We start from the raw sequence: 48,144 nt of genomic DNA, 5'->3' as shown, positions 1-48,144 counted from the left end.
TGTGCCAGTATTCCTGTGAGGCAGCGGACGGCCTCGCGACCGAGTGGCACCGCGTCCACCTCGGCAGTCGCGCCACCGGCGGCGCCGGCATCGTCATGACGGAGGCGACAGCCGTCACGCCACGGGGGCGCATCTCGCCGGAAGACCTCGGCATCTGGAGCGACGACCACGCCGAGGCGCTGGCCCCCATCGCCGAGTTCATGAAATCGCAGGGCGCGACGCCCGCCATCCAGCTGGCCCACGCCGGCCGGAAAGCCTCGACGCGGCGACCGGCCGACGGCTACGGCCCGATTCACGGCGACCGCGGATGGACGCCTGTCGGCCCGACGGAGACGCCGTGGCCCTACAACGACGAGGAGCCGCTTGAGACCCAGCGGCTCGAAACGGACGACATCGCCGAACTCATCGACGCGTGGACGGCGGCCGCCGAACGCGCCGTCGCCGCCGGCTTCGAGATCGTCGAGATTCACGCCGCCCACGGCTATCTGCTCCATGAGTTCCTCTCGCCGGTGACGAACACCCGCGAGGACGCCTACGGCGGCGACTTCGAGAGCCGGACGCGCCTGCTCCGGGAGGTCGTCACCGCCGTCCGCGAGACGATCCCGGACGGCACGCCGCTTTTCGTCCGCATCTCCGCGACCGACTGGCTCCCCGACCGCGAATCATGGACGGTATCCGACTCGGCACGGCTGGCAAGCGACCTCGAGCCGCTCGGCGTCGATCTCATCGACGTGAGCGCGGGCGCGATTCACCCCGACCAGCAGGTGCCCGACACTGGGCCGCATTACCAGGTGCCCTATGCAGAACAGGTCGCCGAAGGCGGCGTCCCCGTCGGCACGGTCGGCGGCATCACGACGCCGGAGGGTGCCGACGCCATCATCAGCAACGGTCGCGCAGACCTCGCTATCGTCGGCCGCGAACATCTCCGTGACCCCTACTTCGCAATCCGGGCCGCCCAGGAGCTGGGCCAGGAAGCGCCTGTTCCGCGGCAGTACACCAGAGGGTTCTAGAACTCCCACTTTTTGCACGAGAACGCGGGTCGAGCGCGGAGCGCTCGACACCGGTTCTCGGCAAAAACTTGGGGAAAATATGCGCGAGAGCCTCCCTCAGGAAGACTCGCTTCGCTCGTCTTCCACGGATCTCGCTCGCTCCGCTCGCGAGATTGCCGCGGGCGCCTTCGGCGCCGCGTTAGTCGGCTCTCGCTACGGCGACTCACTTGTCTCACGGCTCGCTCCGCTCGCCGTTCGACTTTTCGAGGCGTTCGCTTCGCTCACGCCTCGCTACCGTTCGTCACCGGGAACCGCGCTCGCTACGCTCGCGCGGACACTACATTTTACTCAGATGGTTGATTTAGCAACAGGTGTAGCATCCGCGAGCGAACGCAGTGAGCGAGCGGTTCCCCGGACGCGACCGGAGGGAGCGTCCGGTAGCGCGCACGGACTGACGCGCGGCGAAGCCGCGCGGAAGGAGTACGCGCGCATATTTTCCCCAAGTTTTTGCCGCGAGACCGTGGTCGCCCGTGGCGACCCGGTCTCGCGTGCAAAAAGTGGGTTTAGTAAAGAGTTAGATCACCCGTCACCTTGTCGACGATGTTCTCCGAGCCGGGGCCGACCGCGAGCGCGGTCACGGTGCCCGGTTCGAGTTGGGTGTGGCCGGCGTCACGAATCAGCGCGTAGGGGAGCCCCTCGCGGCGCGCCTCGTCGGCGAGTCGCTGGAGTTCACTCTCGCCGGAACCCTTGAGAACGACCTTCTTCTGACCGCCCGATTTCCACTCCCGCTGGGCCGAGTCGCCGGCTTTCTCGTAGGCCTGCAGCGACGCGTGGGCGACCTGTGCTGCGAGTTTGCCGTTTCCCATGCCGATATCCGTCCGGGCGACGATGGCTTGCTTCATACCGATAGGTCGGGCGGCGTCGGTAAAAGTACGTCTCGATGGCGCCGACCCGGCGACCTGCTCGTAGCCGGGGGGCGCTGCTGTCATCTCGTACGTCTTCGTCTTGCTCGGCCAGCGGCGCGACCGTTGGCCTTTAAGCCCCTGTCGACCACTTTTCGAGCCATGATACTCTCCGATGGGGACATCCGTCGCCGGCTGACCGACGGCGACCTCGTCGTCGAACCGCTCGACGACCCCGAGTTACAGATCCAGCCCGCGAGCATCGACCTCCGGCTTGGGCGGGAGTTCCTCGAATTCAGACGCACCAACATCCCCTGTATCCACCCGAACAGCGAACAGGAAGTCGACGAGTACGTCGACGAAACCTACGTCGAGGAGGGTGAGGACTTCATCCTCCATCCCGGCGATTTCGTCCTCGGAACGACGAAAGAGCGCGTCGGGATTCCCGACGACCTCATCGCCCACGTCGAAGGGCGGTCGTCGCTCGGGCGGCTTGCCGTGGTGGTTCACGCGTCGCTTCCGTACGACGAGGAGGTGTTCCTCTGGACGCCGGAAGATGGGTACGGGTTCTACGAAATCGGCGACATCGTCGAAAACGAGCGCCAGGCACGTGCAGTCTCGTTCGATCCGCAAACACTCCGCGTGAGCACCCACCGCGTGACGAACTATATCACGAATCCGACGAAACGCATCTATCGAGTGTCACTCGAGTCGGGGCGTGAGGTACTGGTAACAAAGGATCACAACCTCTTTACGCTCGATGAGCAGGGCGGGGTGACGCGATTACCGAGCGAAGACACCGAGGGAACCCGAGTGATGGTTCCCGGAACACTCCCGAGCTCGCCGAGCGAGGAGACCGAACTTGACCTCGTAGAGCTGTTCGAGGGCGACAAGGAGATAATCGCATACGCCGCTGACGGCGGCCTCGAAGCGGCCGAATTGGACGACAGCGTACCGCCGGGATCACACCAACACTACGAGTCGCGGAACGCTGCACCGCTGTCGTGCGTTTCCTCGGCGAACGCGCCAGCCAATACCGAAGTCGCGTTCAAACAGAGCGACGCCCGCCTCCCGCGCCATCTCGAAATTACACCCGAGTTCGGCTGGCTGCTCGGCTTCTACATCGCCGAGGGGTCGGCCCGGCGCAAGCAGATACAAGTCGGCAATAAAAACGAGGCGTACCTCGACCGGGTCGCGGAGTGGTTCGAGTCGTACGATACCAGTATCTACCGCCAAGAGCGAGACAACGGACTCGAACGGCTCACTATCTGTTCGGCGCTCTGGTCGAAAATTTTCCGTCGGCTTGCTGGGGCTGGAAGCGAGAAGAACATCCCCGACCGGGCGTGGAACTGGCCCGAACCGGTTCTCGAAGCGCTTCTCGATGGCCTCATGGACGGCGACGGATGTCGGCGCGAAGCACGCGATACGCTCTATACTGCCAACGAATCGCTTGCAAATCGGACGATGTACCTGGCGGCCAGATTGGGGCTCCACAGTTCAGCCTACAGCCGGGAGCGAGAGACGTACATCGAACCGAGCGACGTGCACAACGAGAGCACCGAATGGGCAGTCGATACCGCCAGCGACCCACACAAGCGGGGACAGTACGTTCCGACTCCGTGTGCCCTGCTCCAGCGATACCGCAATGAGGCGGATATGACGATGTCCGAGGCTGCCGACGCGATGGGGTACTCCTCGAAGAGCAGCATCTCGAACGTCGAAAACGGGGAGTACGGTTCGGTCAAGCGAGACACGCTTCGACGCTTCCGGGATTCCTACGCTGACGCGGGCGTCGATACGACCCGACTCGATCAGATACTCCGCGACGATATCCGGTTCGAGGAAGTCGTCGATGTCGAGGAAACCGACCGTGTCGAGCCGACATACGACCTCGAAGTGCAGCCGAACGGAAAGACGGTCGAAAACTTCCTCGGTGGTCGTGGTGGCGTCTTCCTGTCGAATACCGCCGGTCTCTGCGACCCCGGGTACGAGGGCCAGATAACCCTCGAACTGTCGAATCTCGGTACCGCGCCGGTCGCGCTGACGCCGGAAATGCGCATCTCACAGCTCACGTTCACGGAGCTGAAGAACCCCGCAGAGCGCCCCTACGGCGCCGAACGGGGGTCGAAGTATCAGGGTCAGGAGGGCCCACAGGCCTCGCGCATTCAGTCGGATGACGAGTTCGGCGGCGACCAGTTAGAGCGATGAAGTTCATCGAGGAGGTCGTCGTCGAGGAGTTCCTCCCGACGTACCGGACGATGCTTGCGGGTGAGCTTCGCGACTGTGGGCTCACCCAAAGCGAGGTGGCCGACCTGCTCGGAATTAGCCAAAGCGCTGTCTCGAAGTACGCCCACCAGGAAGTCGAGGTCAACGACGACATCGCCGCCGACGAGCGCGTCCAGGCGCTCGTCGAGCAGCTGGCCGAGGGGCTGGCGAACGACGACATGAGTCGCGTGCAGGCGCTCGTCGAGACCGAGGTACTCATCCGGCGGCTCGAACGCGGCGACCTGCTCGCGCGACTCCACGAGGAGGCGTTCCCGCCGCTGTCGGGCTACGATGCGCCGCTCGATATCCACGACCCCGAGGGCGACCTCCGGATGACCGAACGCGTCCGGTCGTCGGTTCGGCGCGCCGTCCGAACGCTCGAGAACACCAGCGGCTTTGCGGCGCTCGTGCCAGCAGTCGGGTCAAACCTCGTCGAAGCGCTGCCTGATGCAACCACCATCGACGACGTGGCGGCCATTCCGGGCCGCATCCTCGACATCAAAGGGCAGGCGACGGTGCCGAGCGACCCCGAGTTCGGCGTCTCCGAACACGTCGCGACGCTGCTTTTGACGGCTCGGGAGGCCGGCAGCGACGCCCGCGCCGTGGTGAACATCCGTTACAGCGACGCCCTGCTGTCGGAACTGGAGGCCGCCGGCTACCAAACAGCGGAATTCGACGCCGAAGCCGACCTCGAAACTGCCATCGCGGAGACGGTGTCGGAGCACCCCGATGTCGACGTGTTGTATCAGACCGGCGGCTTCGGTATCGAGCCCGTCATCTACATCCTCGGGTCGGACGCTTCCGACGTTGTCGGCACCGTCCGCGACGTCGTCTGATGGCGAGCGTCACCGATTTCTACGGCCGCTGGGCCGACCTCTACGACCGCATCGCGACAGCACCGGGTGTCGACCGCTGGCGCCGCCGGGCCGCCGACCGCGTCGCTCGACCGGGGCGACCGTCGTGGAGATGGGCTGTGGCACCGGCGCGAATCTGCCGCATCTCCGCGAGCGCGTCGAACCGGACGGGCGGGTCATCGGCGTCGATATCACCCGTCCGTTGCTCGACCGCGCCGCGGAGCGCGTTCGCGAGTACGACAACGTCGCGGTCGTGCAGGGAGACGCCGCGCGGCCGCCTATCGAGGATGCCGATGCCGTCCTCGGAACCTTCGTTTGCGGGCTCTTCGGCGACCCGGCAACCATCGTCGAGGACTGGTGTGACCTCGTCGGTGACGGGGGCCGTATCGCCCTCATGGACGCGGCAGCGACCGACGATCCACTCGGGTGGCCGCTCAATCCGCTGTTCCGGGCGTTCGTCGCCGCCGGCGCGCCGAGCTCCGGGGTCGCTGACGTGCTCCGAGCGCCGTTCGGACGGTTCGACGCACCGCTGTCCCGCCGGGTGGCTGACGCGCGAGCGGCAGTCGCCGACCGGGCCGTCGACCGCCGATACGAGACGTTCGGCCTCGGCTTCGTCGGCCTGCTCTCCGGCCGCGTTCGCTAACGTTTTGCGCGCGCCGGCCGACCGCCGCGTATGGAGCGACGAACCCTTGCTGGCGCTGCCGTGACGGCACTCGTCGTCGTGGGTGGGGCCGCCGCAAGCCGGCTCATCGAGGGCAACGCCGTGGCTGGCGTCCTCTTCGCCGGCATCGCGGGCGGGGCGGTCGTCGGCCTGCTCTCGAAGACGCCGGGCCACATTGGCGCTGGCGCGCGAGCGGGCGGCTACGGCGGTGCCGTCGGGTTCGGCGTGTTCATCGCAGCAAGCGGCGTGCTCGCGGTGATGGCGGGCGACCCCTCGTTTCTGGTATTCGCCGTCCAGCGACTACTGATCGGCGTGCTCGTCGTCCCGTTGCACACGGTGCTCGGGGCCGGGACGGCGGCAGTCGGGGTCAGAGTTCGCCGCGCTGCCGGCCGGGAGACGGCGCTGTAACCCGCCTCTCACGTCGCGCTGGATTCATGTGGCCGGTGGCAGCATGGGAACCATGCCCACTCAGGCAGGCGACCCCGCGCCGGACGTACAGGCGAAAAACCAGAACGGCGAGACGATCTCCCCCGACTTCGAGGAACCGACAGTCGTCTACTTCTATCCCCGTGACGGGACGCCGGGCTGTTCGCTCGAAGCCCGGCAGTTCGAGGCCGATATCGAGTCGTTCCGCCGGGCCGGTGCGACCGTGTACGGCGTCTCCACCGACGACGTCGACTCCCATCGGGAGTTCGCCGACGAGGAAGGCCTCTCGTTCGACCTGCTTGCCGACCCCGACGGCGAGGTCGCCAACGTGTTCGGTCTCGAGGTCACCAACGACTTCGTGAACCGGATCACGTTCGTCCTCGCTGACGGCGCGGTGCAGGCCGTCATCGACGCTGACGACGTGAACCCCGACGGCCACGCTGCGGACGTTCTCGGCGCGATAAAGAATATCTAAAGAGACGCATCGATTTCTTCGACGACCCGCTCGGTGGCCTTCTCCCACTCTCCGGGAAGCGGGCCCCCTCGTTTCGGGGGTTCGATGTCGAGAGTGAGAGCCTCGTATTCGACCGAGTCGAACGTTTCCGCGACACGGTCGCCGACGAATACGGCGTTCTCGCGCTTCGAGGAGACACCCCCGGATTTCAGGTCGTAATACCGTGTGAACAGCTGAATCACTAGAAGCGACTGGTCGATGCTGTCCTCTGCGATATGTCGGAACAGTTTCACCGTGTTGTTCGATGGGTCTGCGCGTCGCCACTCCAGTTCGATGAGCACTCGCGGGTCACCCGTGCCTGCCACATCGACCGGCGTCCGACCGATATGCTCCTCGGTCGTCCAAGAGCGGTTCGGCCACCGCTCTTCGAGCAGGGCCTTGAGTTCTGCAGCGACACGGTTGGCATCGTCGCCCACGAGCTCGCCAGTGAGACGGCACGGGCAAAAACCTACTCCTGAATGTCGATTGCCGGCCGGCTCGGCTCGGCCTTCGACGCGACATCATCCGGCGCTTCCGCGGCCGTCAGCACCCGAACGTCGGCGTCGAACTCCCGGTCGACGAGCCACGCGGCCGACTGCAGGGCCTCGTACTCGGTGTCGGGGTCGAGCGTTCGCTGGAGTGCCTCGCGGTTCTCCTGGAGTTCCTGGCCGTAGGCGGCTGCAGCGTCGCCGTGGCGCTTGATGTCGTCGTGTTGCATCAGCTCCGAGATGACGTTCGGGGCGTCGCTCTCGATGGCGATTTCGAGCGCCTCGTGTTTCCACTCCGGCGTGACGACGATGTCGATGCGTTCGGGCGCTTCGATGCCCGCGACATCGATAATCTGGCGGATGTCTTCACGGGTGTTCTCGACGAGCTGGCGCCGTTTCTCGACCACGTCGCGGTCGGCCTCGGTGTCGGGCCATGCGGCGTCGACGACGAAGTCGGCTCGCGGCTCGCTTCGCTCACCGTCTTCTCGCGGGCTCCGCTCGCTCGAACGGCCCGCGGGACTCCGTCCCGCGCTGCTCGCATCCGAGGCGCGTTGCGCCTCGCTGCCAAGTTCGTCCCACAGCTCCTCGCAGACGTGCGGCGCGACGGGCGCGAGCAGCCGGACGGCGGTCTCCAGCCCGCGCTCGAAGACGTCGGGGTCGACGGCGGTGTACTCCTCATACTGTCGGAGCGTGCCGACGAGCGATTGGGCCTCCCGGAGCGCGGTGTTGAACGTCAGGTCGTCGTACTCCTCGGTCGCGATGGTGATCGCGGCCTCGGTTTCGTTCTCGACGTAGCCCGCGACGGCATCGCGGTCGTCGGCTGTCTCCACGTTGCCGGCAGTGAACGCCTCGACGATGTCTTTCAGCCGCGTCAGGAACGCGTAGGCCGACCGGACGCCCTTGTCCGACCAGTCGAAATCGCGTTCGGGCTGGGCGGCCTGCATCATGAACAGCCGTGCGGTGTCGGCGCCGTACTCCTCGACGATGGCCTGCGGAGAGACGACGTTGCCCTTCGATTTCGACATCTTCTCGCCTTCCAGTTGCACCATCCCCTGGGCGAGCAGGTTCGTGAATGGCTCGCGGTGCTCTACGTCCTCGTAATCGGCCAGCGTCTTCGTGACGAACCGGGAGTACAGCAGGTGCATCACGGCGTGTTCGATGCCGCCGACGTACTGGTCGACGGGCATCCAGTCGTTGGCCCGCTCGAGGTCAAACGGGGCGTCCTCCAGGTCGGGCGAGACGTAGCGCAGGAAGTACCACGAGGAGTCGACGAAGGTGTCCATCGTGTCCGTCTCCCGAACCGCGTCCGCGCCGCAGTCGGGACACGTCGTCTGCTTCCACTCCTCGGCCGCATCGAGGGGGTTACCCGTGGTGTTGATGAACTCCGGCAGCTCGACGGGCAGTTCATCCTCGGGAACGAGCACGGGGCCGCAGTCGTCACAGTGGACGACCGGAATCGGTGTTCCCCAGTATCGCTGTCGGGAGATGCCCCAGTCGCGCAGTCGGTACTGGGTGTGGTGGTCGGCGCTGTCGATCCCCTCGGTCAGCCGCTCGCGGGCGGTCTCGCTGTCCAGCCCCGTGTATTCCTCGGAGTTGACGAGGACGCCGTCCTCGGTGTAGGCCTCCTCGCTCACGTCCGGCACTTCGTCCTCGCTCGGCGCGATGACGGGCTCGATGTCGACGTCCATCTTCTCGGCGAAGTCGTGGTCGCGATGGTCGTGGCCAGGGACGCCCATCAGCGCGCCCGTCCCGACATCCGAGAGGACGAAGTCGGCGACGAACACGGGCAGTTCCTCACCGGTGGCCGGATTCGTCGCCGTCAGACCGGTCTCGACGCCGTTGGGTTCGTCCCCTTCGGGGTCGGCTTCGTTGTGGACGAACTCGTGGACGGCTTCGTCTTCCTCGATGAGGGCTTCGGTAATCGGGTGATCGGGCGCGAGCGCGAAGAACGTCGCTCCGAAGACGGTGTCGACGCGGGTGGTGAACGCTTCGACGGGGCCGTACTCCCGCGGCTCGCTTGGCTCACCGCGTCCGTCCGAGGCGCGTGGCGCCTCACCGACGTCGAACTCCAGGCGTGTCCCGTGTTGGCGGCCGATCCAGTTGCGCTGCATCTGTCGGACGGAGTCGGGCCACCCCTCCAGTTCGTCGATGTAGTCGACGAGTTCATCGGCGTAGTCGGTGATTTCCAGGAACCACTGTTCGAGCTCTCGCTCCTCGACGGGCGTCTCACAGCGCCAGCAGAGCTCCGCATCGCCTTCGACCTGTTCGTCGGCCAGCACCGTCTCACAGGAGGGGCACCAGTTCACCTCAGCGTCGCGACGCTCGGCCAGCCCCTCCTCGTGGAACCGCCGGAAGAGCCACTGATTCCACTTGTAGTAGCGGGGCTTGCAGGTGGTGACTTCCCGCTCCCAGTCGTAGCCGAACCCCATCGCCTCCATCTGACTTCGCATCGTGTCGATGCAGTCGACCGTCCAGTCGCGGGGGTTCGTGTCGCGTTCTTTCGCGGCGTTCTCGGCCGGGAGGCCGAACGCGTCCCAGCCCATCGGATGGAGGACGTCGTCGCCACGCATACGACGGTACCGGGCGTACGCGTCCGTGATGGTGTAGTTCCGGACGTGGCCCATGTGGAGTTCCCCGGACGGATAGGGATACATTCCGAGGACGTACGTCGGGTCATCGACGTCGTCGGGCGTCCGATACACGGAGGCGTCGTCCCACGCCTCTTGCCACCGTCGTTCGACCTCGGTGTGGTCGTAGCCGTCGTCGTGCATAGAGAGAGTAGTTATCGAACCTTCCGTGGGTTCGGCCCTTAACCTTTCCATCCGACAGACGCGCTCTGTCGCGTGAACGTACACCAAGAATCATGAGTCTGGACTGCCTATCGCGTGTATGGGCGACGACACTACCCCACGCGGCCCGAAGGGCTTCGGCTCCTCGATACGCCGTCGGGGGAACGATGACGCCGACTCCGCGCTAACGAATCCCTGGATTGCGGCAGGCGCAGTCCTGCTGTTGCTTCTGATTCCGCTGCTTCCGTTCCTGGCCATCGTCTGGATGGTCTCGCGAACACTGCGCGGCGTCAGAGAGCGCGTCTCCTGGGAGTAGCCGCCTCAGCGCACCCGCGTATCGACCAGCTCGAAGGGCGTCCCGTTCCCGCGCTCGTTGGCGTGCTCGTAGACGACGTGCGCGGTGGCGATGTCCTGAATCGCAAGGCCCGTCGAGTCGAACACGGAGATGCCGTCTTCTGGTGTTCGGCCGGGCGTATCGCCCGTGACGATTTCGCCGAGTTCGCCGTAGAGGTCGTCGTCGTCGATGAGCCCGCGGCTCCACGGGACGTTGATTTCGCCGGAATGGGTACACTGCTCGTAGTCGTCGATGACGAGTTTGGCGTTCGTCACGATCTCCTCGTCGAGTTCGTTCTTCCCGGGCGCGTCCGCCCCCATCGCGTTGATGTGGGTGTGCTCACCGACGTCCTCGTGGTCGACGATGGGCGATTCGACGGGCGTCACCGTCGAGAGGACGTCACAGCTGGCGGCCTCGCCAATCGAGCCACCGCGGATGTCGAATTCGTCGCCGTACACCTCGATGAACCGCTCGACGGCGTCCGCTCGTTTGTCGGCGACGACGACCGTCTCGATGTCGCGAACGACGCTTATCGCTTCCAGTTGCGTGTGCGACTGGATGCCGGCGCCGACGATACCGAGCGAGCTGGCGCCAGCGACCGCGAGATGGTCGGTCGCGACGGCGGCGGCCGCCCCGGTTCGCTTCCGCGTCAGCGTCGTCCCGTCCATGAGCGCGAGCGGGAAGGCGTTCGTCGGGTCGGAGTAGATCATCGTCCCGAGCACCGTCGGCAGGTCGTGGTTTTCGGGGTTGTCCGTGTGGACGTTGACCCATTTGACACCCGCGGCGTCCCAGTCGCCGGCGTCCATGTACGCCGGCATCGACCGGAAGTCGCCGTTGTACTGCGGCAGGTCGATGTAGGATTTCGCAGGCATCTGGACGTTCCCATGCTGGTAGGCGGCGAACGCCTCCTCGACCGCGACGATGACCTCGTCCATCCGGGCGTTCTCGCCGACGTCCTCCCGGTTTAACAACAGCGTCTCCATACGGCAAAATTTGCACGGCGCCCTACTTATGTCCACCCCACTTTCGGTTCTGGCGTCGGGACGACATTCGTGTGAACATATCCCAAGGTTCTATGTGGGTGGCCGCTTGTAAACCACTCATCCGTGAACTCCGGGAGGGCTTCCGATGACTGACGCACCGACGGTGTTGTTCGTGGACGACCAGGCGGCCATCGCAGACGGCCACGCCGCGCGGCTCCCCAACGACCACGAGACGCGAACGGCGTACGATGGCGAAACAGCGCTCGAAACGCTGGATGACGATGTAGACGTCGCCTGCCTCGACCGCCGAATGCCGGGTATGTCGGGCAAGGAGCTGCTCGATGCGATACGCGAGCGGGGCTACGACTGCCGGGTCGTCATGCTCACCGGCGTCGAGCCCGACCGCGACGCCGTCGAGATGGGCTTCGACGAGTACATCGTCAAGCCGGTCGACGGCGACGAACTGCGCGACACCATCGACCGCCTCGCGACGGAACCGGCGACCGATGTCGACGACGACGTGCTCGATGCGCTCGGCGACCCGAAAACCAGACGCTGCTGTTATGCGCTTGCCGAGACGCCCAAGAGCGCTCGCGAACTGGCCGACGAAACCGGCTACTCACTGCCGACGGTGTACCGGCGCCTCAACGCCCTCCAACAGGCCGGTATCATCGAATCGCGAACGCGGCTCGACCCGGACGGCGACCACCACGACACGTTCATCGCCGTCACGACTCGCATCCAAATCGACCTCGAAGACGGCGTCCGGGTCGACATTGACCGAACCGACGAACCGGCGATCTGACCCGTCTTACACCCACTCGATGCCGTCACCGATATCGAACGGGAGCCGTCCGTGTCGGTAGCCCTCGATGTGACCGTTCGGCCGGGCGCGGTAGACGACGGTCGGCTCGTGGCCGACGTGGGGTTTCTCCCCGCGGACGGCGCTCCATTCGGTTTCGGTGAACGAGGTACAGTCGACGAAAAGCGCCGCATCGGGATGTTTCGCGAGCTGGTCGGTGCGTTTGGCGCCGCCGGTCTCTTTGACCGCGGCGACAGGATGGTCGGCGTGTGAGCGCCGTGCCGGCGGCTCCGGTCGGGTCACCTCGATGAGGTGGTCGTCGACGGCGAAATCCAGCGCGTGCCCGCTGTCCTGTTCGACCTCGGGAACGAACTCCAGCCCGGCGTCGGCGAGAATCTTCGCGGTGTTGAACTCGGCCATCGTCGCTCGCATTCGGCCGATGTCGTAGCCGGGCGAGGTGCCGAGCTTCGAGGCCATCGTATACCGGTATTCGTCGAGGACGCCCGTCCGGAGCAGCGATTCGTAGAACTCGAGGCCAGCCTCGCGGGTCGCGTCGGGGAAGCCGGCGGCGTCCTCCTCGAAGAACCGCCGCGTGCTGTCGCGGCCGTCCTTCGAGCAGAAGACGGGGAGGAAAAACCATGTGACGTACTCGTACTCCGTGAGCCACGGGTCGGAGACCTCCATGCGGGCGGTGAGCTCGCGCTGGGCCCACCGGGAGACGGCGTACGGCGCCTCGGTGAACGTCTCCTTGTCGGTGCGCCACAGCGGTTCGGGCGTCTCGGTGTTGCCGAGCCAGTAGGCGCGGCCGGGGCGGAAACAGAAGAAGGCGAAATCGCCGTTGTCCATCTCGAACCGCACGGCGTCGAATCGGTCGTCGCCGACGGGGAACCACGGCTCCTCGATACGCGCGCCGAAGGAGGCATCGAGTGGGGAGAGTAGCTGCTCCCGAACGCGCTGTCGCGTCCAGGTGCCGTTCGAGCGACGGAAACGGAGGGGACCTGCCACGGTTTACTTAATAGGCCATGTCGTTTACCGGTTACGCTCGATTCGGCTGCCCGCCGGGGACTCATTCGGATTTCGGGCGCGGATTCGGCCCGAACATATAAACCACCGGTCAACATCCCCGATACATTGATAGTGAACAACTCGTAAGGTGAGGTATACCATGTCAATGGGTGCCTACGACGAGGACGAACACGAGCGCCGCGAGCAGAAGAATTCCAGTGTCGACGCCTCGTTCGACGACGAACGCACCAACTACGAGGGTGAGTTGGAGTACGATTCGGGGGATTCTGCCGAAGAGCTTCTCGACCAGTTCAAGCAGATGCAGTCTCAGTAGACAGCTCTCGCAATCGCAACAGCGCCAGCGAGGCGCTGGTAACGACTGTGACGGCGACGACGTGGCCGAGTAGTGCCACGAGCAACACGGGGTGGTCGAGCAGGAAGGGGACGAGCACGAGCTGGACGACGCCGAAAAGCAGCGTCTCCCGGTCGGCCTGCCGCAGCGTCGCCGCCGTCGCCGGCTCGAACCGATAGCGGCCCGACCGCCACAGCGCGACGACGGCCGCCCACCAGCCGGTGCCGATGCGGTAGCACAGATCCCATAGCACCAAAAGCATCAAATAGACGACGAGAATCGGCGCCTCGGTGCCGAAAAGCACCTCGATGAGCGGCTCGCCCGTGCGCGGGTCGAAAACGAACAGGTGGGTGATGAGGGCGACGAACGCCAACACGGCGAGGACGACCTCGATACTGGAGCTGAACAGCAGCCGCCGGTATGGCTCCGGCGTCTCCGGTGCGCGGGCGATGCGGCTGATGCGCAACATCTCGATGCTCCCGACAGCGGCGACGACCACTGCGGCCGTCCCCGCTATCGCTGCATTCCAGAGGTCGTAGTACCACGCCAACACTAGGACGGCGACCTCGAAGACGACGAGCTGGATGGCGATGGCCGTCCCCTCCGCGAGATCGACGCCCGGCAATGCTCCGATGATGCTCTCGTAGGCCCACGTTTCGCCGTATTCGGGCCGCATCAGGCCTCCTCCGTCGCTTCGATGGCCGCACGGTCACCCAGGGCGCGCTCGACGGCCTCCTCGAACGGCGTGAGCTCCACCTCGACGTGCTCGTCGATGCTGTGATCAGAGACAACGACCGTGTTGCCGAGCCCGGCGACGAGCGGTTTGGCAACGTTCAGCGGGACGTCGGTGACGAGCCACAGCCAGCCGGCCGACAGCTTCGACGACAGGAACGGCATGGGAACGATAAGCGGCGGTCGCCCGGAGAGTCGCTCCGCCGTTCGTTCGATGATCTCCTGATACGTGAGTACGTCCGGCCCGCCGATTTCGAATGTCCTGCCGGCCGTCTCCGGCGCGTCGAGCACGCCCACGAGGTACTCGATGGCGTCGTCGATGAAGATGGGTTGACACTGCGTGCGCACCCATTTCGGCGTCACCATGACTGGTAGGCGGTCGCCAAGCTGGCGGATGATCTCGAAGCTCGCAGACCCCTCGCCGATGATAATGGCGGCCCGCAGCGTCGTCAGTTCGTAGTCGCCGCCAGCGAGGATGTGTTCGACCTCGCGGCGCGACTTGAGGTGTTTTGAGAGTCGCTCGCGCTCGTCCCCAAGCCCACCGAGATACATGACTCGCCCCACGCCGGCCGCCTCCGCGGCGTCGACGAAGGTGCGGGCGACGAGGCGGTCTTTGGCCTCGAAATCCGCACCGGCACCCATCGAGTGCACGAGGAAGTAGGCCGCGTCGACATCGGGGAACTGAACCGGCGGGTCGAGCAGGTCGGCTTCGAGCGTTTCGACGCCTTCCGGGGCGCCGTATCGGTCGGCGTCGCGGACGAGCGCGATGACCTCGTGGCCGTGCTCGAGTAACGCAGGCACCAGGTGGCTACCGACGAAGCCAGTCGCTCCCGTCACGAGTACTCGCATACACCTGCATACGGCGGGCACGCCCTTAATGCCAGTCAGGAGTTCAAGCCCGCGTCATCGTCCGACGACAGACTCGCTTTTGCCATACTCACGGCCATTTTGCCGCTCGACGCTCGGCAACACACCATCCTCAAGCCCCTGAAAACCGCGAACAACGTCATTGGGAATCCCCCCGTAAGTTTACAAATAATATCAAATCATAAGCTGACAAAATTCTGCCATTTCTAAAGTAACGGTTTAGTTGCAAGACGTTGTCAGTAACGAGTGGAGGTGGTGTCAATGTCGGACGACAGCCCCGTAGCAACGGCTTCAGCACCGGACGTCCGGGCCAGCCGGACGGCCTGCATCTCCTCGATCCCTCAGAGCTCTCGCGCTACGATTTCGTGCTTGCACTCATCCCCTTTGTCCTCATGCTCGCGTGGGTCGTCGGCCAGGTCTCTAGTGTGCCGCAATGGGCGGCGATGGCCGTGGGTGCCCTCACGGCGCTCCCGCTTTTGGCCGACGGTCTGGCCGTCAACCCGCCCGCGTGAGTCCGACGCCTTTTGCCGCCGCGCTCCATAGCCGGGGCATGGCAAGCGAACCCTGTGATGCCTGTGGCGAGGACGTCCCCATCGGCGGTGGTATCTCCGGTATGTGGTCGTCGTCGCCGCAGGGAACGGGTGGGATGACGCTCGAGTTCACCGACGGCACCGAGCATTTCCTCTGTTTCGAGTGTATCGAGAAGCTCCCCGACGACCCAAGCGAGGCCGACGTCGTCGCAATCAGCGAGTAGTGTGTGCTGCGTTGACGCCCAACACTCTTTTAGCTGACACCGTGTAACCTCAGAACGAATGGCCGGACGCCACTACGTGCTCCGCGCCGACCTGTCGGCTGGAACCCTCGTCCGGGAGCGAGTCCCCGAGCGATGGCGACGACAGTTCATCGGCGGCAAGGGACTCGGAGCCAGATATCTGTATGCCGAACTCGAAGCGGGAACGGACGCCCTCGGCCCGGCGAACCTGCTCGCGTTCTGTTCGGGGCCGCTCTCTGGCTATCTCCCCGGTGAGACGCGCTACGCTGCAGTGACGAAATCACCGCTCACCGGCGCGTTTCTGGATTCGTACGCCGGCGGGTCGTTCGCGGCGCGACTGGCGGGGTCGCTCGATGACTGTCTCGCCTTGCTCGTCACCGGCGCCGCCGACGAGCCGGTTCGTATCGTCCTCGAAGACGGCAACGGCCGTATCGAACCCGCTGAAACGTGGGGCGACGACACCGTCGAGACGGCCGCCCACTACCCGGATGCGGCCGTCGCGTGCATCGGCCCGGCGGGCGAACGCGGCGTCGCTTATGCCACGATTGCCTCCGATGGCGGCGACCACCACGCCGGCCGTGGTGGCGCCGGCGCCGTGATGGGCGCGAAGGGGCTCAAGGCGGTCGTCGCACGAGGCACCGAACCGGAGATTCCCCCGGAACTCGCCGACCTCCGGCGGCGCTACGAACGCGCATACGCTGACGGCGAGACGGGCCGGTGGCAACGGGCCGGCGAAACCGTCGAGAGCGTCGATTTCGCGAACGAGGTGGGCGCACTCGCCACGGAAGGCTGGCAGCGCGATCAGTTCGAGGCCGTCGACGACATCGGCATCGAGGCGGCGGAAGACGCCGCAATCGGGCGGGAACACCCCGACCGAGACGTTCCGGGCGGGTTCGAGGTCGAAACGGATGACGGCACCTCCGTCCCCCGCGGTGCGACGCCGATGACGCTCGGCGCCGGGCTTGGCCTCGATGAGTTCGACGCGGTCGCCGCGCTCGGTGAACTATGCGACCGTCTGGGCGTCGACGTCATCTCCGCCGGCAATGCGGTCGCGTGGGCGGTTCGGGCCGATGCGGCCGACCTCGTCGACTGCGACGTCTCCTTCGGTGACGAAGCAGGCGCCCGTCGCCTCATTGAGGCCATCGCGACCGGCAGCGAGGGCCCATGTGACGCAGCCGTCGTCGAAGCGCTCGCGGCGGGCGTCGACCGCGCCGTCGACCGCTACGGTGGCGACGGCCTCATCCCAACGGTGAAGTCGATGGAACTGCCGTCGTACGACCCCCGCGCGGCGGCCGGCATGGCACTGGCCTACGCGACGAGCGACCGGGGTGGCTGTCACCGCCGCGCCCGACCGATCGAGTGGGAGGCGTTCTCCGAAGGCGCCTCGACCCGCGAGCGCGTCGCGGCGGTCGTCACCGCACAGGACACTCGCTCCATCCTCTGGAGTTTCGTCGCGGATGATTTCGCCGGCGAGCCGCTGTGGGACGATTTCGGTGCCGAGTGGTTCGACGCTCTTGGCCAGCCCCATGACACGGACGACCTCCGGCGTGCCGGCGAGCGAATCTGGACGCTCGTTCGCCTGTTCAACGCCCGCGAGGGGTTCCGCCGGGACGCGGACGAACTGCCTGACCCGCTCACGGAGCCGATTTCCGACGGCCCCGCGGCGGGAAGCCACATCGACGCCGAGCAGTTCGACGCGCTGCTCGACGCCTACTACGCCGCACGCGGCTGGAACCACGAGGGGCTGCCGACGGTCGCGACGCTTGAACGCCTCGACCTCGCGGACGTGGTCGACGGCGAGACGCCCATCGGCGACCCGCCGACGCCGACACAGGGAACCGACGATGACTGATAGAATCGACCTCGACGACATCGAGACCGACACCGACGACGAACCGGACGCGAACCACGGCGATTGGCTGTGGCGCGACGAGGGCGACCCGGCGGACGAACCGGACGCGCCGACGCTGACGGAGGCCGATACCGAAGCCGCCGGCACCACAGAGCACTCCGGCACGAATGCTGGCCCGGACACGGTCTCCCCGCGTGTCCCCCGCGAGAACGAGGATAAGCCCGCGGGCGTGCCGACGAACCGCGGTGGGTCGGGCGCCGGCGCGGGCGTCGAGGCTGGCGATGACACGGGCGAGGGATTGCGAACGATGTCCGAGGGACCCCACGGCGGCGGTATCGACGATACGACCCTGGCGTTGACATACGGCGCGGTCTCTCGGCTCGATGACCCACAGCTGGTCGTTGCCGCCGCCCGCGAGTGGGCCGACTGGGTCGGCATCGTCGGCGAGGTAAGCGCCCCTGTCATCACCAAGTTCCAGCGCGAACACGGCATCGACGCGGATTTCTTCAACGGGACGGGCACCGGCCCGGCCGAGCGTCTCGCCGGTATCGGCGAGACGTCGATGTTCTACGCCGAGCGGATGGTCGTCGTCGGCACGCCCGAGGAGGCGTGGATCGCCGAGGAGAGCGGCTGGGAGTTCGTTCCCTTCGAGGAGGCCGCGGAGAAGGCGGGCTGGACGACAGCGTAGCGAACCCGTGGCAAGGCTTTTGTCCGTGTTGTGAGATACCACACCTATGTCGATGCGCACAGCGGCACGGCAGAACAAGGTCGTCCTCGCAGGGTTGCTCCTGTTCGCCGGCTGGGTCGCTCTCACTGCCCTGAACGTCTTCAACAGCACTACGGCGTCCTCACTCGGCAGCTGGGTCGGCCAGCATCCGACCGGCGGGGTCGTCGGCATCCTCGCGTTGCTTTTCATCCTCGCGTTGACGGTCGGCGTCTACGGCGAACTCGCCGAAAGCGACCCCGCACCCGAGGAGTGGCCGCCCGAATAATGTTCTACGAATGCACCGAGTGCGGGCTTGTCGACCGCGGCCCGCTCGACGCACAACCGACCGTTCGCCAGTGTCCCGACTGTGAGGAGCAGACCCGCTGGACGCCGGCGTTCGAGGGGGCGCCACAGTCGTGACGGAACCGTTCCGCGTCCCGTTGTCCGAGCGCTTCCATGAGGCCGCCGCCCAGTGGGCCGACGAGCGCATCATGGAGGAAGACGCCGCCCTCGAAGCGAAGGCCGAGCAGGCGCTGCTCGAGATCGAGCACCTAGTCGCAAACGCCCAGGACGTCGATTTCGAGGTCATCGATGACGGCGATGCCATCCACTATGAGCCGTCCACGGCGCTCGCGGAGTTCCTCGAGGAACAGGCCGAGACGTCCGGCGTCGACCCTGAGACGGTATTGCGCCTCTACGTCGACCTGTTTGCGGGGGCGTTCCTCTCGGACGATTCGGTGACGCCCGAGGCGTAGCGTCGGCGGAAAGTATTTGTCTCAGTCGCTTCATGTGGCACACATGCACAAGGACAGCGGCTGGCGACCTGACACCGGCTGCCAACAGTGCGACGGTTACGAGCTGTGGACGCACACGGCGCCACACGAGATCAACGACGGCGAGAAAGACCCGGACTGGAAAGACGACGAGTAATCAGGCCATCTGGCCGGCGATCTCTTCCTCGAACGTGACGAACCCCGACAGCAGGTGGGCTGCGGCCTCGTAGAACGTCGAATCTGTTTCTTCCAACACGTCGTTCGCACAGTCGTCGATCCACTCCGAGAGGTGTTCCTCGTGGAAGACGCGCTGGAAGCCGAACGTCTCCTCGTGGCCGGCGCGCTGTCGCTCGATGAGATAGCGGAGAAAGCCCAACTCGACGGCGACGTGGTCGCTCTCTTCTGGGTACTCCTCCGGCGGCGCCCAGCCGGCCGCGCCGTAGCTGGCTTCGACCTCAGCGAGTCCCTGCCCTCGGAAGTCCGTGTCGTCACGGTAGGACGTTTCGTGGGGCAGGATGGGCGGACGCGGCCCGACGAAGACGCGGGTGTATTCGCCTTCGAGGTCGTCGCGCACGGCCTCTGGGTCACGGCCTTCGTTCTCCGCGACGAACTGCTCTAACGTCTCGAAGCCGGCGTCGAGTTCGGCCGACACCGGCTCGTCGGGAATCGTGAACTCGCCGGAGAGCAGCCGGTCGAGCAGCTCGACCGGCGGGTAGTCGGCGAACGCGTCGATGAGGAAGTTCACGAGCTCGAGGCGGGCGTCGTACAGCGCCTCCTGGTCGACACTCATGCGTCGTCCCCCGTCTCCTGCTTGTAAAGCAGCTTCGCCCGACAGTCCGAGCAGTATTCGAAGACGTTCTCGCCGTCGGGGGCCAGCCCCTCGACAACGCCGCCGACCTGGGCTTCGATTTTGGTAGCCGAGCCCTCACTCGTGAACGCCGTGCCGCAGTTCGAACACTCCCGCATCTCGCCTTCGAAGGCCGTCTTCCAGGCGTCGCCGCCGCGGCGCTCCGGCAGGAGGTCGAGATGCAGCCCCGGCTCCAGTTCGATTGCGTCCTCCATGCAGCCTTCCTCACACAGCCCGCAGTTCACGCAGCGTTCGTGGCTGAACTCCAGTTCGGGGCCGCTCCGGCGGAGCGCGTCCGTCGGACAGAGGTTCGAACACGTCGGCGTCAGCGTGCAGGTGTCCGAGACCTCGACGTCGGCGAAGTTCTTCAGCCCCCGAATCACGTCGCGTTCGGCCTCCGTGTGGGCGAGAATGGCGCGGATGCTTTCGAGCGTCCAGCCGTGACTGTCGAAATCCGGGTTCGGCCGGACACCGCCGCTGGGCTGGGTCGTCGCGCCGCCGTCGGTCATCGCCCGCTCCGCGCCGCCGTCGATGCGGCCCGTCGCCTCGTGGTCGCCCGGTGGGATGGGGCTCTCGGTCAGTCCCTCGGCGAACGAACGAAGCTCCTCGACGAACGGCTCGTAGTCGGCGATATCTGGCGCGAAGAAGCCGACGCGTTCGCCGAGCCCCAGGTCTGCGGTCGCGCGGTTGAGTCGCTCGACCAGTTCGGCCTTCGGGTCGGGGCCGGAGTGCAGACAGGAGTCGCCACAGCCGACGATGGCGACGCCGTCGGCGCCCGCCGCGAGCGCGTGCATGACGTGCGCCTCGCCGACCGTGTCCGTGCAGTTCACCGAGACGGGGAGAACGGGCGGATACTCGATGTCAGTCCCCATTGCGGCTCTGCGGCCGTACTCGGAGATGGCTTCGGCGGCCCGCTCCGAGCAGACGAACGCGAGGACGGGCGTTTCGATGCCCGACGACCCGCGGTCGAAGAGCCACCCGCCGGAGTCGTCCGTTGTCGGCGAGAGCAACGCCTCGACCTCGCGGGCGATGCGCTCGTTCGAAGGTTCCCGGAGTTTGACGGCGCCGGTCGGACACGAACTCGTGCAGGCGCCGCAGTTCTGACAGGCCTCCTTGTGGAACTCGACGTCGTCGATGCGGGGTCTGGCGACGGCGTCGTGTGGACAGGCATCGACGCAGGCGGTACAGCCCTGTTGGCTCGACTCGCCGGCCGCACAGATGTCCATCTCCAGATCGAGGAAATCCGGGCCATCGTAGCCGCCGATGAGTGATTCGACGGCCGCGACGGTTGCGGCGTCGACGGTGCCGGTGTAGAAGCCGATGCGGCCGCCGCGCACCCCTTCGTCGGCGGCCGGGTAGATAACCTGGTCGAAGGTGCGTTCGCGCTCGTGGCCGTCCATCTCGATGGCGTCGGTCGGACAGCAGTCGGCCCAGCCGCCGTCCGGCGCCTCCGGGTCGATATCGATCGGCCGGCTGGTGACCATCCCGTCCGGCCCGCGGCGGACACACTCCATACAGGAGATGCAGTCCTCGGTGACGCGGGATTCGAGCGTCAGCGTGAACTCGCCGAACCGGCCGTCGACGTCGGCGACGCGGCCGCGTTCGACGGTCACCTCGTCGAGGTCGGCCTCCCCGGCGAGTTCGGTACCGTCCGCGATGAGCGTCACGTCCGCGCGGTCTGCCAGGGCGACGGCGCTTTCGGCGTCACCGACGACGGCGACGGAATCGCCCGCCTCCGCGGAGTGGTTCCGGCTGACGGATTCGTGTTCGAGGCCGGCGTAGGCGGCGTTGAGGAGGCGGGCGGTCTTGTCGGTCGCGGCGCTTTCCTCGTGTACCCAGCCGGCGCCTTCTCGCTGGTCGACGAACTCGACGGCGTCCGGATGCAGGCCGTGTTCCGTCGCGATATCACGAAGGTCGTCCTGGACGCCGGCCTCGGGACAGGAGATGATGAGCTGATCGAGGTCGTGTTCGTCGATGACTGCTTCCATCGCGTTTCGGCCGTCGCCACAGAGCATGCGCGAGCTGGCGGCGACATCGACGGCAGTGACGCCCTCGCGGGCGGTTTCGAGGTCGATGTCGCAGGTGTCGGCACAGGAGCAGACAAACGTTCCCGTCTTCATCACCCGTGGATTTCGAGTCGAACGTGAAAGAGTTTGTCACGCAATACGTTTCTGACCCGCTGCCGCCTCCGGAATTTTCTCACGTCCCGGCGATTCGCTCCCTGATTCGCGGCAGCTCCGGGGTGGCGGCGCCGATGCGGTCGTCGAGCGCGTACGGCCCCGCACCCGTGATGAGAAGCGCCGACGCGAGGCTGAACAGCCCGATGTGTGCGAGCACCGGGTCGTCGGGGATACCGAACAGCGTGAGCGTGAAGACGCTCATCGCCGTCAGCGCCGACAGCCGGGTGAAGAGGCCGACGGCGATGGCGGTTCCGAGCGCGAGTTCGGCAAAGCCCGCCCCGAGCACCCATAGTTCCACGGAGACGGGAATGAGCTGGTCGAGGCCGTACTGTCTGACGACGCTTATCGCCATCTGTGGCGCCAACAGCTTCTCGAAGACGCCGAGGAAGGCGAAGGAGATGCCCATGCCCACGCGGATGACCGTGGGGACGTACCGCTCGTAGGGGTCGACGGCTTGGTTCAGCCGGCGCGCGGCGTCGTGAATCGGGTCGATATCGCCGTACATCGTCCCTTCGGCGTCGGCGACTCGCTGGAACACCTCGTCCGCGCTCGGGCGGCCGCCGCCGATGAGTGCGATGGCGATGAAGCCGGGCACCCACTCCATCGAGAACAGCACCACCGGCTCGATGGCGAGCGTCAGGAGGTACGCGACGAGGCCGACGACCGCAGTGACGCGGGTCGCCAGCCCGAACAGCAGCGCGAAGCCGAGGCCGATCTGGAACAGTCGCGCGGCACCGCTGTTGACGAGGTTGGCGTCGACGACCGGATTGAACAGATAGCCCGCAAAGCCCGCGCCGACGAGCGGCAGGCCGAACCCGAGTCGCAACAGCCACGGCAGCAGGTCACTGTATTCGCGCATCGCCTCCCGGAACACCTCGATATCGCGCTGGAAGGGTTGGACACGGAGGTACACGAGAAGGATGATGACGGTCAGGAGGCCGGTACCGCCGATCACGCCGGCGTTCACCGGGTCGGTCAGCGCCGACGCGAGAAACTGGAGCCCCTCACCCACGTCCTCCGTATCCGTGACGTAGCGAACGTGGGCCGAAGCGACGCCAGTCGCGGCAAGAAGGCCCGCGAGCGTGGCGACGAGCCATCGACAGCACCGCGATATACGGGATGTTGGCATGGGTAGCAGTACGCACGCTAACAAGTAAAAGTACGGACATATTTCGCGGGGCCCGTCACGTCTTTGGCCCTCTCCACCCAAGCGCCGGTATGAAAGTTCGCTACGACCGCGATACGTGTATCGGGATGTTCCAGTGTGTCGCAGAGTGGGACGCCTTCAAGGAGAACGAGACTGCCGGGAAGGCAGAGCTTGAGGGCGCCGAGGAGGTCGAAGAAGGTATCTACGAGCGCGAAGTGCCGGACGGCGCCGAGCTCGACGCCAAGTTCGCGGCCCGAGCCTGCCCCGTCGACGCCATCGAGGTGTACGAAGACGGCGAGCAGATCGTCTGATACGGACTGCTGTACCTATGTACCGCGACGACCACCCGACTGCGGTCGGTTGATGCGGAAATGACGTACAGCAGTTCGTATGAGGCTCCTCCCGAACGATTATAATGATGCGTGTGAATCCCTCCACGTGAAGGTGTGCCACGATGTATACTAACGACCAACGAGAGACACAGCGGCTCTGTGAGTGGGCATCACTCACGGGCGAACGACTGCCCGAGGAATACGGGCCGTGCGGCCCCGAAAACGACAGTTAGGAGATCTTCTCGTACTGCTCGGAGAGCTTCTCCGCGGCCTCGTCCATCAGCTCGGTCTCGTAGTCGTCGAGTTCCCACTCCACGACCTCCTCGATGCCGTTGGCGCCGAGTTTGACGGGCACGCCGAATGCGGTGTCTTCGTGGCCGAACTCGCCGTTGAGGACGAGCGACCCTGGAAGGACTTCGCCGGTGTCGTGCAGGACGGCTTCGACCATGTGTGCGACGCCCGTCGCCGGGCCCCACTGAGTTGCGCCCTTGCGTTCGATGACGTCCATCGCTGACTCTTGCAAGTCGCCGAGAATCTCTTCTTTCTCGTCCGCGGAGAATTCGGGGTCGCGGCCGTCGACGCGAACCTTCGAGAACATCGGTACCTGGGCGTCGCCGTGTTCGCCGAGGATGGTTCCCACGACGTTCTGGACGGGGACGTCAAAGCGCTCCGAGAGGACGTAGCGGAACCGCGCGGAGTCGAGGCGGCCGCCGAAGCCGATGACTTTGTGGCGGTCGCGGTCGCCGGATTCGTAGAGGTGACGGTTCAGCAGGTCGACCGGGTTCGAGGTCGTGATGGAGACGTAATCGTCGTTGTACTCGTCGACCGAGGAGCCGATATCCTCCATGATGGGCGCGTTATCGCCCGCGAGGTCAATGCGGGTCTGGCCGGGCTGGCGCGGGATGCCGGCCGTGATGACGACGACGTCCGAGCCGGCGGTGTCCTCGTATTCGCCCTGCCGGACGGTCGTATTGGAGTCGTAGGCAATGCCGTGGTTCGTATCAGCCGCCTGCCCGATGGTGGTTTCACGCTGGTCGGGAATGTCGACGAAAACCAGCTCGTCCGCGATGTCCCGAAGCGCGATGTTGTACCCCGCAGCGGCGCCGACGGTACCCGCCGCGCCGATGACGCTAACCTTTGTCATAATCGTCTACAAAACCTCGTGGGAGCCGATTAACTCTTGTCTTTCAGTTCGAATCGCGGAACGTCCGTACGCCCACCAACTGGGTGCTCTACGGCTCCGTTTCACCATCTGTCGAACCGCGCCACGACAGGAAACGTATCCCGTCCGGCTTCGATACGCATTTGCCTCGCTGTCTCGGAGTGCCGACAGTGACAGAGGGACGGATTCGTCGCTTGTGGACAGACCCCGAACAGCGCCGCTGGCTGGCGTTCGCCGCGCTCGCGGCCACGTACGCGCTCGTGTCGGTGTACCGGCTCTCGACGGCGGTGCTCGCGGACGAACTCACCCGCGCGTTCCGCGCGACGGGCACACAACTCGGGACGCTGCATGCCTCTTTTTTCTACGTCTATGCTGCGATGCAGCTGCCGGCCGGCGTCTTCGCCGACCGGCTTGGCGCCCGCCGCACCGTCACCGTCGGCGCGGCCGTGATGAGCGTCGGCGGCCTCACGTTCACCGCGGCGACCTCGTACCCGACCGCCTTCGCCGGCCGGGCGCTCATCGGCTTCGGCGGGAGCGTCCTCTTCATCGCCATCCTGCGGTTCTGTGCGAACTGGTATCGCGCGGCCGAGTTCGCCCGGATGAGCGGACTTACGCTCGCAGTTGCCGGATTCGGCGGCGTCCTGGCAACGACGCCGCTGGCCGTCGCCGTCGCTGCCGCCGGGTGGCGGACGACCCTCACTGCGCTGTCCGTTCTCGGCTTCGGCCTCGCGGCCGCCGCGTATCTCGTCGCTCGCGACTCGCCTGCGGACGCCGGATTCGACCCAATCGGTGGCGTCGAAAGCGAGGCGCATCGCGCCTCGGACAGCGCGAGCGGTGAAGCCGCGAGCGAAACGCCCGACGCCCCGTCGCTTCGGGCCGTCCTCACGAACGCCCGCCGCGTCCTGTCGGAGCCGGAGACGTGGCTCTGCGGGGCGATCCTCTTCTCCGGAACCGGCATCAACATCACCGTCATCGGGCTGTGGGGGATTCCGTATCTCGTCCAGACGTACGGGCTGTCGACGACGGTCGCCTCGACGTTCACGCTTCTGGGCAGCGTCGGCCTCGTGCTCGGCCCCCCGACCATCGGCTTTGTCTCCGATCGCCTCGGCAGCCGTACCCGACTCATCGTCGTCGGGATGGCGCTATACACGATCAGCTTCGTCGCCCTGGCGGTCACCGGCCGGCCGCCGCTGGCCGTCGTCGCCGTGATCTTCTTCACCGCTGGCGCGCTCGCCGGCGCGTACGCGCTCACCTACACGGTTGTCAAGGAGCGACACGCCGCCACCGCCTCCGGCGTTTCGACGGGAACCGTCAACACGATGGCGTTCACCGGCGCGGCCGTCATGCCGACGCTGATGGGGCTGGCCCTCGACACCTACTGGACGGGCGACACAATCGGCGGCGCCCGCGTCTACACCGAGTTCGGCTATCAGGTCGCCTTCGGGCTGGCCGCCGCCGTCTCCGCGCTCGCACTCGTGGCCGCGATATGGCTGCACATTCGGGCCGACGGAACCGTCAAATAGCCCACTGACCGCGAGCGAGCGCCTCAAGTGTCCCCGCGCCTACGTTCGGACAATGAGCGACACCGGGCCACTCCAGCCTGACCGCCCCGACCTCGACCGGCCGTTCGAGGTCGATGCCCCGTTCGACCCGGCTGGCGACCAGCCCGAAGCCATCCGGCAGCTGGTCGAGGGGTACGAATCGGGCGCCGAGAAACAGACGCTTCTGGGCGTCACCGGCTCCGGGAAGACCAACACCGTCTCCTGGGCCATCGAGGAACTCCAGCGGCCGACGCTCGTGTTGGCGCATAACAAGACGCTTGCCGCCCAGCTGTACGAGGAGTTCCGCAACCTCTTCCCGAACAACGCCGTCGAGTATTTCGTCTCCTACTACGATTACTACCAGCCCGAAGCCTACGTCGAACAGACGGACACGTACATCGACAAGGACATGTCGATAAACGAGGAGATCGACCGACTGCGCCACTCCGCGACCCGGTCGCTTCTGACCCGCGATGATGTCATCGTCGTCGCCTCGGTCTCGGCCATCTACGGCCTCGGTGACCCGACGAACTACGAGCAGATGTCGCTGCGGCTCGAACAGGGCGAAGACATCGGCCGCGAGGAACTGCTCGGCAAACTGGTCGACCTGAACTACGAGCGCAACGATATCGACTTCCAGCAGGGCACCTTCCGCGTCCGTGGCGACACCGTCGAGGTGTTCCCGATGTACGGTCGCCACGCCCTCCGCGTGGAGTTCTGGGGCGACGAGATCGACCGTATCATGAAAGTCGACGTGCTGAACGGCGACGTCGTCTCCCAGGAGCCGGCGGCCTTGGTGCACCCCGCGGAGCACTACTCCATTCCCGAACAGCAGCTCGAACAGGCCATCCAGGAGATCGAGGAACTCAAGGAGAAACGGGTCAGCTACTTCGAGCGGCAGGGCGACCTCGTGGCCGCCCAGCGCATCGAGGAGCGAACCACCTTCGACATCGAGATGCTCCGGGAGACGGGCTACTGCTCGGGCATCGAGAACTACTCCGTCCACATGTCCGACCGCGAGTCGGGCGACCCGCCGCACACGCTCTTGGATTACTTCCCCGACGACTTCCTGACAGTCGTCGACGAATCCCACCAGACTATCCCGCAGATCAAAGGCCAGTACGAGGGCGACCGCTCCCGGAAGGAGTCACTCGTCGACAACGGCTTCCGGCTGCCGACGGCCTACGACAACCGCCCGCTCACCTTCGAGGAGTTCGAAGCGAAAACCGACCGCACGCTGTACGTTTCCGCGACGCCCGGCGACTACGAACGCGAACACAGCGACCATGTCGTCGAACAGATCGTCCGTCCGACCCACCTCGTCGACCCCGAAATCGAGGTGTCGCCGGCCGACGGACAGATCGAGGATCTGATGGAGCGCATCGAGACCACGCCGGACGACGAGCGCGTTCTCGTGACGACGCTGACGAAGCGGATGGCCGAAGACCTCACGGAGTATCTGGAGGGCGCCGGCGTCGACGTCGCCTACATGCACGATGAGACGGACACGCTGGAGCGGCACGAACTCATCCGGTCGCTGCGGCTCGGCGAGATTCAGGTGCTCGTCGGCATCAACCTCCTCCGGGAGGGCCTCGACATCCCCGAGGTGAGCCTCGTCGCCATCCTCGACGCCGACCAAGAGGGGTTCCTGCGCTCGGAGACGACGCTCGTCCAGACGATGGGGCGGGCCGCCCGGAACGTCGACGGCCGCGTCGTCCTGTACGCTGACGAGGAGACCGACTCGATGCAATCCGCTATCGAGGAGACGCGTCGCCGCCGCGAAATTCAGCGCAGGTTCAACGAGGAACACGGCCACGAACCGCAGACCATCGAGAAGGCCGTCGGCGAGACGAACCTTCCGGGCTCGAAAACGGAGACCGGCAACGTCTCCGATATCGACGCCGACGACCCCGAGGAGGCCGAACAGCTCATCGAGCGGCTCGAATCCCGGATGCAGGAGGCCGCGGATAACCTGGAGTTCGAACTCGCGGCGGATATCCGCGACCGCATCCGCAAAGTGCGCGAGACGTTCGAGGAGCTCGACGACCCCGACGACGGCGTGCCGACGCCCGACGACGAACTCTGAACGGGCGCTGCCGCTGGCCCGGGCTTTTTGTCGGTGACGTGAGTGTGCCGGCGTATGGCCGTCCGCGCATATGCTCGCTCGCCAGCCGCCGTCGTCTTCACGCTGCTCGGCACCGTCGCGGTCGGCGTCGTGGCTACTATTGGGTGGCAACTCGCCGCGCTGTTCCGGACGACTGGCATCGCGACCGACCCGACCTTCCTCGGCGGTCTCGGGCGCCTCCTCTATCTCGTAGTGGTCACGCTGACCGTCGGCACCGCCGCGTTCGTCTGGTTGCCGTTCAGCGCCGCCGTCGCGTACGCTGTTGGCCGCCGAACCGAGGGCCGGACGGCGACGCTCGGGATGGCCGCTTCCGCTGTGACCGACAACATCGAAGCTATCGCCCGCTGGGCGAAAACACGCCTCGCCGTCGGGTCGCTCGATGAGCAACTGCTTTCGGAGAAGGACATCGGCCCGAACGAGGTCGTCGTCGGCTGTGCGGGCTTCGTGATTCCGGCGCTCGTCCTCGACGCGTACGACCTGCCGTTGGCGGTCGAGCGCGCGAATCGGGTTCCGCCGGGGGTGACTCGCGGTTGGCAACAGCTCCTCCCGCTCGTGGTGACGATCGTGGCCGTGGTCGCCGTTCTCGTGTGGGGCGCCATCACCGGCTCTTTGTTGGCGCCCACAACGCTTGCCCCGGCCGTCGCCATGGCCGTCGTCGGAAGCGTCCTTACGGCCGCGCTGGACACCGCATGGCGCGCGAGCGTGTACGTCTCCGCCGATACTGCGTCTGGATTCTCCGACGGCCCCTGAATCCGCGGATTATAGCGAACCGACGAAGGCGTCGAAGGCACCGCTCTCGGCGTGGACGTGTGCGTACGTGCCGAGCGTCCGGTATTCAGTGAGCCCGTCCATGCCGTCGGCGATTCCATCCCCCCGTTTCACGTCGAACCCGAAGGTCGCGTCCGGAGCCACGTCAGCCGTCGAGTAGTGGAACTCGTGGCCGCGTATCCGCTCGCCTGCGTCGGCCGTGAGCGTTCCGCTGCGGGCCTCCAACTCAACGTGGTCGAGCGCCTGATAGCGGTCGCACATCTCGATGTCGGCAGGGAGGACGCCGGCCATCGCGTGGGTGTCGCCGTCGGTGTCGGTCAGCGTCTCCGAAAGCGCCATCAGCCCGCCACACTCTCCGAGAACGGGCAGGCCCTCGGCAGCGTGGGCGCCGAGTTCTTCCAGTGTACCGCCGGCTTCCAGTTCCGCGCCGTGGAGTTCGGGATAGCCGCCGGGGAGGTAGACGCCGTCGCAGTCGGGCAGCGGGTCGCCAGCGACGGGGGAGAACGTCACCACGTCGGCGCGTTCGCGGAGGCGTTCCAGCGTGGCGGGATACCGGAAGCAGAAGGCCGCGTCGTCGGCGACGGCGACCGTAGCATCGGTTCGTGGGCCGACCGACCCGATGTCGGGGCGTGGCGGTTCACGGGCGATATCGAGCAGTCGCTCGGTGTCGATGTGCTCGCTCGCCTCGTCAAGCGTTTCCGTGTCGATGGGTGCCTCCTCGCCCATGTGAAGCCCGAGATGTCGGTCGGGGATTTCGAGGCCCGACAGCGGTGGGATGCGGCCGACGTACTCGAGCACGTCCGGAAGCGCATCGCGGATGCCCGATTCGTGGCGGCCGCCGTGGGCGCGCTGTGCGAGGACGCCGATCACGTCGATGTCGCGGTCGGCTTCGGCGGCGTACTCCCGGAAGCCGAGCGCCTGTGCCGCGACGCTCTCCATGCCCGCCTTCGCATCCACGACGAGAACGACGGGCAGATCGAGCGTTTCGGCGACGTAGGCCGTCGAGTTCGTCCCGTCGTACAGTCCCATCATCCCCTCGACGATGCAGATGTCGCCCGTCCCGCGCCAGTAGTTGCGCCGGCAGCCCACCTCGCCGCAGAGCCAGGGGTCGAGGCTCCGGGAGGGGCGGTCACAGACGACCGCGTGGTGGCTCGGGTCGATAAAATCCGGGCCAGCCTTGGCCGGCTGTGGGTCGTGGCCGGCGCGCTGGAGCGCCCGCAGGACGGCCAGCGAGGCGACGGTCTTGCCGACGCCGGAGGACGTGCCGGCGAGGACGACGCCGTTCACGGCTGTGGCACCTCTTTGTCGGATTCGGCCAACAGCCGGCCGTACACGTCTCTGATGCCGTCGTGAATCTCGGCCTTCGGGAGCTTCGCGCGCTCTGCGAGCGCGAGCGCGCCACCCATTCCGACGCCCTCCTTGGCTTCCCCGGCGAGATACGCGCCCATCGCGGGGTGGTCGTCGGTGAATTCGGGGTCGCTCACCGTCACCGACAGGTCGAGCGCCTCTGCGGCGGCAGCCAGGTCGACGGTGGGGTCGGCGTCGATGAACGAAGTGGTCGCGAGGTCGAGCGTGCCGTCGTAGCCGCCATGCCGGAGGCAGGCCGCGGCGGCGACGAGCTGTGTGCCACCGGCCAGCGTGACCGCCGTGTCGGTTTCCAGGGCGCCGGCAGCGATGCCGGCGACGACGGCAAGCACGGGGTCACCAGCGCGTCGGAGTGCGACGAGCGGCTCATCGGTCGCATCGCCGGGCTTGAGCGAGGAGGCTTCGAGCGCTTCGGCGACGACCTCCTGTTTCAGCGCCAGTGGGTTCTCGGGGAGCGAGGAGGACACCGTCCGGTCGCCCAGCGCGTCGCCCTCGCCAAGGGCGGTCAACACGCCGAGTGCGGTGGTCGTCCCGCCCGGAATCGTCTCGGCCAGGAACACCTCGTCGTCGGGGAGCCGCCGGCCGAACTGGCGGGCGGCGGCGAAGGCGCCCGGGGCCGATGGAACGGGGTCGCGTTCGCGGATGTCGTCGCCTGCGCGGGCGCCGACCGTCACCGTCGGGGCGCCCGTCTGCTCTTCGAGGCCGGCGTCGACGACGGTGTACTCGAAGCCGAGGCGCTCCCGGATGGCGCGCGTGATGACGGCCGGCGTCGGGCAGCCGGTCGGGGAGACGGGAACGACCGGTGCCCGCACGGGATGGCCGTAGGCGAGAATCTCGGCATCCGCACTCGGCGTGTGGGCCATCACGTCGGTTTCGGCGCCAGCAGCGCTGATTCCGTCGATAGCGGCCGTTCGAGTCGACCCTGCACAGAGGATAAAGCGAGTCACTATGGTTGCTGTTCGTGCAATCGCACTTGAGGTTGCGGGTCGAGCCGAGACTCCCCGAAACGTATTTACCGAATGCCGACACACAGCAATACAATCAGGATTGCGCTAATACAAGCGTAATTGATTATACATCCATGACGGACGAACTTCTGCTCGTCAGCCGGGCACATGCTCGCGAGGTAGCGGAGCGACACGCGGCGCGACTCCGTGACCGTGATGTCGCCGACAACGTCGCCGTCGAGACGTATGACCACGACCCTTCCGAGCTGGATGTCGATGCCGACGGGACGACCTACGTCGTGCCGATGGCCGCCGCACCCGGCCGCGACACGGCCCAGGGAATTCCGGGCGCGCTCCCCACGGCGCGTCACTGTGAGCCGGTCGGCGCCAGTCCTGCGGTGACCCGCGCGCTCGAAGACCGCGCCCGTGAGGTCGTCGAAGCAGGCTCGGATGCCTCGCTCGCGCTCGTCGCCTTCGGCGACACCTCCCGATCTGGACAGCGCGACGCCACTGAGGAACACGCCGCCCGCCTCCGGGAGGAGTCGGCCTTCGGCGAGGTGACGACTGCCTATCTGTTGCAGAACCCCGCCGCGGAGTGCGTCCGGTACAACCTCACCGGCGACCGGGCCGTCGCCGTCCCCTTCTTCGTCGCGCCGTGTGAAGAGACTGAGCGCGCACTTCCGGAGAAGCTGGAACTCGACCGCGGCGGCCTCGCATACGCCGACCCGCTCGGTGCCCACGAGGCCGTCACAGACGCCATCGAGGCCGAACTCGCCAAAGCCCGCGCCATCGACTCCGGCACTGCGTCCGTCCAGCCCGTCGCGACCGACGGCAGCGGCGACGCTTGACGCCAGCAGGTATTTTTCGTGCCCGCCGCAGTTCCCGCCATGCACGAGGACGACCACGACTGCTCACCGAGCTGCGGGGCCGCGCTCGCCTTCGCGGCCGACGGCGGCCCGCCGGAGACGCCACACGTCGCGACGCTATTGGATGGCCTCCCCGACAACTGGGATCGGTGGGGCGACGACGACGAGCGCGGCACGCTCAATCTCTTGGGCAGCGCCGAAGCGGCCGCGGGAATGCGGGCCGCCCTCGCCGGTGGCGACGATGCAATCGAGCGATTCACGCTCGGCTTGCCGCTCACCGGCGAGGCGATCCCCGAGGGGTCGACGGCCACCGGTGACCCAGCCTTCCCCGGCCGTGACGTTTCCCGCCGTGACAACACCTCCGACGAGCGCGCGTACCGCGAGGGCGAGCGCGACCCCAGCGCCGGCATGAAGTTCTCCGACGACCGCTTCTCGACGCCGTTCTACCTCCAGGGGACGACCCATATGGACGCCCTCGGGCATGCGTGGTACGGCGACTACCTCTACAACGGCTTCGACGCCGATGCGACGGCTGCGACAAAGCGCTTCGACACGCCCGTCGAGGGGTTCGACGGCAAGGTAGCCGAAACCCGGGGCCACGCCAACGCCTCCATCGCGCCGCTCGCCGACGCGGGGGTCGCTGGCCGCGGCGTCCTTCTCGACGTCGCCCGCCACCGCGACGACGGCGACGACACTCGCCTGCCGATGGGCGCCGAAATCACGCTCGATGACCTCCAGACGACGGCCGATGCACAGGGCGTCACGGTCGCGGAACGCGACATCCTGCTCGTGCGCACGGGGTCGATGGGCCACACCCGCGACCCCGAGGCCGCGTGGAACCCCACCGACGAACCCGGTCTCGCGTTTAGTGAGGAACTGGTCGAGTGGGTTCACGACCGCGATATCGCCGCCCTCGGTGCCGACAACGTCGCCATCGAGCGCGTCACCCAGCGCATCGACGGGGAGACGTACGTCCTGCCGCTCCACGGGGCTTTCCTGCGGAATCTCGGGCTGCCGCTGGTCGAGATGTTATGGCTCGACGACCTCGCGGCAGCCTGTACCGAGGACGGTATCTACGAGTTCCTCCTCACCGCCGCGCCGCTCCATATTCAGCGAGCAACAGGTGGGCCGACGAACCCGGTCGTCCTGAAGGCGACCGACGGCGACTAACGCCGAACCGCGAGTACCGAGAGGTCGGAGAACGCCGTCGCCTCCTTCGAGTCGATATCGGCTGCCAACTCGGAGAGTGACGTCAGTGTCATCGACTCGTCCTCGTGGGTCAACCGCTCCAGGACGAGCGCCTCACAGTCGGGCGCGCCAGCCTCCAGCAATCGGTGTGCGATACGCTCAGGCATCCAGTCATACGGTCGCGGCAACACGAGCAGGTGGCGGTCACCCGCGTCGCGTTCGAGTCGCTTTAGGTCGGCCTCGATGGGGCCGCTTTTATGTAGCGTGACGAACGTCGTCTCCTCCATCGGCGTCCGGGCGCGACTGGCGGCGATCTGCAGCGAGGAAATGCCTGGAATCACCTCGACGGGCGCCTCGACGGCCGATTCGACCTTTCCGACGAACTGGTAGCCGGAGTGGTTCGGGTCGCCCATGAGCACCGCCGTCCCGGTTGCGCCGTCGGCGATGCGGTCGCGGAACGTCGCCAGCACCTCGGGCTCGTCCCGGTAGCCGCAGGTCAGGGCCTCGCCCTCGATTTCATCGCGGACGAACTCGACGACCGTCTCGAAGCCGACGACGATGTCGGCCTCACGGATGGCGCGTACGCCGCGCCGGGTGAGATACTCGGGGTTCCCAGGGCCGATGCCGACGGCGTACACCTCGCCGTCTCCGTCCGGTTCGGGTACGCTGGCCGCGAATTCGGCCGGCTCGTCGGGGAACTCGACCTCGTCGGTCACAGCTCCAGTTCCCCCACTGTCTCACAGTTCGCGTCGCTCTCCGTTCGGCTCTTTGAGGTTTCTACCGAAACTTCGCCATCCCGCACGTCGCTTGCGACGTGTACCAGCTCGTTCGTCAGCCCCGCAGCGAGCCCGCTACCCCCGCGTCGGCCGACGTTCGTGATGGCGGGCACGCCGTGTTCACTGCAGGCTTCCCGCAGCCGCTTGCGGCTCTCTGCGGCTTTCACGAAGCCGACGGGTGTGGCGACGACCACTGCTGGACGGGTGCCCTGCTCGATACAGTCGGCCAGCGCGAGCGCCGCTGTCGGTGCGTTCCCGACGACAGCGATAGCGCCGTCGTAGACGCCCTGTTTGTCCAGTTCGAGCACCGAGGCAGCGGTTCGGGTCATCCCCGTCTCCGCCGCGAGGTCGGCGCCGTTGCCGATGGCCTTCCGCACCGGGCAGTCGTGGCCGCGTCCCGTAATCCCCGATTTGACCATCGTGATATCGGTGACGATGGGTCGCTCCTCGAGCACCGCCTGTGCACCGGCCCGCAGCGGCTCGGACTCGTCCTCGCCGGTGAATCGCATGAGATGCTGGAACTCGGGGTCGCCCGTCGCGTGGACGGCCTTAGCCCGCTGGCGGTCGGCCAGCGTCTCCTGGGGGACGAGCTCGTGGACTCTGTCCATGCTCGTCTCGGCGATCTCCAAGGCGTCCGAGGTCGTCGCGCCGAGATCGGCGTACTCCTCGAAATCGTCGTCCTGTTCGGCATCAGTCGTCATCGCTTGCCACCTCCTCCTGCTCGCGGCTGCGCCGCTCGCTCGTTCCGGAGCCCTCGCTGCGCTCGCGCTCCGTGGCCCGTTCCTCCAGGTCGCCATCGACCCGCAGATTCAGGTCTTTCAGGCGCTCTTCGGTCTCGCCGTCGGCGTCCCAGAGATCGCGGTCGATGGCCTCAAGCAGCGTGTCGGTGATGGATTCAAGCGCCCACGGGTTCACATCCCGGAGCCACTCCTGTCTGTCCTCGTCGAAGGCGTATTTCTCGGCCACGTCGTCCCACAGCGTGTCGCTGATGACGCCCGTCGTGGCATCCCAGCCGAGCGTCACGTCGACGGTCTGTGAGAGGTCGCCGGCGCCTTTGTAGCCGTGTTCTTCCATCGAATCGAGCCACTCGGGATTGAGCACGCGGGCACGCATCGCCTTGCGAACCTTCTCCTCGTTGGTGTAAACGTCGATGTTGTCGGGGTCGGAGGAGTCGCCGACGTAGGAGGCCGGCTCTTCGCCCGACACCTCTGAAACGGCGGTGATGAAACCGCCGTGGAAGGCATACCAGTCCGAGGAGTCGAATTCGTCTTGTTCCATCGTGTCCTCGATTTTGACGGTCGCCTCGACGCTGCCGAGGCGGCGCCGGAAGGCGTCGCGGTCTTCGGAGACGCGGCCCCGTGAGCCGAGTGCGTAGCCGCCCCACTGGACGTACACCTCCGCGAGGTCGGCGCGGTCGTCCCAGTTCCCCTCGTCGACGGCCTTGTTCGTGCCGGCGCCGTAGCCGCCCGGCCGCGTGGTGAACACTCGCGGCATGGCGGCGTCGCGGGCATCCTCCGCATCCAGCCCCTCGGCTTCCAGCTCCTCGGCCTCCTCGTCGACGTGTTTCTTCACGAAGTTCATCTCGTGGGGCTCATCGAGGTCGACGACCGCCTCGACAGCGTCGTGGATGACGCCCGCCGCCTGCGGGAACGCGTCACGGAACAGCCCCGAAACGCGCGTCGTCGCGTCGACGCGCGGGCGCCCGAGTTCGTCCAGCGGAATCGGCTCGACGTCGTCGATGCGGCCCGCGTCGGTCCACACCGGTTCGACACCCATCAGCGCGAGCACCTGGGCGATGGTCTCGCCGCGCGTCCGCACCGTCGGCGTGCCCCACGCGACGACGCCGATTTCTTCGGGATATTCGCCGTGTTCGCTGTGGTGGCGTTCGAGCGTCCCCTCGGCGACTTCTCGGCCGACCTCCCACGCCGACCTGGCGGGCACCTTCCGCGGGTCGAGCGTGTAGAAGTTCCGGCCGGTCGGCAGCAGGTCGACGCCGCCACGGGTGGGCGCGCCGGAGCCCCCCGGCTGGACGTACTCGCCATTGAGTGCGTCCGCAGTCTGGGGAATCTCGTCTTCGGCGCCGAAGACGCCCGGTGCGGCCTCCTCACAGATGAACGAAAGCGCCTCGCGCAGGTCGTCGTGTGCGCCGCCCTGCACTCGGGCGTCGCCGAGCGGGTCGATATCGACCACGAGGAGGTTCATGTTCACCTCGTCGTCGGGGCCCGCTTCCACGTCGGATTCGGGGACGTCGAAGTCCCGTTCCGTGAGCGTTTCGACCAGTTCGACGCTCAGTTCGTGCACCTCGTCGGCGGCCTGCGAATAGGTCATCCCGAGCGTCTCGTCGTACTCGCCGGGCGCATCGAGCATCCGCTGGTAATCGACGCCGAGGACGCCCGCGACGCTCTCGCGAAGGCTGGGCGCGCCGGCGTTTTCGAGCCGCGTCAGCGCGACCAGATACTCGACGAGCCGGTCGTCCTCGGGCGGTTCGCCCATCGTGTGCAGCCCCATCCGAATCTGGGTCGTCTTCACGTCCGTGAGATAGGCGTGGACGCGCTCGACGAGTTCGTCGATGTCGACCTCGTCGCCGGAAACCGCACCCTCCGCGAGCGTCGTCCCCGCTTCCTCGGGCCCGCGGATGTCGGCCTGCTCTCGCAGGTCGCTTCGCTCCCCGCTCGAGCCTCCCGAGGCGCGTGGCGCCTCGCGCTCGTCAATCTCGCCGGCGATGCCAAGCTCGACGGCCAGGTCGAGTTCGTCGATTTGCTCCCGCAGGAGGCGCTCGACGGTGTCGCCGGCGTCGCTGCCGGCCTCTCGGTACTGGTCTGCGAGTTCTTCCAGTTCGGCGAGGTCGTCGTAGGTGCCGGCGTTGGCCATCGGCGGCGTGAGGTAGTCGACGACGGCCGCGTACGACCGCCGCTTCGCCTGCGTTCCCTCGCCGGGGTTGTTGATGATGTAGGGATAGACGTTCGGCAGGTCGGAGACGAGTGCGTCGGGGGCGCTCTCGGCGTCGAGCCCGACCGTCTTGCCGGGGAGCCACTCCAAGGAGCCGTGCGTGCCCAGATGGACGACGGCGTCGGCTTCGAAGGCGTTCCGAAGCCACGCGTAGAAGGCGTAGTAGTCGTGCGGCGGCTGGAGGTCGGAGTCGTGGTACACCTTCGAGGGATCCATGCCGAAGCCACGCGGCGGCTGGACGGTCACGAGGACGTTGCCGAACTCCGCGCCGGGGATGGCGAAGGGCCGGTCGGGCGCCTCGCCCCACTCCTCGACGACGTTCTCGCGGAACGCCGCGTCGGCCTCGTTCCACCAGGCGTCGTACTGGTCGGGCGAGACGACATCGACGGAGAGGTCACGCACGTCTTCGGGTGCGACCCAGCGGTCGTCGAGCGTCAACTGGGCGGTCAGCGTCTCCATCAGCGACTGGCCGGAGTCGGGGAAGCGATTTCCGTCTCGCGGGTCGCTTCGCTCCCCGCTGGACGATTCCGAGGCGCGTGGCGCCTCGCCGAGGTCGTAGCCGCGGGCGCGAAGCTCCGAGAGCAGATTGACGGTCGACTCGGGCGAGTCGAGGCCGAACGCCGTGCCGATGCCGTCGTCGCTCGGCGGGTAGTTGTGCAGGACGACGGCGACCTTCTTCTCGTCGTTCGGCGTGTACCGCAGGTTCGCCCAGTTCACCGCAAGCGAGGCGGCGTGGTCGATGCGGTCGTCGATGGGGAAATGCTGTTTCGGCGCGCTGCCGATACCAGCGGCGTCGTTGGTGCGTTCCTTCCCCGAGATGGGGTGGGTGATGACGTTGCCGTCGAACTCCGGCAGCGCCACGGAGAGGGCGAGTTCGAAGCCCATGACGCCCGTGTCGCTGGAGTCGTAGCGGGAGCGAGAGCGCATCGTCGTGACAGTCTGGAGGACGGGCACGCCGAGGCGCTTGAGGAAGACCTCCTCGGCGTTGCCGCCCTCGTCATCGGCGTCGCGGCCGCGCTCGGCCATCGACAGCGAGAACATGAACGACGAGCAGACGGCATCGACGATGGGTTCGCCGTCTTCCAGGAGCCAGTTGTCGACGACCCATTCGGCGTCGCCGGGCCGCGCCCGGCTGCCCGAGGCATCTTCCGATGCCTCGCTATCCTCCTGTTCCTCGGTGTCGGTCACCGGATTACAGAAGACGGGGAGGGCGTCGGCACCCTGGTCTTCGATAGCCCGCACCAGCGCGTCGACGTAGCGGGTGTTCTCGTGTGTCCAGTGGGATTCGTAAAACCACACCGCGACGGTCGGTTTCTCGGGGTCGAGCGTCGCGCGCAACTCCTCGTAGGAGGCGCCGGGGTGGTCGGGGTGATAGACGCCCTCGGTCGGCAGCGAAACGGGGTCGTCGTACTCCGGTTCGGCAGCGGTGAAGCGGTCGGTCAGATAGCGGACAGCGTTCGCGAGGTTCGCGCTGCCGCCTTTCTCGAGGTACTCACAGACGGTATCGCGGACGCCCGTCGGAACGGTGGTATCCTCGATAGCGAAGGCGTCGCCGGTGGCTTTCACGATGACGGGGACGCCCGCCTCGTAGCAGGCGTCAATCGCGCGGTCGTAGCCCGGCATGCTGTCTTTCGCGCCGTGGAGCCACAACACCACGACATCACAGTCGGTCAGTTCGTCGCAGAACGCCTCGACATCGTCGGGTTCGTCGAGGTCGCTCTCCGAGCGGACGACGAGGTCGCTGTCGACCTCGCCGGCGGCGCGCTGGAGCGCCCCCAGTTCGTTTTCCGTCGCGGTGTAAAGTCCAATTCGGGGCATAATATTGATAAACTCGCGTTGTGCTAATACAACTGTGTTTGATTTCGCCGAAACCAAAAGCGTTTCCACGCCGTTCGGCGCGGTCGTGGGCCAGGCGCGACTCAAGCAGGCGCTCCTGACCGTCGCGACCGACAGCGGGCTCGATGGCCTGCTCGTCTCCGGCGAGAAGGGCACCGCCAAATCGACGCTGGTGCAGGGCCTCGCCGACTTGCTCCCCGCCCAGCGCGCGGTCGCGGACTGTCCGTACGGCTGTCCGCCGGACGACCGCTCTCGGCAGTGTGGGGACTGCCGTGAGCGTGCGACGCTGCCGGTCGAGACGCGGCCCGTCCCGCTCGTGACGCTCCCGCTCGGGGCGACACGGGAGCGCGTCGTCGGCACGCTCTCGGTTTCGGACGCCCTCGCTGGCGAGGCGGAGTTCGACCCCGGCCTGCTCGCGCGCGCCAACCGCGGCCTCCTCTACGTCGACGAGGTGAACCTCCTCGATGACCACCTCGTCGACGTGTTGCTCGACGCCGCCGCCTCCGGCGTCAACCGCGTCGAGCGCGACGGCGTCAGCGTCGCCCACCCCGCCGAGTTCACCCTCATCGGCACGATGAACCCCGAGGAGGGCGACCTCCGGCCGCAGCTTCGCGACCGATTCGCCCTCTCCGTGGACGTGCGAGGCGAACGCGACATCGACGACCGCGTCGCGGTCATCGACGGCGACCTCCACGAGACGCCACCTGGCCCCGACCAGACGGACGAGTACCGCACCCAGCTACGGCAGGCCCGCGAACTCCTGGCCGATGTCGCGCTCACCGACGACCAGAAACGAGATATCGCGGAGCTCTGCGTCGATGCTGGCGTCGACGGCCACCGGGCGGACATCGCGACCGCCCGCGCCGCGTGCGCCCTCGCCGCGCTCGCCGGCCGTCCGACGGTCACCGACAGCGATGTCCGACTCGCGGCTGAGTTCGCCCTGAACCACCGGATGCAGTCGGCGCCGTTCGAGGACGCGCCTGACGCCGACGAAGTCATCGACGACCATTTCGAGGACGAGGAGCCGGATGAAGACGACTGCGACGCGGACAACGAAGCGGACGACGACGCGGGCGCTGAACCCGACGCGGACGCCGATGCGGAACCGGACTCCGAGGAAGGAAGCGATGAACCGGGCGAAGACGCCGATGACGAAACCGATGAGACTGCGGACGAGACGGAGACGCGACCCGAACCGGAGGCTGACGCCGAGGAGCGCCCGGAGGAACGTAGCGACCCCACCGACGCACCCGACCCGCAACCGGGGAGAGCTGATGACGACGCCGACGGAGAGACCGACCCTGACGACGACGAGGACGCGACGCCGCTCCTCCCCGGCCAGCCCCGAGCGGAGGCGGCGACGCCGAACGAGGCGGCTGCCCCTGACATCGACGCGCCGGAGACAGACGGTGGCCACGGGTCAGGACGGGCCGGAAGCGCGCCCGCAGCCAGCAACCGCGGCGCGCGCGTCCGGAGCGAACAGGCTGACGGTATGGCCGGCATCGACGCCGCCGCCTCGGTTCGGACGGCAGCAAAGCGCGGGGCGACCAGCATCGAAGAGTGCGACCTTCGGCAGTCGGTGCGGTCGGGCGACGGCGACGCACTCGTCGTGTTCGCAGTCGACGCCAGCGCGTCGATGCGGCCGGCGATGCGCACTGCGAAAGGTGTCACGCTCGAACTGCTTGAGGACGCCTACACCGAGCGCGACAGCGTGGCCGTCGTCGCCTTCGCGGGAGAGGACGCCGACGTATTGCTGCCGCCGACGGATTCGGTGACGCTCGCGGCCCGCCATCTGAAGGAACTGCCGACGGGCGACCGCACGCCGCTGCCCGCGGGGCTTCGCACCGCGGCGGAAGTCGTCGACCGCGCCGACCCGGAGGCGGCCGTCGTAGTGCTTGTCTCCGACGGTCGGGCGAACGCCGCCGACCGGCCGACCGCCGACACCCGCCGTGCTGCCGAGGCGCTGGCCGGGACGGGTGCCCACCTTGTCTGTGTCGATGCGGGCGAACAACGAGGGCTTCTGGGCGATGTCGTCACCGCGACCGACGGAGACCGCGTCCCGCTCGATGCGTTGACCCCCGAGCGTGTCGAGGAGGCAGTCGCCGACGCCCGCCGATAGTTTTACAACCAAGCTTGCTCTTACTACAAGCAGACTTTCAATGTCGGTAGCAAACGACTCCGTTCGGAACCGAATCGATACCGCTCGTGGGACGCTCTCGCCGACGCAGCTGGGCCTCGGTCTGCTGGCCATCACGCTCGGGCTGTTCCTGCTCGCGTTCGCACAGGAACCGCTCGTCCACGACGCGATGCACAACGGCCGGCACGTCGCCGGCGTCATCTGTCACTGATGTACGACTACCTCCAACGCGGCGCGGTCGCCGGCGCCATCGGCGGCGGTGCCTACGGGCTCTACGTCGCCCTGGTCGGCAATCCGATGGTCGCCCACGCCGAGGAGCTGGCTCACGGAGAGCATGCCCACAGCCACGTCCCAGAGGCCGAAAGCGTCGTGTCGGAGGGCGTCACACACGTCGTCTCAATCGGTGGTAGCGTCGCCCTCGGACTGCTTTTCGGCCTGGTCGTGTTCGGCCTCGCGGGCTATCTATTCGAGCCGGCGCTGCCCGACCGCGGCGGGAGTTACCTCCTCGGCCTCGGCGGCTTTCTCACCGTCTCGGGCGTCCCATGGCTCGTGCTGCCGCCGTCAGCGCCCGGCGTCGAGACGGCGATGTCGACCACCACCGCGCTGTATCTGTACGTCGGGCTGATGGCAGTCGGTGCTGTCGACTGTCTCGGCGCCGGCGCGGCGTATCACCGGCTGAAAACACACGGCCGGCCAGCTGCGGTGGCTGGCGGCCTCGCCGTCTTCGCGGTGTTCGTCGGGAGTGCCGTTCTCCTCGCTCCGTCGCCGGCCACTGAGAGCGCCGTGCCCGCGACGTTCGAGGCGGCCTACGTCGGCAGCGTCATCATCGGCCAACTCGGTCTGTGGGGAATCATCGCCGCTGCTCACAGCCGTCTCGGTTCGGCTCCCACCCCGGACGCGCCGAGCGTTGCGCCAACGGCGGCCGATTAAAGGCCGATCTCCAGTTCTATCTCGTCGTAGCTCACGAACGGACGCCGCGAGCGGCCGGTGCGTTCGAACTCGACGAAACCGTGTTCGCCGAGCGTCCAGAGGTTGTCGTGAACCTGGCGGACGTCACGTTCGACGATGCGTGCCGTCTCCCGGATGCTGGCCGGCTCTTCTTTCGCGATAGCCCGGAGCAGTTCGATGGTTGTCGGCCGACAGATGAGCGCGGCCTCCTCGGAGTCGAGCAGCCGCGTCTCGGTGCCGTTCGGCCCGGAGAGTCGCAACGCTATGTCACTCATACCGCGCTCTGAGGGCTGAAAGAATATAACGTCGTGTCTTGGAACAACACTACGCGAACCGGAGCGCGTAGCGACCGCGAACCGTCCCGTCGTCGTGGTACCGCACCGGCTCTTCGACAAGCACGCGGCGGTCGCTGTCTACTGCAGCGGCCGTCAGAACCCCATCAGCATCCGCTTCCGCGACGAGTCCGTCTTCGATGTCGAACAGTTGCCAGCCGTGGACGGACGGGTCACGGTCACGGAAATGCTGGGCGACGGGCACCAGGAGGCGGTCGCCGTCGGTGGCGATCTCGTGAGAGAACCCGCCCACCTCGGCGCGCCACTGCTCCGTGCCCGACAGCGAGTAGCCGAACGCCGACTGTTCGTTCGGGTGGCGCTCGTCGGTCTCGCGACCCTCCTCGGGGAAGGAGTTGCCCGTCAGAAAGACGACACCCTCGTCGCTCGCGTGGACGTGGTTCGGGTAGGTGTACACCGAATCGCCCGTTTCCCGCTGGGCGCCGAGCGGAACGCGCCACTCCGTCTCGCCGTCGACGACCCGGTAGCCGTGGTAATCGGCGTGGCTCGTAACGACGAGCCCGTCGTCCGCAGCCGCCACGTCCCCGACGCGGCGCGTCGCGGTTCGGTCGGCGTCCCAGGCCCACCGTTTCTCACCCCCTTCCGAGAGGACGACGAGGCCATCGTCGTGCTCGCCGGGACAGCGGTTGTACGCCACCGCGACGCCCTCCTCCAGCGCCGCAAGCGAGATGGGCGAGGCGTCAGCGTCGTAGCGCCAGCGGACGGTTCCGTCGGGTGCGATCGCGTACACCGCGCTTTCGAAGTGTCGCTCGCTGCCGTCTCCGTCGCTCGCAGTATCACTCCGCCGCTCGTAGCGCCGGACGGCGACGTAGGCCGTCTCATCCGCGACCACACTGTCGACGACCATCGGCAGGAAGAACCGCGTCTCCTTGGTCGGGCCACCGATGACGTCGGCGGCGTCGTGGCGCCATCGTTCTTTGCCATCCCGGATGAAGCGAATCCCTCCGCGTGCCGACCGCTCGCCGACCAACACGCCATCGGCGAACGGGACGAGCGTGATAGCGCTGCCCGACCCCTCGACCGCCCACCGTTCCGCGCCCGTCTCCTCGAAGGCCCTGACGCCGCCGTCAGCGAGCCCGACGACGGGGCCCGCGTCGGTCAGCGTGACGCCCGAGCGACGGCCGGCCTGTCTGGAGCCACAGGGGTCGAGATCGCCGAGCGGAACGCGGGTCGCGGCGTCGCTCTCACTCATCGACGGGGAACGCCTCGTGGAGCGTCTCGTGGGCCTCGCCGAGCCCATCGAGGACGCCCTCGCCGTGGGTCAGGAGCCGGTCGAGGGCACTCTCGGCATCGCGCACGGCGACGAGGCGGCCCCGGAGGTAGTCGTGTTCGGGGGCGGCCGCGTCGCTCGCGGCGACCGCCTCTTCGAGTTCGACGAGGGCGGTGTCGAGGTGCCGGCTGCAATCGGCGAGCGTCCCCGCCTCCGCGAGCGCCTCGATGTGCGGCTCGGGGGTCTCGCCGAGTTCGTCGCGTGCGTGTTTGCGTGCGGCCTCGTCGCCGAGGCCGAGGCTGTTCATCAGGCCGAGCCGGAGTGCTTCGATTTCGTGGCAGGTCATGCGTGTTCAGAGGGTCTGTGAGACCAGATCGGAGACGATGCGGTCGCGGTCAAGCGACGAAGCGATGCGGCTGGCGTCGTCGGGCGCGACGTCGCCGTACCAGACGCCGTCGGGGTAGACGGCCACGTTCGGCCCTTCGCCGCAGCGGCCGAGACACGACGACCGGGTGATACGAGCGTCGACGCCGTGGTCGCGGACGGCCTGTCGGACGCGTTCGAGCACCGTCGCCGCGCCGTCGCCCGCGCAGGTGCGGTTCGTACAGACCGCGACGTGTTTGTCGGGCGCGTCGTGGACGTGCGGTTCGTCGTCGATGTCCGAGCGGTCGGCGTGGGCGGCCTGATGGGTCATCGCGCGCAACATCGCGCGGGCGCCGCCCGCTTCCTCCTCGAAGCCGTCCATCTCGACCTTGTATTTGCAGGTGTCACACGACATCGAGACGTCGCCCGCGCGGGCCTCTTCGAAGCGGTCGGCAAGCACCGCAAGCAGTCGCTCGTCGGTGCCCAGCGGCTCCCCTGAATCGGCGTCGACGTAGGGGTAATCGGCGTCGAACTCCGCGGCGCCGTCGTGGATGCGCTCGGTGAGCACGCCGTCGCCGAGCATGTACGGCAACACGACGACGGCGTCGGGCCGCCGCTTGGCGACGGTGTGGAGCGTCTCCTCCAGCAACGGTTCGGTGACGCCGATGAACGACGCTTCGACGCCCGCGAACGCCCGGCCCTCGTACAGCAATCGCGAGAGCTTGTGGACGTCACCGTTCGAGTCGGGGTCGGACGACCCGCGGGCACAGACCACGACCACGACATCGTCCTCGGTGCGGTCGACGCCCAGCCGTTCCTCGACGGCGGCCGCGCGTTCATCGAGCAACTCCACGATGGCGGGGTGGACGCCGAGGTGTTGGCCGCTGTGAACCGTCACGTCGTATTCGGAGCGGGCTTCGTTGACGATAAGCGGGATATCGGCCTTGACGTGGCTGGCCGCGAACAGCGACAGCGGCAGGACGGTCACGTCCGAACCCGACGGCGCGAGCGAGCCGATGGCGTCGCCGATGGACGGCTCCGCGAGTTCGAGGAAGCCGGCGTCGACCGGCATGCCGAGCCGCCCTTCCAGGTCGGCGGCCAGCTCCCGCACCTGTTCGTTCGACTTCTCGCGGCGCGAGCCGTGTCCGGCGAGCACGACGGCCTCGGCATCCAACATCAGTACCCCTCCGCCTGCTCGACGCTCCGGCGGAGCTTGCGCCGCCGACTCGGCGCGAACAGCCCCGTGTTCTCGCTGCCCTCGTACACCCACTCGCCAAACGCGGGCGCAGCGTCGTCGTCGACGCCGAACCAGTAGCCGCCCGAGGCGGTCTCCGAGAGGTCGCCACACGGCGCTTCGACCGGCGCGGCCTCGATGAGCTTCCGCGTCCGTTCGAGCAGCTTCCGGTCGTCGTGGACGAAGGAGATGCCGACGGTGCCGGCGGACGATTTGAAACAGACCGTCCCGCAGCCCTCCAGCAGCCCGCGGAGCAGCTGGCGGTCGTGTTTCGCGAGCGCGTCGAGCCGGTAGCCGCCCGAATCGCCCTCGAATGGGAGGCCGAGGGCGGCGGCCGCGCGGTCACCGACGCCGCCGAGTGCCTGCACCGTGTAGGTGTCCTCCGACCGGGTTATGGCGGTGTCATGGGCGTACTCGCGGTCGACGATGCGGTGGTCGATGCCGTCCGCGCCCGCGACCGCGGCGAGGCGTTCGGCGGCCGTCTCGTCATTCGTTCGCACCGTCACGCCGTCTCCGGTCACCTCGCCGTCGCCGATGACGCGGCCCCAGAAATACGCCGTCTCTGGGTGGGCATCGAGGAGGTTCTTCGGCGCGCCCGTCTCGACGCTCATGGCTCCACCTCACGAACCGAGATAGCGTCCACCGGACACGCGGCGGCGGCCTGTTCTGCGTCCTCGCGGTCGTCATCGTCGAACGTCGCCGTGAGCCGTCCACCGTCGCGGTCGGCATCCGGCAGCGTCACGAGGCCGTCCTCGGCTTCGGCGAAGCGGCCGTCGCGGACGAGACAGGCGAAGATACCATCGCACGCCTCCAGGTCGACCGATACGCGGTACTCACTCATGGTCAGTAATCGTATTTCGTCTCGTAGCCGCGCGGGGTGACCATCCGGTCGTCCCACACGTAGGTGTCCTCGTTGCCGACGACGATGGTCGTCGTCATGTCGATGATATCCTCCTCGCCGAGTTCGGGCAGCGTCCCGAGGTCGGTGATGAGCGTCTCCTCGTCGTCGCGGGCCGCGCCGTGGACGATACCCACCGGCGTGTCGGGGTCGCGGTGTTCCAGGAGGATTTCACAGCAGCGCTGGAAGTTCTCCCGGCGCTTGCGGCTCCAGGGGTTGTAGATGGAGATGGTGAACCCTTCCGGCGCGATGGCGTGCAGCCGGGACTCGATTTCCTCCATCGGCGTGAGGTGGTCGGACAGCGACACCGAGACGGTGTCGTTGACGAGCGGCGCGCCGAGTCGGGCGCCACACGATTGGGCCGCCGGAACGCCGGGAACGACCTCGAAGTCGACTGCAGAGGCGGTACCGCCCTTCGATTCGAGGATTTCCAGCGCGAGGCCGGCCAGCGCGTACACGTTCGGGTCGCCGGAGCCGACGATGGCGACGTCGTTGCCCGCGAGCGCACGGTCGATGGCTTCCTCGGTTCGGGAGACCTCGCCGCACATCGGCGTGGAGTAGATGTCCTCGGCATCGTCGGTGATCTCGTCGGGCACGAGGTCGATGTAGGTCGTGTAGCCGACGATGTGTTCGGCGTCGGCCAGCGCACCCTTCGCGCGGCTCGTCATCCCCTCCGGCTTGCCGGGGCCGAGTCCGACCGCGATGAGTCGGCCGGGCTCGCTCTCGAAGTCGTCGACGGTGGCGCCGACCTCTTCCTCCTCGGAGCTGCTGGAAGCGCCACAGCCTGACGAGGACGAACTCGACGAGGAGCCGCCGCACTTGCTCTCCGTTTCGGTCTCGGTCGTCGAGGCGCCGCATTTCGATTCGGTTTCGGTGCTCGCTTTCGAGGCGCTCTTGGCCTCGCTCGCGCCGCATTTGCTCTCGGTCGATGCGTCTGTCGTGGTGGTGTCGTCAGTGCTCATTCTCAGAAATCCTCCACCTCGCGGCCGCCACGCGGCGTCACGAGGAACTCGCCGTGGTCGTTGCGCCACTCGTGGGATTCGTGCGTGCCCACGAGGATGCTGGTGCCCATGCCGCCGACCTTCTCGTCGTGTTCCGTCGCCGCACCGAGCGTCGTGATGGTGTGCGTTTCGTCCTCCAGATTTCGGCCCGCCTCGCCGCGTCCCGCGTCGTTGAAGATGGCGACGGGGACGTCGTCGGCCCGCTCCTCGCGGACGACTTCGATGGCCCGCTCGTAATCGCGCCAGCAGTTATAGAGGACGATGACGAACCCCGAAATCGCGGCCGCTCGTAGCTTCTCGGCGATCTCGTCCCAGCCGCGCCACTTGTCGGACAGCGAGATGGTGCAGAAATCGTTCGACAGCGGCGCGCCGAGATTGGCCGCCCCGCCGAGCGCCGCTGTGACACCGGGGACGACCTCGATGGGCACGTCGTAGGCCTCTTCCTCCTCGGCCATCAGGAAGATGAGGTCGCTCTTGCCGTACACGTTCGGGTCGCCGCCGGAGACGTGGGCGACGTCCTGGCCATCCCGGACGCGCTCGAAGGCCTCCCGCGCCAACTCGATTTGCTGGCCCATCGACGACCGGACGATCTCCTGTTCGTCGCTGGTCGGGGTGGCAGCAACCCCGCCATCAGTTGCGGCTTCCGGCGGAATCGTTCCATCCTGCCTGAGGAACTCCTGATAGAGGTTCGACGCGATGACGCAGTCGGCCGTCTGAATCACGTCTCGGGCCCGCTGGGTCATCGCGTGCGGCAAGCCGGGGCCGATGCCGACGATGTAGAGCGTGCCGTAGTCGTCGGTGTCGGCATCGGTTTCGCCGCCACTGCGGTCGCTCATTTCGAGACCCCCCTGCGGTCGGTCTCGCTGCTCGCGGTTCCTGCGTCACCGCTCGCACAAGCCGAGGCCTCGCTCCGCTCGTCCTCGCAGCTC

Annotated in this window: 50 protein-coding genes and 1 pseudogene; 27 read left to right on the top strand and 24 right to left on the bottom strand. The window is 67.0% G+C overall.

Going from position 1 to position 48,144, the window contains the following annotated elements:
• A partial coding sequence (locus ACI8UR_RS04605) for an NADH:flavin oxidoreductase/NADH oxidase (protein WP_415087604.1) occupies positions 1–1,010 on the top strand: 1,010 nt, incomplete at its 5' end.
• 542 nt (positions 1,011–1,552) lie between these two features.
• On the opposite strand, the gene pth2 is transcribed toward ACI8UR_RS04605, so the two are convergent.
• Positions 1,553–1,891, bottom strand: coding sequence for a peptidyl-tRNA hydrolase Pth2 (gene pth2 / locus ACI8UR_RS04600; RefSeq protein WP_411716082.1), 339 nt, complete (start codon positions 1,889–1,891; stop codon positions 1,553–1,555).
• Between the two features lie 162 nt (positions 1,892–2,053).
• On the opposite strand from pth2, the pseudogene dcd reads away from it, so the two are divergent.
• From dcd to ACI8UR_RS04570, 6 genes and pseudogenes are all read left to right on the top strand, one after another.
• A pseudogene (gene dcd, locus ACI8UR_RS04595) lies at positions 2,054–2,407 on the top strand (dCTP deaminase); the annotation flags it as partial.
• Positions 2,390–4,099 (top strand): dCTP deaminase domain-containing protein, encoded by a 1,710-nt coding sequence (locus ACI8UR_RS04590; RefSeq protein WP_415087605.1) that lies wholly within the window; start codon positions 2,390–2,392, stop codon positions 4,097–4,099. The pseudogene dcd and the gene ACI8UR_RS04590, both read left to right, overlap by 18 nt.
• Complete coding sequence (locus ACI8UR_RS04585; protein WP_411716081.1) at positions 4,096–4,992, top strand: thiamine-phosphate synthase family protein; 897 nt, start codon at positions 4,096–4,098, stop codon at positions 4,990–4,992. The genes ACI8UR_RS04590 and ACI8UR_RS04585 overlap by 4 nt, the downstream gene beginning before the upstream one ends.
• 130 nt (positions 4,993–5,122) lie before the next feature.
• Positions 5,123–5,653, top strand: coding sequence for a class I SAM-dependent methyltransferase (locus ACI8UR_RS04580; protein ID WP_411716080.1), 531 nt, complete (start codon positions 5,123–5,125; stop codon positions 5,651–5,653).
• Positions 5,654–5,683: 30 nt separating this feature from the next.
• Entirely contained in the window at positions 5,684–6,079 is a 396-nt protein-coding gene (locus tag ACI8UR_RS04575; RefSeq protein ID WP_411716079.1) for a hypothetical protein, read from the top strand.
• Positions 6,080–6,131: 52 nt separating this feature from the next.
• The gene (locus ACI8UR_RS04570; RefSeq protein WP_411716078.1) at positions 6,132–6,572 is read left to right on the top strand and encodes a peroxiredoxin; all 441 of its coding nucleotides are present in this window, start codon (positions 6,132–6,134) and stop codon (positions 6,570–6,572) included.
• On the opposite strand, the gene ACI8UR_RS04565 is transcribed toward ACI8UR_RS04570, so the two are convergent.
• Positions 6,569–7,027, bottom strand: a complete 459-nt coding sequence (locus tag ACI8UR_RS04565) for a hypothetical protein (RefSeq protein ID WP_415087603.1) — start codon at positions 7,025–7,027, stop codon at positions 6,569–6,571. The genes ACI8UR_RS04570 and ACI8UR_RS04565 overlap by 4 nt on opposite strands.
• Before the next feature lie 32 nt (positions 7,028–7,059).
• A complete protein-coding gene (leuS, locus tag ACI8UR_RS04560) occupies positions 7,060–9,849 on the bottom strand; it encodes a leucine--tRNA ligase (protein WP_415087602.1) in 2,790 nt (929 codons plus the stop codon).
• A gap of 118 nt (positions 9,850–9,967) precedes the next feature.
• Between leuS and ACI8UR_RS04555 the strand changes: the two genes are divergently transcribed.
• Positions 9,968–10,183: a hypothetical protein gene (locus ACI8UR_RS04555; protein ID WP_415087601.1), complete on the top strand. Its 216-nt coding sequence runs from the start codon at positions 9,968–9,970 to the stop codon at positions 10,181–10,183.
• A gap of 5 nt (positions 10,184–10,188) precedes the next feature.
• Here the strand turns inward: ACI8UR_RS04555 and ACI8UR_RS04550 are convergent, their stop codons facing one another.
• A complete protein-coding gene (locus tag ACI8UR_RS04550) occupies positions 10,189–11,184 on the bottom strand; it encodes an ornithine cyclodeaminase family protein (RefSeq protein WP_415087600.1) in 996 nt (331 codons plus the stop codon).
• Between the two features lie 145 nt (positions 11,185–11,329).
• Between ACI8UR_RS04550 and ACI8UR_RS04545 the strand changes: the two genes are divergently transcribed.
• On the top strand, positions 11,330–11,989 hold the full coding sequence (locus ACI8UR_RS04545) for a response regulator (RefSeq protein ID WP_411716007.1): 660 nt from the start codon (positions 11,330–11,332) through the stop codon (positions 11,987–11,989).
• A 6-nt stretch (positions 11,990–11,995) separates the two neighbouring features.
• Here ACI8UR_RS04545 and ACI8UR_RS04540 read toward each other — a convergent pair whose 3' ends face one another.
• Positions 11,996–12,991 (bottom strand): DUF5784 family protein, encoded by a 996-nt coding sequence (locus tag ACI8UR_RS04540; RefSeq protein ID WP_411716008.1) that lies wholly within the window; start codon positions 12,989–12,991, stop codon positions 11,996–11,998.
• Positions 12,992–13,151: 160 nt separating this feature from the next.
• On the opposite strand from ACI8UR_RS04540, the gene ACI8UR_RS04535 reads away from it, so the two are divergent.
• A complete protein-coding gene (locus ACI8UR_RS04535) occupies positions 13,152–13,325 on the top strand; it encodes a DUF5786 family protein (RefSeq protein ID WP_411716009.1) in 174 nt (57 codons plus the stop codon).
• On the opposite strand, the gene ACI8UR_RS04530 is transcribed toward ACI8UR_RS04535, so the two are convergent.
• Complete coding sequence (locus ACI8UR_RS04530; RefSeq protein WP_411716010.1) at positions 13,303–14,019, bottom strand: hypothetical protein; 717 nt, start codon at positions 14,017–14,019, stop codon at positions 13,303–13,305. The genes ACI8UR_RS04535 and ACI8UR_RS04530 overlap by 23 nt on opposite strands.
• Positions 14,019–14,924: an NAD(P)H-binding protein gene (locus ACI8UR_RS04525; RefSeq protein WP_411716011.1), complete on the bottom strand. Its 906-nt coding sequence runs from the start codon at positions 14,922–14,924 to the stop codon at positions 14,019–14,021. Before ACI8UR_RS04525 ends, ACI8UR_RS04530 begins: the two co-directional genes overlap by 1 nt.
• Before the next feature lie 251 nt (positions 14,925–15,175).
• On the opposite strand from ACI8UR_RS04525, the gene ACI8UR_RS04520 reads away from it, so the two are divergent.
• From ACI8UR_RS04520 to ACI8UR_RS04485, 8 genes are read left to right on the top strand one after another with little or no spacing between them, the layout of a single operon-like run.
• Positions 15,176–15,454: a hypothetical protein gene (locus ACI8UR_RS04520; protein ID WP_411716012.1), complete on the top strand. Its 279-nt coding sequence runs from the start codon at positions 15,176–15,178 to the stop codon at positions 15,452–15,454.
• A 38-nt stretch (positions 15,455–15,492) separates the two neighbouring features.
• The gene (locus tag ACI8UR_RS04515) at positions 15,493–15,696 is read left to right on the top strand and encodes a hypothetical protein (RefSeq protein WP_411716013.1); all 204 of its coding nucleotides are present in this window, start codon (positions 15,493–15,495) and stop codon (positions 15,694–15,696) included.
• A 58-nt stretch (positions 15,697–15,754) separates the two neighbouring features.
• A complete protein-coding gene (locus tag ACI8UR_RS04510) occupies positions 15,755–17,566 on the top strand; it encodes an aldehyde ferredoxin oxidoreductase family protein (protein ID WP_415087599.1) in 1,812 nt (603 codons plus the stop codon).
• Positions 17,559–18,254, top strand: coding sequence for a hypothetical protein (locus ACI8UR_RS04505; RefSeq protein ID WP_411715931.1), 696 nt, complete (start codon positions 17,559–17,561; stop codon positions 18,252–18,254). Before ACI8UR_RS04510 ends, ACI8UR_RS04505 begins: the two co-directional genes overlap by 8 nt.
• Before the next feature lie 46 nt (positions 18,255–18,300).
• On the top strand, positions 18,301–18,558 hold the full coding sequence (locus ACI8UR_RS04500) for a hypothetical protein (protein WP_411715932.1): 258 nt from the start codon (positions 18,301–18,303) through the stop codon (positions 18,556–18,558).
• Positions 18,558–18,692: a hypothetical protein gene (locus ACI8UR_RS04495; protein WP_411715933.1), complete on the top strand. Its 135-nt coding sequence runs from the start codon at positions 18,558–18,560 to the stop codon at positions 18,690–18,692. The genes ACI8UR_RS04500 and ACI8UR_RS04495 overlap by 1 nt, the downstream gene beginning before the upstream one ends.
• Positions 18,689–19,027, top strand: a complete 339-nt coding sequence (locus ACI8UR_RS04490; protein WP_411715934.1) for a hypothetical protein — start codon at positions 18,689–18,691, stop codon at positions 19,025–19,027. Before ACI8UR_RS04495 ends, ACI8UR_RS04490 begins: the two co-directional genes overlap by 4 nt.
• A gap of 43 nt (positions 19,028–19,070) precedes the next feature.
• Positions 19,071–19,202 (top strand): hypothetical protein, encoded by a 132-nt coding sequence (locus ACI8UR_RS04485; RefSeq protein ID WP_411715935.1) that lies wholly within the window; start codon positions 19,071–19,073, stop codon positions 19,200–19,202.
• Here the strand turns inward: ACI8UR_RS04485 and ACI8UR_RS04480 are convergent, their stop codons facing one another.
• The 3 genes from ACI8UR_RS04480 to ACI8UR_RS04470 form a co-directional block, all read right to left on the bottom strand.
• Positions 19,203–19,835 (bottom strand): molecular chaperone, encoded by a 633-nt coding sequence (locus tag ACI8UR_RS04480; RefSeq protein WP_411715936.1) that lies wholly within the window; start codon positions 19,833–19,835, stop codon positions 19,203–19,205.
• A complete protein-coding gene (locus ACI8UR_RS04475) occupies positions 19,832–22,012 on the bottom strand; it encodes a hydrogenase iron-sulfur subunit (RefSeq protein ID WP_415087598.1) in 2,181 nt (726 codons plus the stop codon). The genes ACI8UR_RS04480 and ACI8UR_RS04475 overlap by 4 nt, the downstream gene beginning before the upstream one ends.
• A 79-nt stretch (positions 22,013–22,091) precedes the next feature.
• Positions 22,092–23,201: a DoxX family protein gene (locus ACI8UR_RS04470; protein WP_411715938.1), complete on the bottom strand. Its 1,110-nt coding sequence runs from the start codon at positions 23,199–23,201 to the stop codon at positions 22,092–22,094.
• 89 nt (positions 23,202–23,290) lie between these two features.
• Here ACI8UR_RS04470 and ACI8UR_RS04465 point away from each other — a divergent pair, with 89 nt between their 5' ends.
• Positions 23,291–23,530, top strand: coding sequence for a ferredoxin (locus ACI8UR_RS04465; protein WP_411715939.1), 240 nt, complete (start codon positions 23,291–23,293; stop codon positions 23,528–23,530).
• Positions 23,531–23,780: 250 nt separating this feature from the next.
• Here ACI8UR_RS04465 and mdh read toward each other — a convergent pair whose 3' ends face one another.
• The gene (mdh, locus tag ACI8UR_RS04460) at positions 23,781–24,695 is read right to left on the bottom strand and encodes a malate dehydrogenase (RefSeq protein WP_415087597.1); all 915 of its coding nucleotides are present in this window, start codon (positions 24,693–24,695) and stop codon (positions 23,781–23,783) included.
• A gap of 188 nt (positions 24,696–24,883) precedes the next feature.
• On the opposite strand from mdh, the gene ACI8UR_RS04455 reads away from it, so the two are divergent.
• The 3 genes from ACI8UR_RS04455 to ACI8UR_RS04445 are packed head-to-tail and all read left to right on the top strand — an operon-like array spanning position 24,884 to position 29,129.
• On the top strand, positions 24,884–26,236 hold the full coding sequence (locus ACI8UR_RS04455; protein WP_411716094.1) for an MFS transporter: 1,353 nt from the start codon (positions 24,884–24,886) through the stop codon (positions 26,234–26,236).
• Positions 26,237–26,288: 52 nt separating this feature from the next.
• Positions 26,289–28,340 carry an excinuclease ABC subunit UvrB gene (gene uvrB / locus ACI8UR_RS04450; protein ID WP_411716093.1) on the top strand — a complete coding sequence of 684 codons (2,052 nt, stop codon included), beginning with the start codon at positions 26,289–26,291 and terminating at the stop codon, positions 28,338–28,340.
• Positions 28,341–28,394: 54 nt separating this feature from the next.
• The gene (locus ACI8UR_RS04445; protein WP_411716092.1) at positions 28,395–29,129 is read left to right on the top strand and encodes a hypothetical protein; all 735 of its coding nucleotides are present in this window, start codon (positions 28,395–28,397) and stop codon (positions 29,127–29,129) included.
• Between the two features lie 9 nt (positions 29,130–29,138).
• Here the strand turns inward: ACI8UR_RS04445 and ACI8UR_RS04440 are convergent, their stop codons facing one another.
• Both ACI8UR_RS04440 and ACI8UR_RS04435 read right to left on the bottom strand, forming a co-directional pair.
• Positions 29,139–30,434: a cobyrinic acid a,c-diamide synthase gene (locus ACI8UR_RS04440; RefSeq protein WP_415087596.1), complete on the bottom strand. Its 1,296-nt coding sequence runs from the start codon at positions 30,432–30,434 to the stop codon at positions 29,139–29,141.
• Positions 30,431–31,459, bottom strand: a complete 1,029-nt coding sequence (locus ACI8UR_RS04435) for a nicotinate-nucleotide--dimethylbenzimidazole phosphoribosyltransferase (protein WP_411715531.1) — start codon at positions 31,457–31,459, stop codon at positions 30,431–30,433. Before ACI8UR_RS04435 ends, ACI8UR_RS04440 begins: the two co-directional genes overlap by 4 nt.
• Before the next feature lie 134 nt (positions 31,460–31,593).
• Here ACI8UR_RS04435 and ACI8UR_RS04430 point away from each other — a divergent pair, with 134 nt between their 5' ends.
• On the top strand, positions 31,594–32,307 hold the full coding sequence (locus tag ACI8UR_RS04430; protein WP_411715532.1) for a CbiX/SirB N-terminal domain-containing protein: 714 nt from the start codon (positions 31,594–31,596) through the stop codon (positions 32,305–32,307).
• A 39-nt stretch (positions 32,308–32,346) separates the two neighbouring features.
• The gene (locus ACI8UR_RS04425; RefSeq protein ID WP_411715533.1) at positions 32,347–33,495 is read left to right on the top strand and encodes a cyclase family protein; all 1,149 of its coding nucleotides are present in this window, start codon (positions 32,347–32,349) and stop codon (positions 33,493–33,495) included.
• On the opposite strand, the gene ACI8UR_RS04420 is transcribed toward ACI8UR_RS04425, so the two are convergent.
• The 3 genes from ACI8UR_RS04420 to ACI8UR_RS04410 are packed head-to-tail and all read right to left on the bottom strand — an operon-like array spanning position 33,492 to position 39,056.
• The gene (locus ACI8UR_RS04420; protein WP_411715534.1) at positions 33,492–34,229 is read right to left on the bottom strand and encodes a cobalt-precorrin-7 (C(5))-methyltransferase; all 738 of its coding nucleotides are present in this window, start codon (positions 34,227–34,229) and stop codon (positions 33,492–33,494) included. The genes ACI8UR_RS04425 and ACI8UR_RS04420 overlap by 4 nt on opposite strands.
• A complete protein-coding gene (locus ACI8UR_RS04415) occupies positions 34,226–34,990 on the bottom strand; it encodes a precorrin-8X methylmutase (RefSeq protein ID WP_411715535.1) in 765 nt (254 codons plus the stop codon). Before ACI8UR_RS04415 ends, ACI8UR_RS04420 begins: the two co-directional genes overlap by 4 nt.
• On the bottom strand, positions 34,980–39,056 hold the full coding sequence (locus ACI8UR_RS04410) for a cobaltochelatase subunit CobN (RefSeq protein WP_415087595.1): 4,077 nt from the start codon (positions 39,054–39,056) through the stop codon (positions 34,980–34,982). Before ACI8UR_RS04410 ends, ACI8UR_RS04415 begins: the two co-directional genes overlap by 11 nt.
• 34 nt (positions 39,057–39,090) lie before the next feature.
• Between ACI8UR_RS04410 and ACI8UR_RS04405 the strand changes: the two genes are divergently transcribed.
• The 3 genes from ACI8UR_RS04405 to ACI8UR_RS04395 are packed head-to-tail and all read left to right on the top strand — an operon-like array spanning position 39,091 to position 42,141.
• Entirely contained in the window at positions 39,091–41,193 is a 2,103-nt protein-coding gene (locus tag ACI8UR_RS04405; RefSeq protein ID WP_415087594.1) for a VWA domain-containing protein, read from the top strand.
• A 40-nt stretch (positions 41,194–41,233) separates the two neighbouring features.
• A complete protein-coding gene (locus ACI8UR_RS04400; protein ID WP_411716076.1) occupies positions 41,234–41,422 on the top strand; it encodes a CbtB domain-containing protein in 189 nt (62 codons plus the stop codon).
• Positions 41,422–42,141, top strand: a complete 720-nt coding sequence (locus tag ACI8UR_RS04395) for a CbtA family protein (RefSeq protein WP_411716075.1) — start codon at positions 41,422–41,424, stop codon at positions 42,139–42,141. Before ACI8UR_RS04400 ends, ACI8UR_RS04395 begins: the two co-directional genes overlap by 1 nt.
• Here the strand turns inward: ACI8UR_RS04395 and ACI8UR_RS04390 are convergent.
• From ACI8UR_RS04390 to ACI8UR_RS04355, 8 genes are read right to left on the bottom strand one after another with little or no spacing between them, the layout of a single operon-like run.
• Complete coding sequence (locus tag ACI8UR_RS04390; RefSeq protein WP_411716072.1) at positions 42,138–42,434, bottom strand: hypothetical protein; 297 nt, start codon at positions 42,432–42,434, stop codon at positions 42,138–42,140. The two genes, ACI8UR_RS04395 and ACI8UR_RS04390, sit on opposite strands and share 4 nt — an antisense overlap.
• Positions 42,435–42,483: 49 nt before the next feature.
• Entirely contained in the window at positions 42,484–43,701 is a 1,218-nt protein-coding gene (locus ACI8UR_RS04385; protein WP_411716071.1) for a transcriptional regulator, read from the bottom strand.
• A complete protein-coding gene (locus ACI8UR_RS04380; RefSeq protein ID WP_411716070.1) occupies positions 43,694–44,065 on the bottom strand; it encodes a DUF3209 family protein in 372 nt (123 codons plus the stop codon). Before ACI8UR_RS04380 ends, ACI8UR_RS04385 begins: the two co-directional genes overlap by 8 nt.
• Before the next feature lie 6 nt (positions 44,066–44,071).
• A complete protein-coding gene (locus tag ACI8UR_RS04375; protein WP_411716069.1) occupies positions 44,072–45,259 on the bottom strand; it encodes a CbiX/SirB N-terminal domain-containing protein in 1,188 nt (395 codons plus the stop codon).
• Positions 45,259–45,927: a cobalamin biosynthesis protein gene (locus tag ACI8UR_RS04370; RefSeq protein ID WP_415087593.1), complete on the bottom strand. Its 669-nt coding sequence runs from the start codon at positions 45,925–45,927 to the stop codon at positions 45,259–45,261. Before ACI8UR_RS04370 ends, ACI8UR_RS04375 begins: the two co-directional genes overlap by 1 nt.
• On the bottom strand, positions 45,924–46,157 hold the full coding sequence (locus ACI8UR_RS04365) for a ferredoxin (protein ID WP_411715188.1): 234 nt from the start codon (positions 46,155–46,157) through the stop codon (positions 45,924–45,926). The genes ACI8UR_RS04370 and ACI8UR_RS04365 overlap by 4 nt, the downstream gene beginning before the upstream one ends.
• A gap of 2 nt (positions 46,158–46,159) precedes the next feature.
• A complete protein-coding gene (gene cobJ, locus ACI8UR_RS04360) occupies positions 46,160–47,176 on the bottom strand; it encodes a precorrin-3B C(17)-methyltransferase (protein ID WP_411715189.1) in 1,017 nt (338 codons plus the stop codon).
• Positions 47,177–47,178: 2 nt separating this feature from the next.
• A complete protein-coding gene (locus ACI8UR_RS04355) occupies positions 47,179–48,051 on the bottom strand; it encodes a precorrin-3B C(17)-methyltransferase (RefSeq protein ID WP_411715190.1) in 873 nt (290 codons plus the stop codon).
• Positions 48,052–48,144 lie beyond the last annotated feature (93 nt).

It is taken from the genome of Natronomonas sp. (genome assembly GCF_047616845.1).
Taxonomy (GTDB): domain Archaea; phylum Halobacteriota; class Halobacteria; order Halobacteriales; family Haloarculaceae; genus Natronomonas.
Note: the sequence above shows the minus strand (reverse complement) of the source record. Positions and strands in the feature narration are given on the sequence as shown.

What these genes read in the sequence shown, in the direction of transcription:
- pth2 (WP_411716082.1), bottom strand. Translation starts at nt 1,891, where the DNA reads ATGAAGCAAGCCATCGTCGCCCGGACGGATATCGGCATGGGAAACGGC.
- ACI8UR_RS04585 (WP_411716081.1), top strand. Translation starts at nt 4,096, where the DNA reads ATGAAGTTCATCGAGGAGGTCGTCGTCGAGGAGTTCCTCCCGACGTAC.
- ACI8UR_RS04580 (WP_411716080.1), top strand. Translation starts at nt 5,123, where the DNA reads ATGGGCTGTGGCACCGGCGCGAATCTGCCGCATCTCCGCGAGCGCGTC.
- ACI8UR_RS04575 (WP_411716079.1), top strand. Translation starts at nt 5,684, where the DNA reads ATGGAGCGACGAACCCTTGCTGGCGCTGCCGTGACGGCACTCGTCGTC.
- ACI8UR_RS04570 (WP_411716078.1), top strand. Translation starts at nt 6,132, where the DNA reads ATGCCCACTCAGGCAGGCGACCCCGCGCCGGACGTACAGGCGAAAAAC.
- leuS (WP_415087602.1), bottom strand. Translation starts at nt 9,849, where the DNA reads ATGCACGACGACGGCTACGACCACACCGAGGTCGAACGACGGTGGCAA.
- ACI8UR_RS04555 (WP_415087601.1), top strand. Translation starts at nt 9,968, where the DNA reads ATGGGCGACGACACTACCCCACGCGGCCCGAAGGGCTTCGGCTCCTCG.
- ACI8UR_RS04550 (WP_415087600.1), bottom strand. Translation starts at nt 11,184, where the DNA reads ATGGAGACGCTGTTGTTAAACCGGGAGGACGTCGGCGAGAACGCCCGG.
- ACI8UR_RS04545 (WP_411716007.1), top strand. Translation starts at nt 11,330, where the DNA reads ATGACTGACGCACCGACGGTGTTGTTCGTGGACGACCAGGCGGCCATC.
- ACI8UR_RS04535 (WP_411716009.1), top strand. Translation starts at nt 13,152, where the DNA reads ATGTCAATGGGTGCCTACGACGAGGACGAACACGAGCGCCGCGAGCAG.
- ACI8UR_RS04530 (WP_411716010.1), bottom strand. Translation starts at nt 14,019, where the DNA reads ATGCGGCCCGAATACGGCGAAACGTGGGCCTACGAGAGCATCATCGGA.
- ACI8UR_RS04525 (WP_411716011.1), bottom strand. Translation starts at nt 14,924, where the DNA reads ATGCGAGTACTCGTGACGGGAGCGACTGGCTTCGTCGGTAGCCACCTG.
- ACI8UR_RS04515 (WP_411716013.1), top strand. Translation starts at nt 15,493, where the DNA reads ATGGCAAGCGAACCCTGTGATGCCTGTGGCGAGGACGTCCCCATCGGC.
- ACI8UR_RS04510 (WP_415087599.1), top strand. Translation starts at nt 15,755, where the DNA reads ATGGCCGGACGCCACTACGTGCTCCGCGCCGACCTGTCGGCTGGAACC.
- ACI8UR_RS04505 (WP_411715931.1), top strand. Translation starts at nt 17,559, where the DNA reads ATGACTGATAGAATCGACCTCGACGACATCGAGACCGACACCGACGAC.
- ACI8UR_RS04500 (WP_411715932.1), top strand. Translation starts at nt 18,301, where the DNA reads ATGTCGATGCGCACAGCGGCACGGCAGAACAAGGTCGTCCTCGCAGGG.
- ACI8UR_RS04495 (WP_411715933.1), top strand. Translation starts at nt 18,558, where the DNA reads ATGTTCTACGAATGCACCGAGTGCGGGCTTGTCGACCGCGGCCCGCTC.
- ACI8UR_RS04485 (WP_411715935.1), top strand. Translation starts at nt 19,071, where the DNA reads ATGCACAAGGACAGCGGCTGGCGACCTGACACCGGCTGCCAACAGTGC.
- ACI8UR_RS04480 (WP_411715936.1), bottom strand. Translation starts at nt 19,835, where the DNA reads ATGAGTGTCGACCAGGAGGCGCTGTACGACGCCCGCCTCGAGCTCGTG.
- ACI8UR_RS04475 (WP_415087598.1), bottom strand. Translation starts at nt 22,012, where the DNA reads ATGAAGACGGGAACGTTTGTCTGCTCCTGTGCCGACACCTGCGACATC.
- ACI8UR_RS04470 (WP_411715938.1), bottom strand. Translation starts at nt 23,201, where the DNA reads ATGCCAACATCCCGTATATCGCGGTGCTGTCGATGGCTCGTCGCCACG.
- ACI8UR_RS04465 (WP_411715939.1), top strand. Translation starts at nt 23,291, where the DNA reads ATGAAAGTTCGCTACGACCGCGATACGTGTATCGGGATGTTCCAGTGT.
- mdh (WP_415087597.1), bottom strand. Translation starts at nt 24,695, where the DNA reads ATGACAAAGGTTAGCGTCATCGGCGCGGCGGGTACCGTCGGCGCCGCT.
- uvrB (WP_411716093.1), top strand. Translation starts at nt 26,289, where the DNA reads ATGAGCGACACCGGGCCACTCCAGCCTGACCGCCCCGACCTCGACCGG.
- ACI8UR_RS04445 (WP_411716092.1), top strand. Translation starts at nt 28,395, where the DNA reads ATGGCCGTCCGCGCATATGCTCGCTCGCCAGCCGCCGTCGTCTTCACG.
- ACI8UR_RS04430 (WP_411715532.1), top strand. Translation starts at nt 31,594, where the DNA reads ATGACGGACGAACTTCTGCTCGTCAGCCGGGCACATGCTCGCGAGGTA.
- ACI8UR_RS04425 (WP_411715533.1), top strand. Translation starts at nt 32,347, where the DNA reads ATGCACGAGGACGACCACGACTGCTCACCGAGCTGCGGGGCCGCGCTC.
- ACI8UR_RS04415 (WP_411715535.1), bottom strand. Translation starts at nt 34,990, where the DNA reads ATGACGACTGATGCCGAACAGGACGACGATTTCGAGGAGTACGCCGAT.
- ACI8UR_RS04410 (WP_415087595.1), bottom strand. Translation starts at nt 39,056, where the DNA reads ATGCCCCGAATTGGACTTTACACCGCGACGGAAAACGAACTGGGGGCG.
- ACI8UR_RS04400 (WP_411716076.1), top strand. Translation starts at nt 41,234, where the DNA reads ATGTCGGTAGCAAACGACTCCGTTCGGAACCGAATCGATACCGCTCGT.
- ACI8UR_RS04395 (WP_411716075.1), top strand. Translation starts at nt 41,422, where the DNA reads ATGTACGACTACCTCCAACGCGGCGCGGTCGCCGGCGCCATCGGCGGC.
- ACI8UR_RS04390 (WP_411716072.1), bottom strand. Translation starts at nt 42,434, where the DNA reads ATGAGTGACATAGCGTTGCGACTCTCCGGGCCGAACGGCACCGAGACG.
- ACI8UR_RS04385 (WP_411716071.1), bottom strand. Translation starts at nt 43,701, where the DNA reads ATGAGTGAGAGCGACGCCGCGACCCGCGTTCCGCTCGGCGATCTCGAC.
- ACI8UR_RS04380 (WP_411716070.1), bottom strand. Translation starts at nt 44,065, where the DNA reads ATGACCTGCCACGAAATCGAAGCACTCCGGCTCGGCCTGATGAACAGC.
- ACI8UR_RS04375 (WP_411716069.1), bottom strand. Translation starts at nt 45,259, where the DNA reads ATGTTGGATGCCGAGGCCGTCGTGCTCGCCGGACACGGCTCGCGCCGC.
- ACI8UR_RS04370 (WP_415087593.1), bottom strand. Translation starts at nt 45,927, where the DNA reads ATGAGCGTCGAGACGGGCGCGCCGAAGAACCTCCTCGATGCCCACCCA.
- ACI8UR_RS04365 (WP_411715188.1), bottom strand. Translation starts at nt 46,157, where the DNA reads ATGAGTGAGTACCGCGTATCGGTCGACCTGGAGGCGTGCGATGGTATC.
- cobJ (WP_411715189.1), bottom strand. Translation starts at nt 47,176, where the DNA reads ATGAGCACTGACGACACCACCACGACAGACGCATCGACCGAGAGCAAA.
- ACI8UR_RS04355 (WP_411715190.1), bottom strand. Translation starts at nt 48,051, where the DNA reads ATGAGCGACCGCAGTGGCGGCGAAACCGATGCCGACACCGACGACTAC.